The organism is Halomonas sp. BL6, assembly GCF_006228115.1.
GTDB lineage: Bacteria > Pseudomonadota > Gammaproteobacteria > Pseudomonadales > Halomonadaceae > Vreelandella > Vreelandella piezotolerans.
Map to the genome: position 1 here is coordinate 1 of NZ_VDGL01000001.1, position 56,664 is coordinate 56,664.

General features: G+C 59.9%; 53 protein-coding genes and 1 tRNA gene (1 of these 54 only partly in view). 21 read left to right on the top strand and 33 right to left on the bottom strand.

Annotated features, from left to right (window positions below):
• The 5 genes from trkA to def all read right to left on the bottom strand — a co-directional run.
• The coding region (gene trkA / locus FHJ80_RS00005; RefSeq protein ID WP_139525034.1) for a Trk system potassium transporter TrkA at positions 1-699 on the bottom strand (699 nt) is incomplete at its 3' end.
• 111 nt (positions 700-810) lie between these two features.
• Positions 811-1,017 (bottom strand): dodecin, encoded by a 207-nt coding sequence (locus FHJ80_RS00010; protein WP_044628944.1) that lies wholly within the window; start codon positions 1,015-1,017, stop codon positions 811-813.
• 38 nt (positions 1,018-1,055) lie between these two features.
• Complete coding sequence (rsmB, locus tag FHJ80_RS00015) at positions 1,056-2,387, bottom strand: 16S rRNA (cytosine(967)-C(5))-methyltransferase RsmB (protein WP_139525035.1); 1,332 nt, start codon at positions 2,385-2,387, stop codon at positions 1,056-1,058.
• Positions 2,384-3,376: a methionyl-tRNA formyltransferase gene (gene fmt, locus FHJ80_RS00020; RefSeq protein ID WP_139525036.1), complete on the bottom strand. Its 993-nt coding sequence runs from the start codon at positions 3,374-3,376 to the stop codon at positions 2,384-2,386. Before fmt ends, rsmB begins: the two co-directional genes overlap by 4 nt.
• A 137-nt stretch (positions 3,377-3,513) precedes the next feature.
• Positions 3,514-4,026, bottom strand: coding sequence for a peptide deformylase (gene def, locus FHJ80_RS00025; RefSeq protein WP_139525037.1), 513 nt, complete (start codon positions 4,024-4,026; stop codon positions 3,514-3,516).
• Between the two features lie 176 nt (positions 4,027-4,202).
• Here def and FHJ80_RS00030 point away from each other — a divergent pair, with 176 nt between their 5' ends.
• The 5 genes from FHJ80_RS00030 (at position 4,203) to aroE (ending at position 8,876) form a co-directional block, all read left to right on the top strand.
• The gene (locus FHJ80_RS00030; protein WP_139525038.1) at positions 4,203-5,249 is read left to right on the top strand and encodes a LysM peptidoglycan-binding domain-containing protein; all 1,047 of its coding nucleotides are present in this window, start codon (positions 4,203-4,205) and stop codon (positions 5,247-5,249) included.
• A 33-nt stretch (positions 5,250-5,282) separates the two neighbouring features.
• On the top strand, positions 5,283-6,404 hold the full coding sequence (gene dprA / locus FHJ80_RS00035; RefSeq protein ID WP_139525039.1) for a DNA-processing protein DprA: 1,122 nt from the start codon (positions 5,283-5,285) through the stop codon (positions 6,402-6,404).
• Positions 6,405-6,452: 48 nt separating this feature from the next.
• The gene (locus FHJ80_RS00040) at positions 6,453-7,010 is read left to right on the top strand and encodes an L-threonylcarbamoyladenylate synthase (protein WP_139525040.1); all 558 of its coding nucleotides are present in this window, start codon (positions 6,453-6,455) and stop codon (positions 7,008-7,010) included.
• Between the two features lie 105 nt (positions 7,011-7,115).
• Positions 7,116-8,048, top strand: a complete 933-nt coding sequence (gene hemF / locus FHJ80_RS00045; RefSeq protein ID WP_139525041.1) for an oxygen-dependent coproporphyrinogen oxidase — start codon at positions 7,116-7,118, stop codon at positions 8,046-8,048.
• Between the two features lie 9 nt (positions 8,049-8,057).
• Positions 8,058-8,876, top strand: coding sequence for a shikimate dehydrogenase (gene aroE, locus FHJ80_RS00050; protein WP_139525042.1), 819 nt, complete (start codon positions 8,058-8,060; stop codon positions 8,874-8,876).
• 69 nt (positions 8,877-8,945) lie between these two features.
• On the opposite strand, the gene FHJ80_RS00055 is transcribed toward aroE, so the two are convergent.
• The gene (locus tag FHJ80_RS00055; RefSeq protein WP_139525043.1) at positions 8,946-9,203 is read right to left on the bottom strand and encodes a hypothetical protein; all 258 of its coding nucleotides are present in this window, start codon (positions 9,201-9,203) and stop codon (positions 8,946-8,948) included.
• A 19-nt stretch (positions 9,204-9,222) separates the two neighbouring features.
• Positions 9,223-10,026 (bottom strand): M48 family metallopeptidase, encoded by an 804-nt coding sequence (locus FHJ80_RS00060; RefSeq protein WP_139525044.1) that lies wholly within the window; start codon positions 10,024-10,026, stop codon positions 9,223-9,225.
• Between the two features lie 97 nt (positions 10,027-10,123).
• Between FHJ80_RS00060 and FHJ80_RS00065 the strand changes: the two genes are divergently transcribed.
• Positions 10,124-10,996 carry an ATP-binding protein gene (locus FHJ80_RS00065; protein WP_139525045.1) on the top strand — a complete coding sequence of 291 codons (873 nt, stop codon included), beginning with the start codon at positions 10,124-10,126 and terminating at the stop codon, positions 10,994-10,996.
• Between the two features lie 15 nt (positions 10,997-11,011).
• Here the strand turns inward: FHJ80_RS00065 and FHJ80_RS00070 are convergent, their stop codons facing one another.
• From FHJ80_RS00070 to FHJ80_RS00140, 15 genes are all read right to left on the bottom strand, one after another.
• The gene (locus FHJ80_RS00070) at positions 11,012-11,626 is read right to left on the bottom strand and encodes a hypothetical protein (protein WP_139525046.1); all 615 of its coding nucleotides are present in this window, start codon (positions 11,624-11,626) and stop codon (positions 11,012-11,014) included.
• Between the two features lie 189 nt (positions 11,627-11,815).
• Positions 11,816-13,219, bottom strand: a complete 1,404-nt coding sequence (der, locus tag FHJ80_RS00075; protein WP_139525047.1) for a ribosome biogenesis GTPase Der — start codon at positions 13,217-13,219, stop codon at positions 11,816-11,818.
• The gene (gene bamB, locus FHJ80_RS00080) at positions 13,216-14,397 is read right to left on the bottom strand and encodes an outer membrane protein assembly factor BamB (protein ID WP_139525048.1); all 1,182 of its coding nucleotides are present in this window, start codon (positions 14,395-14,397) and stop codon (positions 13,216-13,218) included. Before bamB ends, der begins: the two co-directional genes overlap by 4 nt.
• Positions 14,397-15,056, bottom strand: a complete 660-nt coding sequence (locus FHJ80_RS00085) for a tetratricopeptide repeat protein (protein ID WP_139525049.1) — start codon at positions 15,054-15,056, stop codon at positions 14,397-14,399. The genes bamB and FHJ80_RS00085 overlap by 1 nt, the downstream gene beginning before the upstream one ends.
• A 79-nt stretch (positions 15,057-15,135) precedes the next feature.
• Complete coding sequence (gene hisS, locus FHJ80_RS00090; protein ID WP_139525050.1) at positions 15,136-16,446, bottom strand: histidine--tRNA ligase; 1,311 nt, start codon at positions 16,444-16,446, stop codon at positions 15,136-15,138.
• Between the two features lie 69 nt (positions 16,447-16,515).
• Positions 16,516-17,631 (bottom strand): flavodoxin-dependent (E)-4-hydroxy-3-methylbut-2-enyl-diphosphate synthase, encoded by a 1,116-nt coding sequence (gene ispG / locus FHJ80_RS00095; RefSeq protein WP_139525051.1) that lies wholly within the window; start codon positions 17,629-17,631, stop codon positions 16,516-16,518.
• A gap of 8 nt (positions 17,632-17,639) precedes the next feature.
• On the bottom strand, positions 17,640-18,632 hold the full coding sequence (locus tag FHJ80_RS00100) for a RodZ domain-containing protein (RefSeq protein ID WP_139525052.1): 993 nt from the start codon (positions 18,630-18,632) through the stop codon (positions 17,640-17,642).
• Positions 18,633-18,672: 40 nt separating this feature from the next.
• A complete protein-coding gene (gene pilW, locus FHJ80_RS00105; protein WP_139525053.1) occupies positions 18,673-19,407 on the bottom strand; it encodes a type IV pilus biogenesis/stability protein PilW in 735 nt (244 codons plus the stop codon).
• 115 nt (positions 19,408-19,522) lie between these two features.
• Positions 19,523-20,707, bottom strand: coding sequence for a 23S rRNA (adenine(2503)-C(2))-methyltransferase RlmN (rlmN, locus tag FHJ80_RS00110; RefSeq protein WP_139525054.1), 1,185 nt, complete (start codon positions 20,705-20,707; stop codon positions 19,523-19,525).
• Positions 20,708-20,789: 82 nt separating this feature from the next.
• Positions 20,790-21,215, bottom strand: coding sequence for a nucleoside-diphosphate kinase (gene ndk / locus FHJ80_RS00115; RefSeq protein ID WP_139525055.1), 426 nt, complete (start codon positions 21,213-21,215; stop codon positions 20,790-20,792).
• A gap of 177 nt (positions 21,216-21,392) precedes the next feature.
• Entirely contained in the window at positions 21,393-21,719 is a 327-nt protein-coding gene (locus FHJ80_RS00120) for an iron-sulfur cluster assembly accessory protein (RefSeq protein WP_139525056.1), read from the bottom strand.
• 43 nt (positions 21,720-21,762) lie between these two features.
• The gene (locus FHJ80_RS00125; protein WP_139525057.1) at positions 21,763-22,932 is read right to left on the bottom strand and encodes an aminotransferase class V-fold PLP-dependent enzyme; all 1,170 of its coding nucleotides are present in this window, start codon (positions 22,930-22,932) and stop codon (positions 21,763-21,765) included.
• Positions 22,933-22,963: 31 nt separating this feature from the next.
• The gene (iscR, locus tag FHJ80_RS00130; protein WP_139525058.1) at positions 22,964-23,431 is read right to left on the bottom strand and encodes a Fe-S cluster assembly transcriptional regulator IscR; all 468 of its coding nucleotides are present in this window, start codon (positions 23,429-23,431) and stop codon (positions 22,964-22,966) included.
• Between the two features lie 77 nt (positions 23,432-23,508).
• Complete coding sequence (gene cysE / locus FHJ80_RS00135; protein WP_331250811.1) at positions 23,509-24,423, bottom strand: serine O-acetyltransferase; 915 nt, start codon at positions 24,421-24,423, stop codon at positions 23,509-23,511.
• Positions 24,424-24,526: 103 nt separating this feature from the next.
• Complete coding sequence (locus FHJ80_RS00140; protein ID WP_139525060.1) at positions 24,527-25,273, bottom strand: RNA methyltransferase; 747 nt, start codon at positions 25,271-25,273, stop codon at positions 24,527-24,529.
• 140 nt (positions 25,274-25,413) lie between these two features.
• Here FHJ80_RS00140 and FHJ80_RS00145 point away from each other — a divergent pair, with 140 nt between their 5' ends.
• On the top strand, positions 25,414-26,208 hold the full coding sequence (locus FHJ80_RS00145) for an inositol monophosphatase family protein (RefSeq protein WP_139525061.1): 795 nt from the start codon (positions 25,414-25,416) through the stop codon (positions 26,206-26,208).
• Between the two features lie 121 nt (positions 26,209-26,329).
• Here the strand turns inward: FHJ80_RS00145 and secF are convergent, their stop codons facing one another.
• The 5 genes from secF to queA form a co-directional block, all read right to left on the bottom strand.
• Positions 26,330-27,256, bottom strand: a complete 927-nt coding sequence (gene secF / locus FHJ80_RS00150; RefSeq protein WP_139525062.1) for a protein translocase subunit SecF — start codon at positions 27,254-27,256, stop codon at positions 26,330-26,332.
• A 49-nt stretch (positions 27,257-27,305) separates the two neighbouring features.
• Positions 27,306-29,159: a protein translocase subunit SecD gene (gene secD, locus FHJ80_RS00155; protein ID WP_139525063.1), complete on the bottom strand. Its 1,854-nt coding sequence runs from the start codon at positions 29,157-29,159 to the stop codon at positions 27,306-27,308.
• A gap of 134 nt (positions 29,160-29,293) precedes the next feature.
• The gene (gene yajC, locus FHJ80_RS00160) at positions 29,294-29,620 is read right to left on the bottom strand and encodes a preprotein translocase subunit YajC (RefSeq protein WP_044628915.1); all 327 of its coding nucleotides are present in this window, start codon (positions 29,618-29,620) and stop codon (positions 29,294-29,296) included.
• Positions 29,621-29,698: 78 nt separating this feature from the next.
• Positions 29,699-30,844, bottom strand: coding sequence for a tRNA guanosine(34) transglycosylase Tgt (gene tgt, locus FHJ80_RS00165; RefSeq protein ID WP_176558193.1), 1,146 nt, complete (start codon positions 30,842-30,844; stop codon positions 29,699-29,701).
• A gap of 36 nt (positions 30,845-30,880) precedes the next feature.
• Positions 30,881-31,912: a tRNA preQ1(34) S-adenosylmethionine ribosyltransferase-isomerase QueA gene (queA, locus tag FHJ80_RS00170; RefSeq protein WP_139525064.1), complete on the bottom strand. Its 1,032-nt coding sequence runs from the start codon at positions 31,910-31,912 to the stop codon at positions 30,881-30,883.
• Positions 31,913-32,025: 113 nt separating this feature from the next.
• Here queA and FHJ80_RS00175 point away from each other — a divergent pair.
• The 12 genes from FHJ80_RS00175 to FHJ80_RS00230 all read left to right on the top strand — a co-directional run bounded on the left by FHJ80_RS00175 (position 32,026) and on the right by FHJ80_RS00230 (position 47,561).
• Positions 32,026-32,112: transfer RNA gene (locus FHJ80_RS00175), tRNA-Leu, on the top strand.
• A 280-nt stretch (positions 32,113-32,392) separates the two neighbouring features.
• The gene (locus FHJ80_RS00180; protein ID WP_139525065.1) at positions 32,393-38,560 is read left to right on the top strand and encodes a calcium-binding protein; all 6,168 of its coding nucleotides are present in this window, start codon (positions 32,393-32,395) and stop codon (positions 38,558-38,560) included.
• 188 nt (positions 38,561-38,748) lie between these two features.
• Positions 38,749-39,105 (top strand): RidA family protein, encoded by a 357-nt coding sequence (locus FHJ80_RS00185; RefSeq protein WP_016914906.1) that lies wholly within the window; start codon positions 38,749-38,751, stop codon positions 39,103-39,105.
• A 119-nt stretch (positions 39,106-39,224) separates the two neighbouring features.
• Positions 39,225-39,992: an AraC family transcriptional regulator gene (locus FHJ80_RS00190; protein WP_139525066.1), complete on the top strand. Its 768-nt coding sequence runs from the start codon at positions 39,225-39,227 to the stop codon at positions 39,990-39,992.
• Between the two features lie 116 nt (positions 39,993-40,108).
• The gene (locus FHJ80_RS00195) at positions 40,109-40,465 is read left to right on the top strand and encodes a RidA family protein (RefSeq protein ID WP_139525067.1); all 357 of its coding nucleotides are present in this window, start codon (positions 40,109-40,111) and stop codon (positions 40,463-40,465) included.
• Position 40,466: 1 nt separating this feature from the next.
• Positions 40,467-41,411, top strand: coding sequence for an ornithine cyclodeaminase family protein (locus FHJ80_RS00200; RefSeq protein WP_139525068.1), 945 nt, complete (start codon positions 40,467-40,469; stop codon positions 41,409-41,411).
• Positions 41,412-41,517: 106 nt separating this feature from the next.
• Positions 41,518-42,591: a TRAP transporter substrate-binding protein DctP gene (dctP, locus tag FHJ80_RS00205; protein WP_139525069.1), complete on the top strand. Its 1,074-nt coding sequence runs from the start codon at positions 41,518-41,520 to the stop codon at positions 42,589-42,591.
• Positions 42,592-42,636: 45 nt separating this feature from the next.
• Positions 42,637-43,182: a TRAP transporter small permease gene (locus FHJ80_RS00210; protein WP_139525070.1), complete on the top strand. Its 546-nt coding sequence runs from the start codon at positions 42,637-42,639 to the stop codon at positions 43,180-43,182.
• Positions 43,179-44,453, top strand: coding sequence for a TRAP transporter large permease (locus tag FHJ80_RS00215; protein WP_139525071.1), 1,275 nt, complete (start codon positions 43,179-43,181; stop codon positions 44,451-44,453). Before FHJ80_RS00210 ends, FHJ80_RS00215 begins: the two co-directional genes overlap by 4 nt.
• Positions 44,454-44,473: 20 nt before the next feature.
• On the top strand, positions 44,474-45,505 hold the full coding sequence (locus FHJ80_RS00220) for a histone deacetylase family protein (RefSeq protein WP_139525072.1): 1,032 nt from the start codon (positions 44,474-44,476) through the stop codon (positions 45,503-45,505).
• Entirely contained in the window at positions 45,502-46,608 is a 1,107-nt protein-coding gene (locus FHJ80_RS00225; RefSeq protein WP_139525073.1) for a class II histone deacetylase, read from the top strand. Before FHJ80_RS00220 ends, FHJ80_RS00225 begins: the two co-directional genes overlap by 4 nt.
• Positions 46,605-47,561: a branched-chain amino acid transaminase gene (locus FHJ80_RS00230; protein WP_139525074.1), complete on the top strand. Its 957-nt coding sequence runs from the start codon at positions 46,605-46,607 to the stop codon at positions 47,559-47,561. Before FHJ80_RS00225 ends, FHJ80_RS00230 begins: the two co-directional genes overlap by 4 nt.
• Before the next feature lie 52 nt (positions 47,562-47,613).
• Here FHJ80_RS00230 and FHJ80_RS00235 read toward each other — a convergent pair whose 3' ends face one another.
• The 6 genes from FHJ80_RS00235 to FHJ80_RS00260 all read right to left on the bottom strand — a co-directional run bounded on the left by FHJ80_RS00235 (position 47,614) and on the right by FHJ80_RS00260 (position 55,276).
• Positions 47,614-48,738 carry a histidinol-phosphate transaminase gene (locus FHJ80_RS00235; RefSeq protein WP_139525075.1) on the bottom strand — a complete coding sequence of 375 codons (1,125 nt, stop codon included), beginning with the start codon at positions 48,736-48,738 and terminating at the stop codon, positions 47,614-47,616.
• A 25-nt stretch (positions 48,739-48,763) separates the two neighbouring features.
• Entirely contained in the window at positions 48,764-50,146 is a 1,383-nt protein-coding gene (locus FHJ80_RS00240; protein WP_139525076.1) for an FAD-binding oxidoreductase, read from the bottom strand.
• A 35-nt stretch (positions 50,147-50,181) separates the two neighbouring features.
• Positions 50,182-51,813 carry an ABC transporter ATP-binding protein gene (locus FHJ80_RS00245; RefSeq protein ID WP_139525077.1) on the bottom strand — a complete coding sequence of 544 codons (1,632 nt, stop codon included), beginning with the start codon at positions 51,811-51,813 and terminating at the stop codon, positions 50,182-50,184.
• Positions 51,814-51,822: 9 nt separating this feature from the next.
• The gene (locus tag FHJ80_RS00250) at positions 51,823-52,656 is read right to left on the bottom strand and encodes an ABC transporter permease (RefSeq protein ID WP_058579887.1); all 834 of its coding nucleotides are present in this window, start codon (positions 52,654-52,656) and stop codon (positions 51,823-51,825) included.
• Positions 52,653-53,630, bottom strand: a complete 978-nt coding sequence (locus tag FHJ80_RS00255; protein WP_139525078.1) for an ABC transporter permease — start codon at positions 53,628-53,630, stop codon at positions 52,653-52,655. Before FHJ80_RS00255 ends, FHJ80_RS00250 begins: the two co-directional genes overlap by 4 nt.
• An 89-nt stretch (positions 53,631-53,719) precedes the next feature.
• A complete protein-coding gene (locus FHJ80_RS00260; RefSeq protein WP_139525079.1) occupies positions 53,720-55,276 on the bottom strand; it encodes an ABC transporter substrate-binding protein in 1,557 nt (518 codons plus the stop codon).
• Positions 55,277-55,488: 212 nt separating this feature from the next.
• Here FHJ80_RS00260 and FHJ80_RS00265 point away from each other — a divergent pair, with 212 nt between their 5' ends.
• Positions 55,489-56,181, top strand: a complete 693-nt coding sequence (locus FHJ80_RS00265) for a GntR family transcriptional regulator (protein WP_139525080.1) — start codon at positions 55,489-55,491, stop codon at positions 56,179-56,181.
• Positions 56,178-56,664: the 5' portion of a histone deacetylase family protein gene (locus FHJ80_RS00270; RefSeq protein ID WP_139525081.1), read on the top strand. The gene runs 536 nt beyond the window's last position; 487 of the gene's 1,023 nt are visible here — the first part of the coding sequence; the start codon lies at positions 56,178-56,180; the stop codon falls past the right edge of the window. The genes FHJ80_RS00265 and FHJ80_RS00270 overlap by 4 nt, the downstream gene beginning before the upstream one ends.

Genomic DNA, 56,664 nt, shown 5'->3' on the forward strand with positions numbered 1-56,664 from the left:
CCGGCGGAAGTCCCGCTCCACCTTGCGCAGCTCGCTCATCACCGCGCGGATATCTCGCCGGGCGGCGAGAAAAAACACCTCATCGTCGGCTTCGATGATGGTGTCGCCCCGGGGGATGATCGGTCGGTTGCGGCGGTAGATCGCCGCGACACGGGTTTCCACGTTGGGCATGTGCTTGCCCAGAAAGGCCAAATCCTGGCCCACCAATGGACCGCCGTAGAAGGCTTTCACCGCCACCAGCTGTACCAACCCGCCGGCAAACTCCAGCACCTGCAGCGCGCCGGGGTGCTCGATCAAGCGGCGCACGTGGTCGGTCACCACCTGCTCGGGGCTGATCAGCACGTCGATGGGAATGGCTTCGTGGGCAAAGAGGCCTTTACGAGTCAGATAGGCAGTGGAGCGGACCCGGGCAATTTTGGTGGGGGTGCGAAACAGCGTGTGGGCCACCTGACAGGCGATCATATTGATCTCGTCGGTGTTGGTCACCGCGATCAGCATATCGGCGTCTTCGCAGCCCGCCTGGCGCAGCACGATCGGGTAGGAGCCTGCGCCGGTCACCGTGCGGATATCCAGCTTGGTGTGCAGCTCGCGCAGTTTTGCGCCGTCGGTATCGACGACGGTGATGTCGTTCTCCTCGCGGGCAAGGTGCTCTGCAAGGGTGCCGCCGACTTGGCCGGCGCCGAGAATGATGATTTTCATCGCTAAGCATCGGTTCCGTTATGAGCGCCAACGTTTTATCAGCACGCAGTGTGCGCTGCAACAAAGACGGCGGCCAGTGTAAACCAGCCGCCGTCGAAAAGCAGGTAGGGATTATTCCAGCGTGAAGCCGACTTTGATCGTGACCTGCCAGTGTGCCACGCGGCCATCCTCGATGTGCCCACGCGTGTCGGTGACTTCAAGCCAGCGCATATTGCGAACGCTTTCGGCGGCTTTGGTCAGGGCATTCTGCACGGCGTCCTCGATTCCTTTTTCGGATGAACCGGTTAGCTCGATATGTTTATAGGTATGATGACTCATGCTGTCTCCTTGCGTGTCATGAAAAGGCGGCCTAGTGCTTAGGCCGTACGCTTCTCTAGTCTGGCATAAAAAAAGCCATCGTGACTGTTCACGGCAGGAAACAGCTGGCGGCCCGTGCCGCTTTGCTCACCCCAGGCCACGTCATGGGGCGTGGTGGCATGGGCGTCCGGGGTGCGGTCTAAAAACGCATCGATTTGTGCGGCGTTCTCTTCGGGCAGCACCGAACAGGTAGCGTAGAGTAGGGTCCCACCTGGGCGTAGCAGTGGCCATAGATTATCCAGCAGCCGTTGCTGGAGCTTGGCGAGCTGGCGAATGTCCTCTTTACGGCGTAGCGCTTTGATGTCCGGATGGCGACGAATCACGCCGGTGCCGGAGCAGGGGGCATCCAGCAAAATGGCATCAAAGGGCGTGCCGCTCCACCAGTCGCGGGTGGTGGCATCGGCATGCTTTAGTTCGGCACTGAGCCCTAAACGGCCGAGCGTGTCGTCGACTTTTGCCAGCCGCTGGTTGTCGCTATCCAGCGCGGTCAGGGAAATGTCGAACTGCTCTAGCAAGTGAGCGGTTTTGCCGCCAGGGGCGCAGCAGGCGTCCAGTACATGGGCGCCTGGGCGTGGCGCGAGAGCCGGGCCCAGCAGCGCGGCGCAGAGCTGTGCCGCCTCGTCCTGCACGCTGACGTGGCCCTGTTCGAAGCCAGGCAGCGTCGAGACATCGCAAGGGTGAGTCAGCGTAATGCCATCGGGGGCATGGAGGCAGAGGTGGCCATCCAAGCCCTGCTCGGTGAGTCGCTGCAGGTACGCTTCACGATCATTGTGGCGCTGGTTGACGCGCAGCGTCATCGGCCCCGGTTCGTTGTTGGCCTCGGCAATGACACGCCACTGCTCGGGCCAGGCGCTGCGCAGCTTGCCGAGCAGCCACTGGGGGTGTTCCAAGGCCACGCTCTCATCACGGTCCACTTCGGCCTGCAGCGCATCGGCCTCGCGCTGCAGTCGGCGCAGGCAACCGTTGAGCACGCGAGTTGCCCACTCTTTGTCCAGCAGGCGTGCGGCCCCGGCGGTTTCCCCCACGGCGGCGTGGGCAGGTGTGCGCATGTAGAGCAGTTGATAGATACCGATCAGCAGCAGCGCCTGGATATCCGCGTCACGCTTTTTGAAGGGCTGCTTCAGCAGGCGGCTGGCCAACGCTTGCAGGCGGGGCAAACGTCGGCAGGTGCCGTAACAGAGTTCTTTGAGCAGCGCGCGGTCTCTGGCAATGACGCTGTGCTCATCGAGCCCGGCCAGGGAGCCTTTATCAGTGAGAATCGGCACCAGGCTTCTGGCCGCCGCCGCGCGCACGTCCAGGCCGCTGCCGCCTTTGGTGGGTCGCTCGCTCATGGGTGCGCTCCTTGCGAGGCTGGCTGTGAAGGCTGTCCAAGGCGAACACCCTCGCTCAAGGGCGTTTGGCGGGCATTCAAAAGATCACGCACTGCCATGGCTTTGCCGCCGGGCAGCTGGGCACGGCTAACGCACAGCACTTCCTGGCCCTGGGCACCGCAGGCAATGCGCAGGTGTTCGTCGCCATGTGCCAACAGCGTACCGGGGGCGACGGGCGACTGCTCACCGGGCTCTACGCTGGCCATCAACAGCCGCAGACGATCGTTCCCCAGGGTGCACCAAGCCACCGGCCAAGGGTTGAAGGCACGGATTTTACGCGCCAACTGCTGGGCGGACTGGCTGAAGTCGAGTTCGGCCTCGGCTTTACTAAGTTTGGCGGCGTAGGTCACGCCCTCGTCGGGCTGCGGCGTGGCCTTCAGACTTCCGCTGTCCAGCTGATCGAGTACGGTCACCAATGCATTGGCGCCTTGAATGGCCAGCCGATCGTGGAGGTCGCCGCCCGTGGTGCGTGAGGTGATCGGCGTGCGCACGTCGTAGAGCATGGCGCCGGTATCCAGCCCCGCGTCCATCTGCATGATGGTGACGCCGGAGGCGCTATCACCCGCTTCGATGGCACGCTGAATCGGCGCCGCGCCGCGCCAGCGGGGCAGCAGCGAGGCGTGGACGTTGATACAGCCTAACCGCGGCGTATCCAGCACCGCCTGGGGCAACAGCAGCCCATAGGCGACCACCACCATCACATCGGCATTCAGCACCGCCAGTTCGGCTTGCGCATCGGCGTCTTTCAAGCTGACGGGTTGGACCACCGGCAGCCCGTGCTCTTGTGCCAGCTGTTTGACCGGGCTGGGCGTGAGCTTGCGGCCACGTCCAGCGGGACGGTCGGGTTGGGTGTAAACCGCCACCACTTCATGTTCGCTGTCGAGAACGGCAGCAAGGCTGGAGGCGGCGAAGTCTGGCGTGCCAGCAAAAACAACGCGTAACGGTGACATGGTGGAGAGCCCCTAGGAGAAGAGAGAAAGTGCCATCTATGAAACGCACAAAGGCCGAGAGGCAGCGCTATCGTGCAGGCATTCAGCCTGTGAGTCAGCGTGTCAGCTCGGCCAGTGGCCAGGTGATGAGGTGCCGATTAGGCGTCGTTCATCAGCTTGTGGCGCTTCTGCATTTTTTTCATCACTCGGTCGCGCTTGAGCGGAGAGAGGTAATCCACGAACAGGACACCTTCTAAATGATCGAGTTCATGTTGAATGCAGTGGGCCAGCAAGCCGTCCGCTTCCAACTCGTAGGGCTCACCGTCACGGTCCAGCGCGTTGAGCGTCACTTTCAGGTAGCGCGGTACTTCGGCATAGTACTCAGGGATCGACAAGCAGCCCTCGGAGAGCGGCTCTTTGGCATCACCGATGGGCTCGTAGCGCGGGTTGATCAGCACCAGCGGCTGGGAGTTATCGTCGCTGACATCCATGACGACCACGCGGCGATGGACATCGACTTGCGTTGCGGCAAGGCCGATGCCGCGTGCGTCGTACATGGTCTCCAACATATCGTCGACGAGCTGGCGGACCTCGTCGTCAACGGTTTCCACCGGTACCGCCTTGGTGCGCAGGCGCTCGTCGGGGAATTCGAGAATAGGAAGTTTGGCCATGGCGTTACAATCACCGTTATGCTGAGTCTTTAAGATGAGTTAGCGGCGAACCTGTGTCAGCGCGCCTAACTACTTTACTATGGGCCACTATATCATGCTGATAGCGTTCCTGGGCACGCGCGACACCGTGTGGCCCTCTTCCTCTGCTTTACCAACGACTGCCTGGAGAGAACCGGATGGCGGCCCGAAAGCCTCTTTATTATAGCGTCTTTGGCGTGCTCTTAACGTGGGTGCTGTTGTCCAGCCAAGCTGTTTTAGCTCTGGAAGGCTTACGTCACGATGCGCCGCAGCGCTACGAGGTAGTGCCTGGCGATACCCTATGGGATATCTCGGCCCGCTACCTCCACTCCCCGTGGCAGTGGCCGTCGCTGTGGCGGTCGAATCCACAGGTGCGCAATCCACACCTCATTTATCCTGGCGACGTGCTGCTGCTGGGCAGCTGCGAAGGCCAGCCTTGCGTTACGTTGGAGCGTGGTCAGAGCATCGTCAAGCTCTCCCCGCAAATGCGCACCGTGCCAGAGCGTGAGGCCATTACTCCCATACCGATGGAAGTGGTCCGCGCGTTTTTGCGCGAGCATCGCGTGGTCGAGCCAGGCGAGCCCCTGCAGGAACTCGCCTACGTGGTAGGCGGCGACAACCAGCGTCTGATTAGCGGGGCAGGCGATAGGTTGTACGTGCGTGGAGAGCTGCCGGAGCGCGCGAGCTTAGGCATTTATCGACCCGGCGAGCCCTACATCGCCGCCGATGGCACACGGTTGGGCGATGAGCTGATCAATATTGGCGAAGCGCGCTACGTCAGCAGCGAGGGCGATATCGCCCGGGTCGAGGTGCTCAGTGCTTATCAGGAAGTACGTAACAACGACATTCTGCTGCCCCTAGAGGATCGTGAGCTGAGCGCGTCGTTCGAGCCCCGCGCACCGTTGAATGACGTCTCTGGACAGATCGTTGCAGTACCGGGCGGGGTGCGTTTTATTGGGCGCCTACAGATCGTTGCGCTGGACTTAGGCACCCAGGATGGCCTGCAGCCGGGGCACGTCCTGCGTGTCGACCAGCAGGGCGAGCTCGTCACCGATCCTCGCACCCAAGAGCTGCTGCGTTTACCTGACACTGAAGCGGGGCTGGTGATGGTTTTTCGACCTTACGATCACATGAGTTTCGCTCTGGTCATGCAGGCGTCACGGGTATTGGCCGTCGGGGATCGCGTGCGTTCGCCCACGCGCTAACGAACGAATCATCCGTTACAAGAGGGAACAGCGATGGATGCCAAGGAGTGGCTGGCAGTGCATGCACTGCCTGGGATGGGCGCAACGCGCATTGCACAACTGGTGGCGCGGCAGCCATCGTGGCCGCAAGGCTGGTTGGCGGCGTTGCCCAGTAGTGCCGCCAATGCGTTACGTCTGTGGCTCGCTCACCCAACGCGCAGCCCTTTGCAACACGCAGTGGACGACACCTTGACCTGGCTGCAAGGCGCGCCTCATCGTCATCTACTGCACCGCAATCATCCCGATTGGCCTGAGTTACTCGATCAGCTTCCAGACCCACCGGTGGTACTGTGGGCGCAGGGGGATTTACGTGCCCTGAGCGCCCCGGGCATTGCCATGGTCGGTACGCGCCGGCCCACGTCGGAGGGCGGTCGCAATGCACAAGCGTTTGCCCGCGAATTGGCTGGGCGCGGCTGGTGTGTGGTGAGCGGTATGGCCTTGGGGGTCGATGGCATTGCCCAGCGTGCCGCGCTGGAGGCGGGTGGCACCTCCATTGCCGTGCTGGGAAGCGGTATCGACGTCATTTACCCCGCACGCCATCGGGATCTCTATGAACAGCTCAGCACCCAGGCCGGCGGTTTGGTGCTGTCCGAACACCCGCCGGGCACGACGGCGCGTCCGGCCTTTTTTCCCCGCCGTAACCGTATCGTCACTGGACTATCGCTTGGCACTCTGGTGGTCGAAGCCACCGAAAAAAGCGGTTCGCTGGTCAGCGCCCGCCTTGCCCTGGAGCAAGGGCGCGAGCTTTTTGCGTTGCCGGGCTCGGTGCATAACGTGCAAGCCCGTGGCTGCCTGCAGCTCCTGCGTAGCGGGGCCACGCTGGTGCGCCATGTGGACGACATGCTCGAAGAATTGCAGCAATGGGCGCCCCACTACCTGCACGAAGAGGCGGCTGCCGGTGCCAAGCCGGTCTCCCATGGCACCGACAGCCCTTCGCCTATCACCGGCGACCCGCTGCTCGATGCACTGGGCACTTCGCCAACGCCGATCGATCTGCTGGTGCAAACCACCGGTCTCTCGGTCAGTGATTGCCAACAGCGGCTGTTAATGCTGGAGCTCGAAGGTCAGGCGACGCAGCAGGCAGGTGGCTGGGTGAGAATGACGGCCCCGTGGTAAGATGCAGTCACCTTTGTTCGATTGGCTGAGAGCTTATCAGGAGCGTCTATGAAACCGGCGGTTGACGTGAAAGCGGCGGTAGCTGCGCTGCGTAAAGGCGGTGTGATTGCCTGCCCCACCGAAGCGGTGTGGGGGTTGAGCTGTGACCCCGATAACGACGAAGCGCTGGCGCATCTGATGCGTATGAAGGAGCGCGACCCGGCCAAGGGCGTGATTTTGGTAGCGGCGACCATTCAGCAGTTCCAGCCCTGGCTCAATCAGCTACCGTTAGCGTTACATGCGCCGCTGGCCGCCAGTTGGCCCGGTCCCCATACGTGGTTGGTGCCCGATAACGGCAGGAGCCACGGCCTGGTGCGCGGCGCTCATCAAAGCGTGGCGCTACGCGTCACCGACCATCCGCTGATGAAAGCGCTGTGCGAGGCGTTTGGTGGACCGCTCGTTTCCACCTCGGCCAACCGAGCCGGTGACCCGCCTGCCATGAGCGCAGACGAGGTCGCCACCATTTTTGGCGAAGACGTCGCAGCTATCGTGGCGGGCGAATTGGGCGGCAATGCCAAACCCAGCACCATCCGCGATTTAGTGACCGGCAAAGTGATGCGTGACTAGCCGCTCGGCTTCGTCACACTGTCAGCGATTCACGATTCACGATTCACGATTCACGATTCACGATTCACGATTCACGATTCACGATTCACCTCACCAGGAGTCAACGTGGCCCACGAGCACCTAGACGACGTCAAAGCGTATCTACTCGATCTTCAGGAGCGGCTCTGTGAAGGGCTTGCCGCCGCCGACGGGCGGGCCGCGTTCAAAGAGGATAGCTGGCAGCGTGAAGAGGGCGGCGGCGGACGCTCGCGGGTGATGGAGTTGGGCGCTGTTTTCGAAAAAGGCGGCGTCAATTTTTCCCATGTGTACGGTGCACAGCTGCCGCCCTCTGCCACCGCCGCTCGGCCGGAGCTGGCCGGACGCAGCTTTCACGCGGTGGGCGTCTCGTGGGTCATGCATCCGGAAAACCCCAACGTCCCCACCAGCCACGGCAACGTACGTTTTTTCATTGCCGAAAAAGAGGGTGAGCCGCCGGTGTGGTGGTTTGGCGGGGGCTTCGACCTGACCCCCTACTATCCCGTGTTCGAGGACGTAGTGCACTGGCATCAGGTCGCACGCGACGCCTGCGCGCCCTTTGGAGAGGGTGTTTATGAGCGCTACAAAGCGTGGTGCGACGACTACTTTTACCTCAAGCACCGCGAAGAGACTCGCGGGGTGGGTGGCCTATTCTTCGACGACCTGAACGAAGGTAGCTTCGAAGAGTGTTTTGCCTTCCAGCGCGCGGTAGGCGATAGCTTTCTGGACGCTTACCTTCCCATCGTCGAGCGCCGGAAGCAGGACGCATGGGGCCAGCCGGAGCGGGAGTTCCAGCTCTATCGGCGTGGCCGCTACGTCGAATTCAACCTGGTGTGGGACCGAGGCACGCTGTTTGGCTTGCAAAGCGGCGGACGCACGGAATCGATTTTGATGTCCATGCCGCCGCTGGCCCGCTGGGAGTACGCCTTCACGCCTGAGGCAGGTAGCCGTGAAGCCGTGCTGTACGACTATCTGGTGCCCCGCGATTGGCTGACCGAAGCCGCCCAGCAGCGCCATGTCTAAGGAGTGTCGATGACCGACCGTTACTGCGTGTTTGGTAATCCGATCAAACACTCGAAATCACCGCTGATTCACGGTGAGTTCGCCCGTCAAACCCAGCAGCACATGACGTACACGGCGGAACTGGTGCCTGAGGATGGTTTTACAGACGCATGGCGAGCTTTCGTGTCGGGCGGTGGCCGGGGTGCCAACGTGACCGTGCCGTTCAAAGGCGATGCTTTTGCGCTTTGCGATACGTTGAGCTATCGCGCCAAGCGCGCCCAAGCGGTCAATACGCTGATCGTGGGGGGTAACGGGCGCACCTACGGTGATACGACCGATGGTATTGGATTAGTGCGGGATTTGGCCTATCACCGCGTCCCTCTGGCGGGTAAGCGCGTGCTGGTGCTCGGCGCTGGCGGTGCCGTGCGTGGCATTTTAGAGCCACTGCTGGCCGAAAAACCCAGCGAGGTGGTCGTCGCCAACCGAACCGTGGCAAAAGCCGAGCAGTTGGCGGAGGCGTTCGTGGATCTGGGGCGTATTTATGGCGGTGGCTTTGCGTCGGTAAAGGGGCCGTTCGATGTGGTCATTAACGGCACCAGTGCCAGCCTGTCAGGCGAGCTGCCGCCGCTACCGGAGACACTGTTTGGCGAAGGTGCCTGGGCCTACGACATGATGTACGGCGCCGAGCCGACGGTGTTTCTTCAGTGGGCAGGACCGCGCGGCGCAAAGCTGCTGGATGGTTTGGGTATGCTGGTCGAGCAGGCGGCCGAATCGTTCTTTGCATGGCGCAACGTGAGACCCGAAACGGCCAGCGTACGCACGCTTCTACGTCAATCGCTCAATTATTGAGCAGGGCGATGGGGGCGAGTGCCCCCATCGTGTCGTCGTGAGCTCACGAGAGCGAGAGAAAGGGTCGGTCTAACGCGATTTGGTATAAAACCCCACCATGCACATCACTAGCCCCACCACGGATAGCAGCATGCCGCCGTTGACCAGCAGCGGTGAACGCTCGAGCCACGACACGAAAGGCTGCGGTGTGTCATAGCATGCACCATCCAGATAGTTCCAATAGCCGCCATCGAGTTGGCAAGCGCGGACGTCCCCCAACTCCCAAAAATAGACGCCTAGTAGCACCAGAATTGGTAGCACTAATAGCAGTAAACCCAATCGGATCATCGAAAACCTCTAAGTGGAGCTACGGGCGTGGGCAGTTGGGCGTGCGGCCGCTGCTGCGCGCCTGCTCGTAGGTGGCCAGCGCTTGATCCATGTTGGCTTGCAGGCCTTGAATCCGCTGGCCTTGACTCGGGTGGGTCGACATCCAGGCGGGAGGCGCGCCGCCGCCCGATGCGGCCTGCATGTTCTCCCATAGCGTGACGCTTTCGCGCGGATCGAACCCCGCCTGCGCCATGAGCTGTAAGCCAATCACATCGGCCTCGCTCTCATGACGTCGGGAGAACGGCAGGGCGATCCCGTATTCGGCACCCAAGCCGAGCACGCCCATGAGCTGCTGGCCTGCCGGTGTCTGCATCCCCGAGGTGCTGGAAATGACCGAGAGACCCAGCGACGTGGCACTTTGGGTGGAGGCGCGCTCGTTGGCATGACGCGCGAGCACGTGGCCGATTTCATGGCCGACGACCGAGGCGAGCTGGTCCTGCGTGGTGGCAATATCCAACATGCCGGTGTTGACGCCCATGTAGCCGCCCGGGAGGGCGAAGGCATTCGGCTGTTCGGATTCGAAGACACGAATTTGCCAATCGAGGTTACGCTGTTCGTTGGGGAGGACGTCGACGATCGCATTGGTGATGCACTGCACGTAGCGGTGGCTCGCCTGGCCAGCGGTCGGAATGTTTTGCTGATATTCGGCGAAGGCCTGCTGGCCCATTTGATTGAGCTGATCATCGGAGAGCAGCAACAGCTGTGAGCGGCCGGTGGGTGAGGTCGAGCAGGCTGCGATCGAGGCGCACAGCGCCGTCACCGCTAATGGGCGAAGCCAACGCATAGACAGTTTCCTTATAGACGAGTAGGGATCCTTGCACACAAGATAACCACTGACCGTGGTAAATCAACCCCTATCATAACGCACTCTGAGGATGACGATGGATGCCGAATTAAGCCAACGCCTGGCGCGATTACTCGATCATGTCGACCACTGGCTGCCGCCTGCGCCCACCCCGGTCGAGTGGGAAAAACACGTGGCGGCCATTTGGCAACGCCACCCGCTGGGTGGGCGGATGGTGCCCGTGCCGCCAAGAGACACGATGACGCTGGACGACCTGCTCGGTATCGAGCGGCAAAAGCTGGCGTTGGTCGATAATACGCGCGCCTTTTTACAAGGGCTACCTGCCAACCATGCGCTGCTGTGGGGCTCCCGTGGAAGCGGAAAATCATCGGTGATACGCGCACTGCTCAACTCGCTGGCCACAGAGGGGTTACGGCTGATCCAGGTTGACCGACATGATCTGTCGAGTCTGCCGCTGCTAGTGGAACAGCTTCGGCATCAGCCGCATCGCTTCGTGGTGTACTGTGACGATCTCTCCTTCGAGGGTAACGATGACGCGTATAAGGCGCTCAAGAGCGTGCTAGACGGCGCGCTGACCGGGCCACCAGATAACGTACTGCTCTATGCGACCTCGAATCGTCGCCATCTGTTGCCGGAGTCCATGGACGATAACAGCGGTTCACGGCTGGTCGGCGAGGAGTTGCATCATGGCGACGCGGTGGAGGAGAAAATTTCGCTATCGGATCGGTTCGGCCTATGGCTGGGTTTCCACCCCTTCAGCCAAGCGACCTATTTGGAGGTATGCGAACACTGGGTGGGGCGTATCGGCACGTCCCAGGACTGGGACGATGCGGCACGGGCAGAGGCGATTCGCTTTGCCACGCTGCGCGGAGGGCGAAGCGGCCGCACGGCGTGGCAATTTGCGGCCCAGTACGTGGGCCGCAAACGGCTGCATGAGCGCGGTGAGTAACGCGCTTGGCAAGACTCAGCGTTGAGGAATGAGCTGCCCGTCGTCACCGACGTTCAGGCGAATCGTCGGAGTGAGCAGGCCTGACGGCAGTGTCATGCCCAATCCGCGCAAATCGCCAGGAGTAATGGCCAGTTCGCTGCCCGCGGGCAGTTCCCCTTGGCTTGCGAGCTGGCGAGCTAACGTCAACATCGGCGTCATTTGCTGACGGTCGGCGGCGAGAATATCGAACGCCACCGGCAGGCGCAGATTGGCGTCCTCGCCAGAGGTGAGGGTAACGTTCTGCTGATAGTTGCCCTGCACTGGGTCCACGCCAGGCATGTCCAGCGTCCAGCGAAAGCCTGACATCTCGACCGGCGGCATGCCAATGGGTAAGCCAAGCCCCATCGCCAGCGTGGCCTGCACCGGTAGACTGCCTGTGCCCAGGCTAGAGGCCAGCAGGCTCGAAAGGTCGCTGGTGTCCAGCCCGGCATTGACACTATAGGGGCCAATACGCACGTCTTCGATACCGAGCGAGGTGACCGCCAAGCGAAAGGCAAACAACCCTGTTTGTGGCAGCGCCAAACAGCCTGTCAACAGGCTGGCTAACAGCAGTAACACCAGGCCGCGTCCGCGACGAAAAACAACGTGCATGTGACTCCCTCCTGAGAAGGACAAGGGTGAATGAGCTAAGGGTAGGTAAGGTGAGTAGCGATGAAGCTGGATCAGAAAAGCGCCGCTATTTGAGGGTGGGCGAGGGTTTCTGTCAAGCAGATTTGTCACTAATGGCACTATAAAAACGCCCGCTGCGACAGCAGCGGGCGTGAAGACACGAAGCCGCGTTTAGCGGCGGCTTTTGCGTGCCTCTTTGGTACGGTTGAGCTCGCGCTTTTTGGCTTTCTCTTTGTCGCTGGCCCCCGCCATAGGGTCATAGGGGTTGTCGCCGGAACGAAACTCGAAGCGCATCGGCGTACCGCGCACCTTCAACACTTTACGAAAGGTGTTGGTGAGATAGCGGCGGTATGCTTCGGGCAGCGATGACGTTTGGTTGCCGTGTACCACGATGATCGGCGGATTGCTGCCGCCCTGGTGCGCCATACGCAGCTTGATGCGGCGGCCGTTGACCATGGGGGGCGGATGCTGGCTGACCGCATCCTGCAGCAACGTGGTCAGGCGGTTGGTCGACCAGTGCGCGTTGGCAGCGTTGAACGCCCGTTCGATAGAAGGGTAGAGATCGCCCACCGCCGTGCCATGCAGCGCGGAAATGAAGTGCAGCTCGGCGTAATCAGCAAAGCCCAGACGGCGCTTGATATCGGCGCGCATCTTCTCTTTGGCGTCGCTCTCTAGGCCGTCCCACTTGTTGACGGCCAGTACCAGCGCACGGCCCGTGGTGAGCACGTAATCCAGCAGGTGCAGATCCTGTTCGACGAGACCACTGCGGGCATCCAGCACCATCACCGCCACGTGGCTCTCTTTGATCGCATCCAGTGTTTTGATGATCGAGAACTTCTCAGCGATTTCACGCACGTTCTTGCGTCGCCGAATACCTGCTGTATCGATCAGCACGTAGGGTTTGCCGTTGCGCTCGAAGGGGATTTCGATGGCGTCGCGGGTGGTGCCCGCTTCATCGAACACCACCACCCGCTCTTCGCCTAGCAGGCGATTGACCAGCGTGGATTTACCCACGTTCGGGCGGCCGATGACCCCGATACGAATACCTTTGGTTCCCGTGTCGGCCGGGATGCTAGCATCCCGCTCAGGGAAGGGCTCGAGCACCGTATCGATCAGCAGTGACACGTTGCGGCCATGGGCAGCCGCAATCGGCCAGGGATCGCCCAGACCCAACGTCCAGAAGTCGGCCATGGCCGAGTGCTCTTCCAAACCGTCGGTCTTGTTGACCACCAGCCAGGTTTTTTTCTGATTGACGCGCAGATGATTGGCGATGGCTTCGTCCGCGACGTTCAGTCCGGCGCGGGCATCGACCAGGAACAGCACGATATCGGCTTCGTCGATGGCCGCCAGCGACTGCTCGGCCATCGCAGCATCGATGCCTTCTTCGTCACCGCTGATACCGCCGGTATCGATGACGGTGTACGCCTTTCCACCCAGCATGCCGTTACCGTATTTACGGTCACGGGTCAGGCCAGGGAAGTCTGCCACTAGCGCATCGCGCGAGCGGGTCAGACGGTTGAACAGCGTCGATTTACCCACATTGGGGCGACCGACTAATGCAATGACGGGTGTCATGGAGTGACTTCCAGGGTTTCCAGGCGACCATTGTTGGCCTGGACATGAATGGTGCTGCCTTCCGTGACCGGGCGCACGCTGATGCCCGAATCATCGATTCGGGTGCGGCCGACCAGATTGCCATCGCGGGCATCGATCAGATGGACATAGCCCTCGAAATCGCCCACGACGATACGGCCATCGGCAAAGGCGGGAGCGGTGAGCCAGCGGTCTTCGAGATCGTCGTTACGCCAGATCTCCTGGCCGCTATTAGCGTCGAGTGCCACGAGATGGCTATCGTCGCTGACTACGAACAGGACATTACCGACTAGAATCGGTGTATGGCGGCTGGAGAGGCTGGTTTCCCATAGCACGCCGCCACGGGTGGCTTCCAGTGCGGCAACCCGGCCGTTGTAGCTAGTCACGAACAGACGGCCATCCGGACTGAGCACTGGCTGACCCGTTAGGTCTACCAGTCGCTCGACATCGCTACGTCCGCGTGGGGTGGCAATCTGCATATCCCATAGCGCTTGGCCGCTACGGTTATCGAGCGTGGCCAGACGCCCGTTGGCTAGGCCCACGAAGGTGACCGGGTCGATGACCATTGGCGTGCCGGTACCACGCAGCGTCAAGGCAGGCTGCGAGCTGGTATACACCCAGCGCTCTTCGCCGCTAGCGCGATCCAGGGCCGTGATCTGGCCGTCCACGCTCTGAACCAGCAACAATTGTTGATTGGCCTGCGGAGCCGCCAGCACTTCGCTGGAGACCCGCGAGCGCCAAGTAACGCTGCCGTCGCGTTGGTCGAGGGCAATCACCTCACCGTTACGGGTACCGAGATAGACGTGACCTGCAATGGCGTTCAGCGCGCTGGAAATCGGGCTATCCAGCTCGACTTCCCACTCACGCGCGCCGCTGTCGGCATTGAACGCGGCGACCAAACCGTTGGCATCCGCTGCGAAGAGCGTATTGCCTTCACGCGACGGGGCGATGGGGTAGCGGGCACGACCAAAGCCATCGCCGACGCGGCGGTCCCAAACGCTATCCAGCGACGAGGTTTCATCGAAGCTGCGCAGCTCTTTGGGAGTAAAGGCAGGTTGGCCTTTGCTGGCACAACCCGCTAGCAGCGCTAGCGCGAGGGCTCCCAGGGTGGTGCGCATCAGATGTTTGGAAAAGAGCGGTTTAGACGGGTGAGTCGTCATCACTGTGTCGCCTCCTCGGCGCCGAGATCGTCGAGCTTGAACTGTACGCCGTACAGCGGCTGGTTCTGGTTTTGGGCGATGGACTGCGCAGTTTGCCACGCTTCGCGCGCTTGCTCGGGCTGGTTCTGTGCGAAGAACGCATCGCCCCGCACATTGGCTTGTTGAGCCGCCAGTGCATCGGAAATGGGCTGGTCGAGCAGCGCGAGCGCGGCTTCTGGATTGCCCTGCGCGACCTCGATGCGCGCTAGGCGCAGCCACGCCACACTTTGCACATAGCGGCGCGATGAGTGGCTGGCGACGTCTTGCAGTGCCTGCTTGGCCGTGGACAGATCGTCTTGATCGACGGCAAGACGAGCCTCCAAGAGCTGTGCCAGTTCGGCATACAGCGTGTTGCCGTAGTCGTCGGTGAGCTCATCGATCAGCGTCTGTGCTTCGCTCAGCTGGTCGTCTTCCAAGGTCGTGCCAGCCGTCATATTGATGAGCTGCTGATAACGGGCAGAGGCGGCTTCCGCTTTACCTTCTTGGTAGTTTTGCCATGCGTTCCACCCAAAGACACCCGCCGCCGCGAGTACGGCACCAGCGATCAGCGAGGTCCCGTTCTCTTTCCACCAGCGTTTGACGACTTCTAGCTGCTCTTCTTCGCTTCTCAGCTCCGCCACGGGCGGCCTCCTGTTCCATGGGTCAACCGCTGCTGCGGCCAACGATGTTCATCTGCCCAAACCGTGCTGGGCAGTTACGTTAGTGAGACGGTACGTTCGACGACAGTATCTCGCGAAGCGCGTCGGCCAGCTCGGCTTGGGCCACTTGCTGCTGCTCGCGATCATCGCGCAAATACTTCAGTGTGGCGGTTTGGTGGGCAAGCTCGTCTTCGCCCAGCAAAATCGCCACTGGCGCGGCGCTCTTGTCGGCTTTTTTCATGCGGCTTTTGAAGCTGCCGCCGCCACAGTGCAGCTGCAGACGCAGGGTGGGCAGCGCGCTACGCAGCTGCTCGGCGAGTGTCAGGGCGGCCACACTAGCGCTGTCGTCCATCGGCATCAGATAGACGTCGCAGCCGCCCATGGCCTCATCGGGCACCAGGTCGAGCGTTTCCAGCAGCAGCACCAGGCGCTCGATGCCCATGGCAAAGCCCACGGCCGGCGTGGGTTTGCCACCAAGCTGCTCGACCAAGCCATCGTAGCGGCCACCAGCGCACACGGTGCCTTGGCTGCCCAACGCGGTGGTCGTCCACTCGAACACCGTGCGGCAGTAGTAGTCCAGGCCGCGCACCAAGCGCGGGTTGACCACGTACGGTATACCGGCAGCCTCCAGCATCGCTTTGAGCTGCTCGAAATGCGTGCGGGACTCGTCGTCCAGATGGTCCATCAGCTGCGGGGCGGCATCGAGCATGTCGGCCATGTCCGGGTTTTTGGAGTCCAGAATGCGCAGCGGGTTGCTGGTCAGGCGGCGTTGGGAGTCATCGTCGAGTACGTCTTGGTGCTGCTCGAAGTAGGCCACGAGCTTATCGCGGTAGGCCGCACGCGCCTCAGCGGAGCCTAGCGAGTTCAGCTCCAGGGTGACGTGCTCCATCAAGCCGAGCTCTTGCCATAGGCGCGCCGAGAGCAGGATGACTTCGGCATCGATGTCCGGGCCTTCGAAGCCGTACGTCTCTACCCCCACTTGGTGGAACTGTCGGTAGCGCCCTTTTTGGGGGCGCTCGTGACGGAACATCGGCCCTTGGTACCAAAGCCGCTGGGTTTGGTTATGCAGCAAGCCGTGCTCCATGGCCGCCCGCACGCAGCTGGCGGTGCCTTCGGGACGCAGCGTCAGGCTGTCACCGTTGCGGTCGTCGAAGGTGTACATCTCTTTTTCGACGATATCGGTGACTTCACCGATCGAGCGGGCAAACAGCGCCGTTTGCTCGACGATGGGCGTACGAATTTCATCGAAACCATAGCGGTGCATCAGTTGGCGTACTTTGCCCTCAAAAAATTGCCAGCGAGGGCTATCGCTGGGCAATAGGTCGTTCATACCACGGATGGCTTGAATCTTTTTAGCGGCGGACTTGCTCAATGAAAACTCCTTATGGGGCGGCAGCGGACGAGGCGGGCGTCGACATCGCCTCGGCCAGCGACACGGGCGTTAGACGCTGCGCGCAATCATGTTCTCTTGCTGCTGCTCTTTTTGACGCACTTTATCGCGGATCAGCTTTTCCAGATCGTCGACGAGGTGGTCATTGCGCAGCTTGCTCGCCGGCTTGCCATCGATATAGACCAAATTGGCAGGCGAGCCGCCGGTGAGGCCGATATCGGTCTCCTTGGCTTCGCCGGGGCCGTTGACCACACAGCCAATCACCGAGACGTCCAGCGGTGTCATCACGTCTTCCAACCGCTCTTCGAGCTGGTTCATGGTGCTGATAACGTCAAAGTTCTGCCGCGAGCAGCTCGGGCAAGCAATGAAGTTGATTCCCTTGGCGCGCAGCTTCAGGCTCTTGAGCATGTCGAACCCGACTTTGATCTCTTCTACCGGGTCGGCGGCCAGCGAGACGCGGATCGTGTCGCCGATACCGTCCATCAGCAGCATGCCCAGGCCAATGGACGATTTCACCGTGCCCGAGCGCAAGCCGCCCGCTTCGGTGATGCCCAGGTGCAGCGGCTGCTCGATGCGGTTTGCCAGGTCGCGATAAGCGGCCACGGCCATGAACACGTCCGATGCTTTGACGCTGACTTTGAATTCTTGGAAATCGAGACGATCCAGGTGGTCGATATGGCGCATCGCCGACTCGACCAGCGCCGCAGGTGTGGGTTCGCCATACTTCTTTTGCAGGTCTTTCTCCAGGGACCCCGCGTTCACGCCGATACGGATCGGAATGCCGTGGTCGCGGGCGGCGCTCACCACCGCGCGCACGCGGTCTTCCCGGCCAATATTGCCGGGGTTGATGCGTAGACAGTCCACGCCCAGCTCGGCGACCCGTAGCGCGATCTTGTAATCGAAGTGGATATCGGCCACCAGCGGCACGGCCACGCGCTGCTTGATCTTGCCGAAGGCTTCTGCGGCATCCATATCGGGCACCGAGACGCGGACGATATCCGCCCCGGCTTTTTCCAGCTGCTGGATCTGTCCGACAGTGGCCTCGACGTCCAGTGTGTTGGTGTTGGTCATACTTTGCACCGAAATCGGTGCATCACCGCCCACCGCGACGTTGCCAACGTGAATTTGGCGTGACGGGCGGCGTTTGATCGGAGAAGGGGCGTGCATAAGACGGGTCACTCTCCCAGGGTAAAGCGGGCAACGTTATTGGCACCGGCGCGCTCGGCAAGGTCGACTAACTCACCTTGGTAACGCAGCTCCACGCCAGTGGCGTTGCCAACGGTTAAACGAAAAGGCGGTTCGCCCTCAACGCTGGCGGTGGTGCCGGGGTTTTGCAGGCCGACGAACACGCGCTGGTTGTTGGCATCGAAAATCTCGGTCCAGGATTGCTCGTTGAACGTCAGTTCGAGCAGGTTGGGGTTGGCGGCGGGAGCCGCCTCGGCCACGGTTTCCTCAGGCGCGTTGGTGGCTTCGACGGCGGCCTCGGTCTCGGCCGTTTGGTCGGCAGGCGTTTCATCGCTTGCCTGTGCGGGCTCATCATTGCTCGCCACCGGTGCGGTGGCCGCATCGCTGAGATCGCTGTCGGGCGAGGCATCGCTAGCGGTGTCGTTGGTCGGCTCTTGCGTGACGGCAGGCTCGGGCGTGATCACCGGCGTGGCGACTGGCGTGGGCTCGGGGGCTGGCTCGCTGATTGGCGCTTCGTTATCTTCCATCGTGGAAGAGGTACCAATGCTCGGCGGCTCGCTGCCGCCGCGGCTCTGCCACCAAGCGACCGTCACGGCAATCAACCCCGCAATCACCAACAGGGTGACCAATTTGAAAAGCCAGGCACCTACCTTGGAGGGGGGCTTGGTGACGGCAACTGGCGCTACTTTGCGATCGGCATCGCTGGTGCCATGGCGCGCTTGGTAAGCGTCGAGCACCATGCGGTCGTCCATGCCCAGGTATTTGGCATAGGCGCGAAGGTAGCCGCGACGATAGGCGGCGACGGGAATCTCTTCGTAGTGATCGCGCTCTAGGCCATCTACCACGGCGGGGCGCAGGTTGAGGGCGCGGGCGGCATCCGCTAACGGAACACCAAGCGATTCGCGTTGACGCGAGAGCAACTCACCAGGGGTTGCTGTGCTGGGGGCTGGAGTAACGCTATCGTGTAACTGTGTGTCGCTCATGGCTGAGCATCCTTCAATAATGTGGTGATCAGAGCGTTGATCAGCGGTTGAGCAAGCGCTGGTAGTCGGTGGCCGCGGCGTCGTCACCGCGGGCGAGGGCGACATCGATCGCCAGTTCCAGTGCTGCTGGGTCGGGGCCTGCCAGCTGCAAGTAGTTCTGCAGCGGCGCCCAGGCCTGATCATAATTGCCCTGTGAAATTTCCAGTTCGGCTAACATTAAATACCCGCGGGGGTTGCGCGGGTCGATGCTTTGCGCGCGCTGCAAACGTTCGCGCGCCTTATCCAATTCGTCGATGGCCAAATAGCACTGCCCTAAGTTGGTGAATAGCTGGGCGCGATTGGCGTACTGGGCATCTTGGGATGCCCTTTCTAACTGTTCGCAGGCTTGTGGAAACTGTTCCTGCTGGTACAAAAACGCGGCGTAGTTGTTACGTGCGCGGGTGAACGATGGCTCGGCATCTAGCGCTTGTTCGAAATAACGGTTGGCAAGCTCGCTCTCTCCCTGCTGCTGGTAGACCAGCGCAAGGGCTTGAAGTGCCTCGGGATGACGTGGGTTTAGCTCCAAAGCGCGGTCGAGGGCATTCAGGGCACGAGTCAGGTTATCACGCTCTAAGTAGGCGACGCCAAGCTGGGTATACGCCTCTACCGCAGCGGGATTGGCATCGCTGCGAACGGCCTGACCAGAGGTGGCGCAACCCGCTAGCAGCAGGCTGCCAGCAAGCACGGACAGCATGGGCATCCTGATGGAAATAATGCGCCTGCGGTGACCGATCATCTACGCCCTCTTGTGTCGGGTTGAACCATTGCCATACAGCGGGCGATTGCCAAGCGCCCGGCAAAAAACGTGTCCATCAAAGCGCTGTGTCGGTTGGAAGTCAAGACGACAGCGGTCAGTCAGCGTCGAGCTGTACAGACTGAATGTAGCGTGCGCTGCGCTTGGTACGATCCTTCACGCGGCCCACCAGCTGGCCACAGGCGGCGTCGATATCATCGCCTCGGGTGGTTCGTACGGTGGCGTTGTACTCCAAATCGTAGAGCCACTGTTGAAAGCGCATCACTTGGTTGCGTGACGGCTTCTCGTACCCTGAATGAGGGAACGGGTTGAACGGAATCAGGTTGATCTTGCACGGCAGCTCCTTGAGCAGTGCCGCGAGCTGTTCAGCGTGTTCCTGCTGATCGTTGACGTCTTTGATCAACGTGTATTCGATGGTGACCTGACGATTATCGGGGCACTTGGCCAGGTAGCGGTGGCAGGCGTCCAGCAGCGCACGGATGTTGTACTTACGGTTGATCGGCACCAGCTCGTTGCGCAGCTCATCGGTGGAGGCGTGTAGCGAGATGGCAAGGCTCACATCCAGTTCGTCGCCCAGTTTGTCCATCATCGGCACCACGCCGGAAGTGGAGAGCGTGACGCGGCGCTTGGAGAGTCCGTAACCGTTATCGTCGAGCATCAGCTTCATGGCTGGCACGACGTTATCGAAATTGAGCAGCGGTTCGCCCATGCCCATCATGACCACGTTGGTCACCGGGCGATTGGCGGTATCACGGCGTGGGCCAACGCTGCGTTGGGCGACCCACACTTGGCCGATGATCTCGGCGGCGGTCAAATTACGCTGAAAGCCCTGTTTACCGGTCGAGCAGAAGCTGCAGTCCAGTGAGCAGCCCACCTGGGAAGAGACGCATAGCGTGCGGCGCTTACCGTTTTCGGCAGGAATGAGCACCGTCTCGACGTAGCTGCCATCTTCTACCTCTAACACCCATTTACGCGTGCCGTCGCTAGACGTGCCTTCGTAGACGACGCCTGGACCGCGGATTTCGGCCACCTGGGAGAGCTTGTCGCGCAGGGCCTTCGACAGGTTGGTCATCGCCGTAAAGTCGTCGATGCCCTCCTGATGCATCCATTTCATGACCTGCGTGGCGCGAAATTTCTTTTCGCCGATCGACAAAAAGAACGCTTCCATCTGCTCGCGGGAGAGTCCCAGTAGGTTCTGGCGAGCGGGTGCTGGGTGTTCGGCCGTGGTGTTGTCCGGCGTCGTACGAGTGGCAGGCGTGTGTTGAGCTACGGTGGTGGTCATGGCGGTCAGCGTTCAGGAAGAGGCGGGGGCAAAGCCCCCGCAAAAATGGCCGGCAACGAAGGTTGAAACGGCAGCGCTTGATTTAGCGCGGGCAGATTTCGTCGTTACCGAAGAAGTAGCTAATTTCGCGCTCGGCGCTTTCCGGAGAATCAGAGCCATGGACAGCGTTGGCGTCGATTGTTTCCGCAAAGTCGGCACGGATGGTGCCTGGAGCCGCTTCTTTCGGGTTGGTGGCGCCCATCAACTCACGGTTTTTGGCAATGGCGCCTTCACCTTCCAATACCTGTACCACGACCGGACCGGAGGTCATGAAGCCGACCAGGTCTTTGAAGAAGGGGCGCTCTTTGTGCTCGGCGTAGAAGCCACCAGCCTTGTCTTCCGAGAGGTGCATCATTTTGGCGGCAACGACCTTCAGGCCGGCTTTTTCGAAGCGCGCGATGATGTCGCCAATGGCATTTTTAGCAACGGCATCGGGCTTGATGATGGAAAGAGTACGTTCAGTCGCCATGCAGAAATCTCCTCAAAAGGGATAAAGCAGAAATTGCCGCCTCGGAAAGCCGAGGCGGCGCAGGAAAAAAGGGTCGGCCAATGCCGCCTACTTCACCGGCTGCCGAGTGGCCGCGATTATAGCGCCTCCCGGTGGGGATGAATACCGGTGATATACGCTAGGTCTTTAACGTGCGGCCTAGACCGTGAAGCTTTCACCGCAGCCGCACTGATCTTTGACATTGGGGTTGTTGAAGCGGAAAAAGCGGTTCAAACCTTCGTTGACGTAGTCCACTTCGCTGCCGTCGAGCATTTCGAGCGCCTCGGGAGCGACATACACGCTGGCACCATGTGCCTCGAACCGAACGTCATCTGCTTGGGCTTCATCGGCAAAATCAAGTACGTAGCTGTAGCCAGAGCAGCCGCTGGGTTTGACCGATACGCGAAGGCCCAAACCTTGGCCTCGCTCGTCCAGCACTCGGTGAATCTGTTCTGCCGCTGCGGGCGTAATGTTCAGTGTTGCCATGGAGCGTTCTCCTTTGAGAAATCGTTAGCCGTGCGTCAGCCGTCTAGCGCGCGTTGGCACGTAAGCCGCTCACCGCATGGCGCAGTAGGGTGGCGGCGTGATCGATCTCGGCCTCTTGGGTAAAGCGCCCAATACTGAGTCGTAGCGACGACAGTGCCAGCCGACGGGGCGTACCAATACCCAACAGGACGTAAGAGGGATCGACGCTGGCCGAGTTGCAGGCCGAGCCGGTGGATACCGCTACGTCTCGCAGCGCCATCAACAGGGCCTCGCCATCCACGCCCTCGAAGGCCAGGTTGAGTATGTTAGGGACGACGTGTTCCAGCGGTGAGTTGGAAACGACGCCCTCTAGGTCGGCCAAGCCGCTCAACAAACGCTCGCGTAACGCCGCAATGCGCGTTTGGTCCTCGCCCTGTTGCTGCTGCATGATGGCAAAGGCTTCCCCCATCCCGGCGATCTGATGGGTGGGCAGCGTGCCGGAACGCATGCCGCGCTCATGCCCGCCGCCATGAATCAGGGCTTCGATGCGAATGTCTGGGTGGCGCTTCACGTACAGTGCACCGACGCCTTTGGGGCCGTAGGCCTTATGGCCAGAAAGCGACAGTAAATCGATATGCTGGGCGACCACGTCGAGCGGAATCCGACCCACCGCCTGCGCAGCATCGCTATGAAACGCCGCGCCGAAGTCATGGGCGACCTCTGCCAGAGCAGCGATATCATGGATGCTGCCCAATTCATTATTCACCGCCATCAGCGATACCAGCGCCGTATCATCTCGCATGGCGGCGCGCAGTTGCTCGGGCGTGACCCGACCGTCATGGCCAGGCGTGAGCCAAGTGACTTCGAAGCCTTCGCTTTCAAGGGCCTTGGCGGTATCTACCACCGCTTTATGCTCGATGCACGAGGTGACGAGGTGCATGCCTCGCTCGCGGTTGGCGCGCATGAAGCCGATGAGTGCGAGGTTGTTGGCTTCGGTGGCACCACTGGTCCAGACGATCTCACGCGGGTCGGCGCCGATCATGTCGGCCACTTGACGCCGCGCCTGTTCGACCACCTGCTCGGCTTGCCAACCCAGCATATGACTACGCGAGGCGGGGTTGGCGAACAGTTGATCGACGGTGAGGTAGCGCTGCATGACCTCGGCCACGCGCTCATCGACCGGCGTCGTGGCGGCATAATCGAGATAAATGGGCAGCGAAGGGGTAGCAGTCATCGTCATGGGATCCAGCGTGAAATAAAGGCTTTCAAGGTGAGGAGGCGAGGATGCCAGCCTCGACCCGCTGCTGTTGCCGGGTTGCAATACGAATGACATCTGGACGCTGTATCAACTGCGCCAGGGTAATATCGTCGAGGAAACTGCGAATTTGCCCTGACAGCTCGCACCACAAATGGTGGGTCAAGCAGGTATCGCCCTGCTGGCAGTCGGAAAGCCCCTGACAGCGCGTCGCGTCGACGGTTTCATTGACCGCATCGATCACCTGAGACACGCTGATCGCCTCGGGCGCTCTAGCCAAGAGATAGCCGCCCCCCGGTCCGCGTACGCTGCTGACCAGCCCTGCCCGACGCAGTCTGGCAAACAGCTGCTCTAGGTAGGAGAGGGAAATCTCCTGGCGCTGGGAAATATCGCCCAGGCTGGTGGGGCCGCTTGGAGCGTTGATCGCCAAATCCAGCATGGCGGTAACGGCGTAACGGCCTTTCGTGGTCAAGCGCATGTCAGGTACCTCGTCGCTGAACGTTCAGCGCGCTGGCAGCAAATGTTGCGCCATTATGGAAATCCTGAGTGCTTTGGTCAACTATTGCGCGTCGTGCTGCTCTTGGCCGCCTCGTCGCTACGCTCCTGGGGGGTGCGACGCAAGCCAGGGCAGCCAGTATCGTTCTCCTCCAGAATCTCGGCAAAGTCTTCGTCCCGCAGGGCTGGCAACTGGCCGTCACGGTAGTTAGCGTCCAGCTTGCGCAGCGTGGAGCACATGCGCTCGATACGCTCGTCCACGGCGTGCATATGATCGAGCATCGCCTGCATCGAACGTGCCACTGGGTCGGGCATGTCTTGGCTGACGCCGTAAGCATCGAAGCCAAATTTCTGGCAGATGGCTTCGCGGCGGGCGGGATCGATGTCCAGTGCCTCCTCTACGTCCGGATCCGCGCGCTTGACGATTTTGCCAGGAATACCCACGACGGTTGCCCCCGCCGGCACTTCTTTGGTGACCACGGCATTCGAGCCGATCTTGGCACCGGCTCCTACGGTAAACGGCCCCAGTATTTTGGCGCCGGCACCGACGATGACACCGTCTTCCAGAGTGGGGTGACGCTTGCCTTTGTTCCAGCTCGTGCCGCCCAGCGTCACGCCTTGGTAGAGCGTCACGTTATCGCCGACGCGGGCGGTTTCGCCAATCACGACCCCCATGCCGTGGTCGATGAAAAAGCGTCGCCCGATGGACGCGCCAGGGTGGATTTCGATGCCGGTCAGCCAGCGGGAAAAGGTCGATAGCGTCCGTGCCAACCATTTGAAGTTCTTTTGCCATAGCCAATGGCTGCAGCGGTGCAGCAGCAGGGCGTGCAGGCCGGGGTAGTTGGTCAGCACCTCAAGAAAGTTACGTGCCGCAGGGTCGCGGTCGAAAACGCTATTGATGTCTTCACGCAGGCGTTGAAACATGGGTGATCCTTGGGCGGTGAGGGCGGCAGCACGTCGGTGTTGGCGTGTCATTAGCGCACAGCGACAGTCGACAGTGCGATGTTGGGGCGCGTGAGCACCACTTCAAGTTTAGGTCATCGCCGTTTGACTGGCGCGCGTGTCTAGCCTTGTCATCCTACTTCTCTACGTGTGGCTGGGCGGCTTTCTCAGTGGCCGACAGAATGCCGCGCAGGATGTTCATTTCCATCTTTTCCGGTCGTGACCGTAAATAGAGGCGGCGCAGGCGTGCCATGAGTTGGCGTGGCTGTGCAGGGTCGTGGAACTCGATAGCGATCAGCGTGCGCTCCAGGTGTTCGAAGTAACGCTCGAGCTCCTCGTGGGTCGCCAGCTCGTCCTTGTCATCGGCCATTGCGGGGGCCTCGGATTGGCCAAGCCACGCCATGCGGCACTCGTAAGCCACCACTTGAACGGCCGCAGCGAGGTTGAGCGAGCTGAAATCAGCGTTGGTGGGAATATGCACGTGGGCATGACAGCGCTGCAGCTCGGCATTGGTCAGTCCACTATCTTCACGACCAAACACCAGCGCCACGCGGGCGTTGTCGGCCTGGCACTCGCCCGGCAGGCGCTCGGCAAGCGCCCGTGGAGAGATCATGGGCCAAGGTAGCGTGCGCGAGCGTGCGCTGGCGCCCACGGCCAGGGTGCAGTCGGCCACCGCGTCTTCGAGCGTGGCGTGTACCGTGGCTTGATGCAACAAGTGGTCCGCACCAGAGGCGCGGGAGATGCTGTCTTGGGTGATCACATCACAGCGCGGCGCGACCAGGGCGAGATCCGCCAGCCCCATGTTATGCATAGCGCGTGCGACGCCGCCAATATTGCCAGGGTGGCTGGTACCAATTAGAACGATTCGGATGCGCTCAAGCATAGTAGGCCCGGTTAAAATGGCTAAAACGCGCAGTCTAGCACGAGTCGATGGCATGCCCGAGGGGGCTCTGTTAGAATTGCCCGCCATAAGGCGCATGGCGCCTGCCCCGTTCTTTAACATCACTGTGACAAGGCCCGATCATGAATCCGATGGTCCAATTTACGCTGCGCGCTGCGCGTAGCGCCGTTGAGCACTTTTTACGCGTCCGCGAACGCATCGAAAACGCCCATGAAGAATTCAATCTCGACAGATTGTTAGAAGATACGGCGCGCAAGGCCGAGGCGACCATCGTTCAACAGCTGCAGCGCGGTTATCCGCAGCATGGCTTCTCCGGCCGCTACACCCCCCATAAAGCGGGGGAAGGCGAAGGTGAAGAGATCGTTTGGAAAATCGAACCGCTGCACGGCTACTCTAACCTAGCCGTGGCCGGTAAGGGCTTTGCACTCTCAGTGGTGTGTCTTGTCAAAGGTCGCCCCGAACACGCGGTGGTGATCTCTCCTTTTGGCGACGATGAATACATCGCCAGCCGTGGCCGCGGTGCTCAACACAACGACAAACGGATGCGTGTGAGCAAACCGACCTCGATCCCTGCAACGCGCATGGCGATGAGCCTGCCGGAAGCCTGGCTGCGCCCGAGCCACTTACCCGCTTACTTGACCATTACCCAGCAGCTCGCCCCGCAGGTGGAGTCGCTGCTGGCCACGGGTAGCGGCCTGCTGGACATGTGCGAGCTGGCCGCTGGCCGCGTCGATAGCGTCTTCGTGCTGGGCCTGGAAGAGCAGGACATGCAGGTCGGCACACTGCTGCTGAAAGAAGCGGGCGCCCTCATGGGCACCCCGGACGGCAAGCCATCCGTGGATGTCGAAGGTCAGCTCATGGCGGCAGGCCCGCGCCTTTACAAGGCGCTCATCAAGCAGTTGGCGCCGCACTTCTAGTCATTGGCGGCGCGATGGCGTTGTGTGTGATGGGTGAGTGGTGGATGGTACGTCGTCAATGATAGTAAAAAGGCCCTGCCGGGTGTCCGGCAGGGCCTTTTCGTTGGCGGCTATCCCATGGTTAGGGCAGCTCTTCTTCCTCTTCATCCACTTCTTTCTTGGTAGGAATGAGGTCTTCCCGAGAGAGCTTCAGCGGAATCAGCAGGGCGCCGGAGATATAGATAGACGAGAACGTGCCCACCACGATACCCACTAATAGAGCGATGGCGAAGTTCTCGATCATGTCGCCACCAAGCATTAGTAGCGCCAGCAAGACCAGAACGGTCGTGCCCGATGTCGCCAGCGTGCGTGACAGCGTGGCGTTCAAAGCTTCGTTGAAAATCTGCGGCATGTCGTCGATACGCGAGGTGCGAATCGTCTCGCGGATGCGGTCATACACGACGATGGTGTCGTTCAGCGAGTAGCCGATGACCGCGAGAATCGCCGCCAGCACCGTCAGATCGAAGTCGAGCTGGAACAGAGCAAACACCCCCACGACAATGATGACGTCATGCAGCAAGGCCAACAGGGCACCGAGTGCGAACTTGTACTGGAAGCGAAAGGCTACGTAGAGCATGACCACGCCCAGTGCCACGAGCAGCCCCAGACCGCTCTGGTCGCGAAGCTGATCGCCGACTTGGGCGCCGACGAACTCGGCGCGCACCAGATTGACGCTATCGCCGTTGGCCCGCAGCAGGTTGACGACATCGTTACCCACATCACCATCGAAGGCTTGCTGTAAGCGAATCAGGACTTCCGTCGACGCGCCAAAGGTCTGCACCGACACATCTTGGAAGCCGCTGCTCTCTAGCAGTTGCCGAATGGCATCCAGGGAGGGAGCGGTGCCGTAGCGAACCTCCACCAGGGTGCCGCCCGTGAAGTCCAGCCCCAGGTTGAGCTGCTGGAAGACGATGGCACCGATCGAGACGATCAGCATCACCGCCGAGACGATGAACGCCAGGTTGCGCCGTCCCATGAAGTCGATGCGCAGTTGGGTTAGGGGTTTCATGACCACCTCTTAAATTCTTTGCTGAGCGCGTGTTGTGATCTCATCGATATCAGATCCACAGCTTTTTGACGGGCTTGCCACCGTAGGTCAGATTGACCATGGCACGCGTGACCAGCAGCGCAGTGAACATCGACGTCAAAATGCCGATAGAGAGCGTAACGGCAAAGCCTTTTACCGGGCCGGTGCCAATCGAGAACAGAATCACTGCCACTAGCAAGGTGGTAATGTTGGCATCCACGATCGAGGTAAAGGCACGCTCGTAGCCCGCATAAATGGCCTGCTGAATCGACATGCCGTTACGCAGCTCTTCGCGTATCCGCTCGAAGATCAGCACGTTGGCATCCACCGCCATCCCGAGCGTCAGCACGATACCGGCAATGCCTGGCAGTGTGAGTGTGGCGCCTAGCATCGACATCACCGCGACCAGCAGCGTCAAGTTGAGCGCCAGCGCCACGTTGGCAAACACGCCAAATACTTTGTAACGCACCAGCATGAACAGCACGACCAACAGTAAGCCGATCTGAACCGAGAGCAGGCCGCGTTCGATGTTTTCTGCGCCCAGGCTGGGCCCGATGGTGCGCTCTTGCACGAAGTAGATCGGCGCGGCGAGCGAGCCGGAACGCAGCAGCAGAGCGAGTTCGGCGGCTTCGGTAGGGGAGTCGAGACCAGTGATGCGGAAGCTGTTGCCCAGCGCACTTTGAATGGTCGCCAAGCTGATCAGGCCACGCTCGGTGTAGGGCTCACGAACGATGGTCTCTTCGCCGGTTTCCGGGTCGACTTCGATGCGGTCTTCGCTTTTATGCTCGATGAACAGCACCGCCATGTTGCGCCCGATGTTGGTGCGCGTGGCGCGGTTCATCAGCGTACCGCCGGTGCCGTCCAGGTTGATGTTGACCTGAGGGCGGCCGTTCTCGTCGAAGCTATTACTGGCGCTGGAAACGCTGTCACCGGTGATGATCACATCGCGCATCAGCTCTGCCGAACGAGAGGGATCGTTGCGAAACTCGAAGCGTTCGGTTTCGGCATCCGGTGTATCGTTGCGCGCCTCGAGACGAAATTCGAGGTTGGCCGTCGCACCGACGATCCGCTTGGCGGCCACGGTGTCCTGCACGCCCGGCAGTTCGACCACGATTTGGCTCGGGCCTTGGCGCTGCACCATGGGTTCGGCGACGCCCAGCTCGTTCACCCGGTTACGCAGCGTGGTCAAGTTCTGGTTGATCGCATAGTCCTGGATTTCGTTGACCGTCATGTCGCTTAGCGTCATGACCAGGCTCGAAGCGCGGCCATCCCCTTCGTTGGTGTACTCGAAGTTGGGGAAGTCGCGGCTGATCAAACGGCGGGCGGCGTCGCGGTCTTCGCTGCTGGCGAAGTCGATCGACAGCGAGCGGTCGTCAATGGTGGTGTTGCGGTAGCGAATACGCTCGCTGCGCAGTAACTCACGCATGGCGCTGGCGTTCACTTCGAGGCGTTGGGTCAGCGCCGCCTCCATATCCACTTCCAGCAGGAAGTGAACACCGCCGCGTAAATCGAGGCCCAGCGTCATGGGGGAGGCCGCAAACGCTTGCAGCCACTCAGGGGTGGCATCGGCCAAGTTGAGGGCAACGGTGGCGTTGGGGCCCAGCACGTCGGCGGCGATGTCACGGGCGTCGAGCTGGTCGTCATCGCTCTGTAAACGAATCAGCCACTGACCGTTGGTCTCTTCGACGGCTTTGACGGCGATATCGCTCTCGCTGAGCGCTTCTTCGACACGGGTAATCTGCCGTTCATCCAGGGCGTTGCCTTGTGCATCGCTCACCTGAATGGCGGGATCTGCGGGGAATAGATTGGGAAGCGAGTAGATAAGGCCAACCACCAGGACGACCAGTATCAGCAGATACTTCCACAGGGGGTAACGGTTGAGCATGCAAGCCCTGCCTTCAATTACAAACGGAATCGCTGTGCACAGACAGGCTGCGCACAGCAACGTTCACCATCGACGCTACCATGTCACCCCTGCCGGGGTGGCTGGCACTGGGTCGGCAGGGGGGAGTGCAAGCGTTAGATGGACTTAATGGTGCCTTTAGGCAGTACGGCGGCCACGGCGTTTTTCTGCACGTTGACTTCGGTACCTTCAGAGACTTCCAGGGTCAGGAACTCGTCGCTGACTTTGGTCACGCGGCCAACCAAACCGCCGCCAATCACGACTTCATCGCCCTTGGCAAGGCCCGATACCAACTGCTTGTGCTGCTTGGCACGTTTGGCTTGCGGACGCCACAGCAGGAAGTAAAAGATCAGCACGAAGCCGACCAGCATGACGATTTGCGCGATGCCACCGCCAGCGGCGGCTTCTTGGGCATGGGCTGGTGAGATGAAGAAATCCAGCATTGCAGGGAACTCCTGGGTTAGAACACTCAATGGGTGAGTGGGTCATGCCACCCGCAACGGCGGGCGGCCATAAAAGGATTAGGACTCAGCGCCCGCAAGGGGTGGCACCGGGAGGCCGCGCCTTGCATAGAAGCTTTCCACAAAGGTCGTCAATGTACCCGCTTCGATTGCCGCGCGCAAATCAGCCATCACCCGCTGGTAGTAGCGTAAGTTATGGATCGTATTGAGCATGGAACCGAGCATTTCATTGCAGCGATCCAGGTGATGCAGATAGCCACGGGAGAAGTTCTGACAGGTGTGGCAATCGCACTCTTCATCCAGCGGACGGGTATCGAAACGGTGCTTGGCGTTGCGGATCTTGACGGTGCCTTCGGAGGTGAACAGGTGGCCGTTACGCGCGTTACGCGTGGGCATCACACAGTCGAACATATCCACCCCGCGACGTACGCCTTCGACGAGGTCTTCTGGCTTGCCCACGCCCATCAAGTAACGGGGCGTGTCGTCGGGCATCCAAGTGGGCAGGTAGTCGAGGACCTTGATCATCTCCTCTTTGGGCTCGCCCACCGAGAGGCCGCCAATGGCCAAGCCATCGAAGCCGATCTCCAACAGCCCCTTGAGCGAGCGCTCACGCAGCTCTGGGTGCATGCCGCCCTGGATGATGCCGAACAGGGCAGAGGGCGAGACGCCGTGGGCATCCCGGGAGCGTTTGGCCCACCGCAGCGATAGTTCCATGGATTTTTCGGCCTCTTCGAACGTGGCCGGATAGGGCGTGCACTCGTCGAAGATCATGACGACATCAGAGCCCAGCGAGCGCTGCACCGCCATGGACTCTTCCGGACCCATGAACACTTTGCTGCCGTCCACCGGCGAGCGGAAATGTACGCCCTGCTCGGTGATCTTGCGCATCTCGCCCAGCGAGAACACCTGGAAGCCGCCGGAGTCGGTCAGGATCGGCTTATCCCACTGGGCGAAGTCGTGCAGGTCGCCGTGAGCTTCGATCACCTCGGTGCCGGGGCGTAGCCAGAGATGGAAGGTATTGCCCAGGATGATCTCTGCGCCGATCTCTTTGACCGACTCGGGCGTCATGCCCTTGACCGTGCCGTAGGTGCCGACCGGCATGAACGCAGGGGTTTCCACCGTGCCACGGGGGAAGTGCAAACGGCCACGACGCGCGCGGCCATCCTCGGCTAAGCGCTCGAAGCGCATGAAGCATTCGTTTCGCATCACAATAACTCGTTGTTCAATCGGTAAGCGCGTCGGTTAGCGGGTCAGCAGCATCGCATCGCCGTAGCTGAAGAAGGCGTAGCGCTCTTCAACTGCCGTGCGGTAGGCCTGCATGATGTGCTCATAGCCCGCGAACGCCGATACCAGCATCAATAGGGTGGATTCGGGTAGATGGAAATTGGTAATCAGAGCATCCACGCAGCGCCACTCGTAGCCGGGGTAAATGAAGATGTCGGTATCGCCACTGAACGGCGCTATCTGGCCATCGCTACTTTTCATGCAAGCGCTCTCCAGGCAGCGAACGCTGGTCGTTCCCACGGCGATCACGCGTTTACCGGCGGCTTGCGTCTCGCGAATCTGTTGGCAGGTCGCGTCAGTCACCTCGATCCACTCGCTGTGCATGTGGTGTTCGAGGATGTTATCCACCCGCACCGGCTGGAAGGTGCCCGCACCAACGTGCAGCGTCACGAAAGCACTGTTGATGCCTTTTTCGGCCAGGGCGTCCAGCAGCGGCTGGTCGAAGTGGAGCCCAGCAGTCGGTGCTGCGACGGCCCCGTCTCGGCGAGCGTAGACGGTTTGGTAGCGCTCCCGGTCGCTTAGCTCGTCTTCCCGGGTAATGTAGGGGGGCAGCGGCATATGGCCGTGCTTTTCCAGCAGCGCGATCATCGGCGTGTCGCCTAAAAAGCGCAGCTCGAATAGGGCGTCGCGGCGGCCTTCGACCACGGCGTGGATGTCGCCTTCGAAAATCAGCTCGGTGCCCGGCTTGGGCGACTTGCTCGAACGAAGATGCGCCAGTCCGCGGTGGCTATCCAGCGGACGCTCCAGCAGCATTTCCACCTTACCCCCGCTGGCCTTGTGGCCGTGCAGGCGGGCGGGAATCACTCGGGTGTCGTTGAAGACCAACAGATCGCCGGGTTCCAGCAGGTCCAACAAATCGGGAAAACGGCGGTGGTCCAGCGCGCCGTTTTGGCCATCCACACACAGTAATCGGCAATCGCTGCGCCGTTCGGACGGATAGCGGGCAATCAACTCATCGGGTAGCTCGAAATGGAAATCCGCGCGCTGCATGTGAAAAAAGCTCTTTCAGTGGTCGAACAGGCCGCCTAGGATAGCGCTTTAGGTCGATAAAGTCAGCGATGTGATTGACTTGACGGGCGATCTGCGTATAATTCGCCTCCATTGCCGGTGTGGCGGAATTGGTAGACGCAGCGGATTCAAAATCCGCCGCCTTTACGGGTGTGCCAGTTCGAGTCTGGCCACCGGCACCAACATCAAAGGCCTAGCGTTTATTGCTAGGCCTTTTTTTGTGCCTGCCTCTCAAGCCGTGCTGATGTTTTTGCCCGCGATGCTCTCCTCTAATCGCGGGAAGAACGGGATTACCCCGCCTTATTGCAGGTTTGTTTCCTGCTTTTTTATGAAATACTCGGATCAATTTTTTATGGCTGCTCGTCATCCACGACGGATGAGAGCGCTAAGGCGGTCAACGCCAGACTTACATAAAAACGTTTGGCGCAACGCGCTTGCGAATCTTTAGTGGAGATGTGCTCAATGGCGAAGTCATCAGCCGATATACTTAAGTCAACGCGGCCCGGAGTTATGAGTGGCCATCTGCTCAACGGTGTCAGGGTCAGCCATCAAGAAGCCCAAAGCGACTGGGACTCACTGGCCAATACACGTGACGACGTGGTGCGTATCGACGTTCCGGCTGATCCTCAAGAGCGCATGGCCTTCGTTCGTCGCTGGATGGCCAACAACCAAAAAGCATTGAAGCAAGGGGGGATGGCCGCGACGTTGGTGCTGCCGTTACTCGCACAGCAGGCGCTGGCCGACCAAATGGTCGCCGTCAATGATCTACAAGGGGTGGCGGAAGTGATTCGCCAACCTAACGGTAGTCTAACGCTCATCATGAACAGCGGTCAGCGTATCGACATGGCCGCCGCGGATGTGGCGCTGGAAAACGGCCGTGTCGTCGTCGATATCGATTCGCTGATGGAGCTACTCGGCAATGATAGTGGTCTTCTCGTCCCGCTTAGCCAGCTTCCCGACGTACAAACCTGGGAGCTGTTGCCCGACGGCAATGTCTTGATCACCCGTCCCGACGGCACGCAAATGGTCATCGAGCGCGGTGCGCTGGTCCAGCAGGGCGATCTATTTCTCATCAGCCCTAGCAATGCCCTTCAACAAGGTATTGCCAGCGGCGAAGATTTCGGCAACTTATTATTCGTGCCGAGCGCGTCTTTCGCCAATCAGCCGTCGAGCACCAGCAGCTTCCCGAGTACCGCAAGCAGTAGTAGCGAGCCAGTCAGCTCGTTTGGTGATATTCCCCCCTGGCTGTATGTCGGCGGCGGCGCCATTGCGGTAGGGGCTGCCGCTGCGGGCGGTGGAGGCGGCGGTGGCGGTAGTGATGGTGGTCCTGCCACCATCAGCGGCTATGTGGTCGATGGGTATATTTCCGGGGCCACCGTGACGCGTGCCGTCAACTCGAATCAAGTCACCACGAATGACGATGGCTTCTTCAGTGGTTTGCAGGGCAGCGGTATCTTGACTGCCACTGGTGGTGTGGATATCTCCACAGGGTTGCCGTTTACCGGCGTATTACGGGCACCGGAAGATGCGACGGTGATTACCCCATTGACCACCCTGATGGTGCAGCTCTCGCAACAGTTCGGCTTGAACGATGCTGATGCCCAAACGGCGATCAAAACGGCGCTTGGCCTCGACCAGCGAATCGATCTGATGACGACAGATCCGTTGGCAGAGGCATCGCCTAATCTGGATCTGCTCATTGCGGGTGTCAAAGTGGCGAGCCTGTTGGCCATGGCGGCCACGGCAGGGATTAGCAGTGCCGATGCGCTCTCGCGGCTGGGAACTGCCTTCAATCAAGCGAGCGACGCTGGCCGGGAGTTGACCAATCAGGAAATGGCCGATGCGTTGGACCTTCCTTCCATTGCTGGCCAAGTAAAGCAGGCACTGGACGCCATCGATAACGCCAGTGACGGCCTTAATATCGATGCCTATCGAGACGGCAACAATAACCCGCTTCGGGACGCGCAGAGAGATGCTCAAGACCCGAATAGCGACCTTTCTGACACGATCGGTACCCGTGCTGAGGTACCTTATCTAACGCTACAACAAGCAGTGGCGCTGGCGGCCAATGACGAACTGCCAGCGAACTACTTGATCAACCCCAATCAGCCGTTTGCGGCAGGCACGTTGGGGTTGACGGCTGCAGGCAACCAGCTGGCGCTGGTCGAAACCGTGCTGGCGGGCGACTTCGATGTGGCGACTGCCCCCATTGCATTAGGCGATATTTATACGTGGTCGATTCGCGCGGATGCCGAAGATGTGTTGGTGAGCGGTGGTCTAGGTCGCCCTGAGGTCGTTGGGGCGCAAAGCGTGACGCTCACTAACACCACCATCCGTCCGGATCAGTTCGCTGATCTCAATACCTTGGATAATTTCGATCTGGGCAGCACGGTCGTGCCGTACACGTTGGAACAAGCGTTGGCGACCGACGTAATGCCTGCTAACTACACGCTCAACCCAAGTAGGCCTTTCTCCGCGGGTGACTTAACCGTGCGCGAGGCTGCTGAGTTGATCGATAGCACGCGTGTGCTACTGGATCTAGCCCAAAACACTGACAGCGACAATCTCACCCGTGATCTGCTCCTAGAGTGGAATATCGTCGATAGCCTTGCCACGATTTTAGGAACGCCCTCCGCACGCCCACAAATTGCCGAAGCCAATAGCATCAGCGTGACGGAAGCGATCATTACCCCTGCGCAGTTCGTACAGCTCAATGCGTTGCCTAACTTCGTGCTCGGCGAGACCGAGGTCGATTACACGCTGGCCGAAGCGCTGGCTGCCGATCCTCTCGCCAGCAACTACATCATCGACCTTCAGGCAGTGCTGAACGCAGGCACGGTCACCGTGGCCGAGGCAGAAACCGCATTCGCCGACGTTAGCCGGGTATTGGAAGGCGCTAACAACCAGCCGCCACTTACGCTGTTCGAGTGGGTCATTCGCGATGACGTTGGTTTGATAATCGCTGATTTAGTCCAAGGCCACGTGATCGAAGCCAACCAAGTATCAGCGAAAGATCGAGTGATTACGTCCGCTCAATTCGACCAGCTCAACACGCTGGACAACTTCGAGCTGGGTACGACCATCGTTCGCTATACGCTGGAAAACGCCGTCAATGCAGATGCGCTAGCCGCCAATTACGACATCGACACCACCGTGCCCTTTGAAGCTGGTGAGGTCAGCGTCGACGCCGCCGCCACAAGGCTGGCAGCGGTAGAACGAATCCTCGATGGCGCCCTTAACACTCAAACACCCAACGCCGATGCGCTGTTCAACTGGACTGTCGTCGACAGTGCCTCCGCCATTCTCGCGGCGGGTAACGTTCCTCATCTCACTCGAGCAGATGCAGTCAACGTTAGTGACGACATCATTACGATTGCGCAGTTCGAAGCGCTAAGCACAGCGGATTTCAACTACATTCGCCTCGGTGAGCTAGTGGAATACACGTTGGCTAACGCCATCTCTGTCATCGATGCTGGCAATGGCCCCCTGGTTGCCGACTATGTGATCGACCTGGAAACATCGTTCAACGACGTTTGGACAGTCGCCCAGGGAGCGAGCTATTTCGCCATTATCGCGGGTGCAGAGAACCGGACTGCGCTACTCGGCAGCGATGCAGTGGTGTGGCAGGTCGAAGACAGCATTGGCAACCTGCTCAACGGAATCAGTAACGTTAACGCGGGTGATACTGCGTTTGGCGACGATGCTGTTGTGAACGCCCAAACGGTGCGTGTGACAGGTACCACCATCACTCAAGCTCAGTATGAACAGTTGCTTGAAGTGTTAGGGAATACGCTGCGCTTAGATGCAGGGGAAGACGCAGTCAAAACTACTGTCACCTATGCGAACCTGCAAGCCGCAGTGGGTGCCGAGGCCGAGGGTGAGCTCGCTCCCAGTGAGTTTTACTCCATTACAGGCAACACGCCCTATACAAACCCCAATGGCCCATTAAGTGTCACCAATGCGCTGACGGATATTGAAGCCGTCAAGAACATTCTTGAGGGCTCTACCAACCGCAATGCCGCCAATTTTGAAGCTTTTTATAATTGGAATATCACCGACTCTGCTAGCAACATTCTTGCTGTCATTGAGAGCAGTACAAGCGGCATTCCAGAAGTACTTGAAGGCGCAGATAGTATCTTTGCGGCCAATGGTGGTGCAGATGGCAATATTCTAGCCGCTGAGTACGACGCCTTGGTCAATGGCCTGGGTGAAGGCGGTTTTGATTATAACTTAGTGGTGTACACGTTAGCTTACGTGTTCGATAACACAGACAACAGTTTTGCGGCTCCAGGCGACTTGGCCAACGACTACTTCTTCTCTGAAGATCAGTTCGATATAAACGAGGGTTTGGGCGTTGACAGCGAAATTGATATAGCAACTGCTGAAGCGTATATTAGCGATGTAAGGGATTTGATTGCAGGAAGTGTGCCTGAATATAGGGGAGTGGAGTTAACGGCGATCTATCAGTGGTCTGTTGTTGATAGTTTTGCGGCTATTAACGCTGATCTAAATAGAGAAGTGTTGGTAGAAGCTTACAGAATCAGGTTGACGGATGCAGCCATTACGTCTGCTGATTATGAAAGCTTAGTAAATGCCTATACCCTCGTCGAAGGTAATAATCCTGCTTCTGAAGGATTCGTGTTAGGGGAAACAGTTGTCGAATACACTGACATGTCTGATGCAGTGCGTGCGGTAAAATCTGATATTTTAGCGCCCGTAGATAGTTTTATTTTGGTTGATAGTAGTACGCCTCACGTTGCCGGGCAGCTATCTGTGCAAGATGCTGCTGCAGAGTTGACAGATGTGCGAACGGTTCTAAACGGAGCGTCTGGTCTCGAAAATAACGATGGCAACGTTCAGGCATTATTCGATTGGACGGTTAATGATTCCGCCAGCAATATTATACAGGCAATCAATCAGGCTCATGTCTTATTGGCAGATAGTGTCACTGTTACGAATGATCAAATTACGTTTGCGCAATACCAATCGTTAATTGCGCTAAATAATTATGACTATCAGTCAGATCCGGTTGAAGTGCTTTATACCATCCAGCAAGCTTTGGGCGTGTTGGAGGCGGGTGAGTCGCTTGATAAGTCAGGCGGAGGCGACGATGTCAGTTATGCTATCGTTGTGCCTCAAACTCCTTTTGATGCGGGGGTATTAGATGTTCAAGGTGCTCAAGCATTAGTGCAAAACACTAACACGGCAATTGATGGCGCGCGCAATAGTGATCAGTTACAGCTTGATAATTTAATCAGTTGGTCTATTCGAGACGTGGCGTCAGTACTGCTTGAGTTAGTGAACTCAAGTGAAGAATGGCTGAGTGGTGCTGATGTTGTTTATGCTAATCTTGATGAGGGTGATGATTTCCTAACATTTAGCGATTACTTGTCTTTAACAGGTTCTAATGCTTTTAACTTTGATGTCGATGACACTCCTGTACAGTTTAGTCTAACTTCTTTGATAGTCAGTGGTGATCGCGAGCCCACTGAGTTTTATTATGTTAATGAGAGTGCGAGTTTAGTAGACTTAGAAGATGTGACGGTTTCGGAAGCTAGGGCCGATATCGCTTCTATTAGGATGTTCTTAGATGGCGCTATTAATCAGCCTGATGGCGGTGGGCAATGGAGTTTGCGCGATTTTGCAATTTGGAATATCGTAGATGCTCCTAGCAGTATCATTAACGCTATCGGGACGAATGTGGTCACGCTTGCTGAGAGCGTTAAGTTAGTGGAGAACTCTGGCGTGACCGAAGCACAGTATTTGGAGCTTCGTGATTTAGAGAACTTTGTTTTTGATAACGTATACACCCTTGAGGAAGCACTGTCAGGAGCAGATGTCAGTGGTGATTATGTCATTAACAAAGATGTGCCTGCCGTCTATGATTGGCTGTCGATTGGTCAGGCTGAAGAAATAAGGAGTGACATTGAAAGCATCATCAATGGCGCTATCAATCAAAGCGATTTTAGTGGTGGAATCACTGATATTTTTGAGTGGCAGATACAGGATGAATTAGAGGCGGTTATAGCCGAAGAACAAAGCTTTGTCGTCCAAAATGCTTCTCAAATTAGATTGACTGATAATACTATTACCATTAACGAAGATGAGGATGCGCGCGCTTTATTTAATAATCGCTATCAGCCAATCGACGGCCAAGTAGTCGACTCTGGCGAGCCTAGAGAGTTACCCTCAGACTTAGTGGAGGGCACGCCTTATCTCATTACCAACTTCACTACAGGTGCGGCAGGTGATGCCTTGCGAATTGGGGATGAGGCGACAGAAATTCCGGGCCTACGAGGTGGGGTTAGTGCTGACTTCGCCAAATATGATGATGCTCAAGCATTTCGGCAAGATGTGAATGATGGTGTAGACAATATTGCCTTTGCTGTATTTACCACCGCTCAGTTTTTCGGCGGCACTGCCAGCTGGTTAGCAGATTTGGGATTAATCGATGGCAACGTGGTTTATCTCTTAGCTGGCAACGGTGATACGGACGAGATCAATGATGATGCTCAACTATTCCGCGTAGAGGATACGGGCGATGTGTTTGATACGCAGTTGCTCGCCAGCTTCGAAAACCTAGACCTCAATAACTTCTTGGATGAGAACTGGAACACGAATTACACCTAATGCATGAGGAGACAACCCCCGGCAGCCGCATGGCTGTCGGGGGTTGCTATATTTTCTACACCACCACGTCTGCCTGGTAACGCTGAGCCGCCCCTATCTATTGTTGAATGCCGCCAAGCGTCGTATAAAGGCGGTGCTTTATGGCATATCAACGCAATAACATACCCCTCTTCGCGGGAGATACCCCCATGGGCGTGACCTATCACGAAAGCAATGCGCGTATGAGCCAAGTGGCCATTCATAACGGTACCGTCTACCTCGCGGGCCAAGTGCCGGCGGATGCCACGGTGGGCATGCGTGGGCAAACCGAGCAGGTGTTGGCGCGTATCGATGAGCTGCTGGCGCAAGCGGGCACCTCGAAAGAGCACTTGATCTCTGCCCAGGTGTGGGTCACCGACATGGCCGAGTTCGCAGAAATGAACGAAGCGTGGGAAGCCTGGGTAGTGCCGGGTCGCCCGCCGGTGCGCGCCGCGTTGGAAGCCAAGCTGGCCAAGCCCGAGTGGAAAGTGGAGATCATGGTCATCGCGGCACTGCCCGACGCCTGATCGGTTATCTCAAGGCAGTAGCGAGGGGGCGTTAACCAAGCGTTAACGCCCCCTCGCTTTTTATTCCGCGATCGTTTTATAGTGAAGCCTTCTTCTCACACTTCCCGAACGGTACGGTCATGTCCCAGTTCGAGCTGCATAGCCGCAACCTAGCGCAAGAACAGGTGGCACACACTCACGATTTTCACCAGTTGATACTGGCGACGTGTGGCGTGACTGAACTCTCCATGGAAGGCCAAGGGGAGCGGGTGACCGCTCGTCGAGGCTGCCTGATCCCCTCGGCCCGCCATCATGAGTACCAAGGCGATGGCAGCAATCGAACGCTGGTGCTGGATATTCCCGTACAGCACTTGGCCACGCTGGAAAAAGGCAGTGAGATCGAGCGCTTATTCGATAAGCCGCGCTTCTTTACCGTACCCCCCGCCCTGAATCAACTGACTCATGCGCTGGCGCATCAGCTGGATCAGTGCCCGGCGCTGCAAAACGAAATTGCCGTTCTGCTGCTGCGGGCCCTCTATATGTACCTGCAGGATGCGCCAAAACAGACGGCTGACCAGCTTGGGGTGCGCTGTATCAGCGAACGGCTCGACTTAGAGCGCCTGGATGCCTGGCTAGACCAACATCTGGCAGATGACATACGTGTCGAGCAGTTAGCGGCGCTGTGTGCGTTGAGCCCTGGGCACTTCCATAGCTGTTTTCGAGAGCTCACCGGGATAACGCCGCTGGCCTATGTGCAGCGCAGGCGGCTAGAGCATGCGCGCACGCTGGTACGACATAGCGCGCTGAGCCTTGGTCATATTGCCATGCTGGTGGGTTTTCGCGATCAGGGCAGTTTTTCCCGCGCCTATCGGCGTTACTTCGAGATTTCCCCCTCATCTGACCGCTAATGGCTGACGTCCCTGTCTGCCTGACTTGCGGGCAAATTTACCCGAGTTTCGGGCAAGCACACGCCAAGGCATCGTCGTAGTCTCAAGAGGAACCCCACCTTCCTTGGAGAGACCCCATGGGCGTGACCTATCAAGACAGCAACCTCCGCATGAGCCAAGTCGCCGTGCATAACGGCACGGTCTATCTCGCAGGCCAAGTACCCTCGGATGCCACCGCCGATATGCGCGGACAAACGGAGCAGGTGTTAGCACGTATCGACCAACTGCTGGCCCAGGCAGGCACCTCTAAAGAGCAGTTGATCTCGGCGCAAATCTGGGTCACCAGCATGGCGGAATTCGACCAAATGAACCAAGCCTGGGATGCCTGGGTCGTGCCTGGTCGCCCACCGGTGCGTGCTGCGGTAGAAGCCAAATTGGCCAAGCCCGAGTGGAAGGTGGAAATCATGGTCATCGCTGCGCTGCCGGAGGCTTGATATGCAGGTCGTTTCGGCAGCGGAAGTCGCACAGCATCTCACTTGGCAGGGCGTCATCGACCGTTTGCGGCATACCTTTGTGAACGGAGTGGAGTCACCACCGCGCCACCATCACGCCATGCACCGGCCCGACGGCGAAGCCACCATGCTGCTGATGCCCGCCTGGGAAGCTGCTGGCTATATCGGTGTGAAGATGGTCAACGTGTTTCCGCAAAACGCCGAGCACGGTGTTCCGGCTATTTCGGGGCTTTACTTGCTCAGCGAAGGCAAACACGGCCAGCCGTTGGCGTGTATCGATGGCAGCGAACTAACCCGCCGCCGTACCGCCGCCGCCTCGGCGCTGGCGGCTCAAGCATTGGCCAATGAAGATGCCGACACCCTGCTGGTGGTGGGTACCGGCAAACTGGCCCCGATGGTGATCGAAGCCCACGCCAGCGTGCGCCCCATCAAACGGGTGCTGATATGGGGCCGTAACCCCAATAAAGCCGCCGCGATTGCCGAGGAGTACGCAGACCGCTTTGCTACTCAGGTGGTAGACGCGTTACCCGACGCTGTCGCGGAGGCCGATATCATCAGCTGTGTGACGCTCTCCACCCAACCGATCATCAAAGGCGAATGGCTCACGCCGGGTACGCACGTGGATTTAATCGGCGCGTTTCGCCCACAAATGCGCGAAACCGATGCTGCGTGTTTAGGCCGTGCGCAGGTGTTCGTAGACACCTACGCAGGCGCAAAAGGCGAAGCGGGGGATATTCTGCAGGCCATCGAGGAGGGCGCTTTTCAGTTTGACGCCATTCAAGCGGAGCTGGCCGAGGTGCTGTCCGGGGCCAAACCAGGGCGCTCGGGTAAAGAGGCCATCACGCTGTTTAAATCCGTAGGCGCCTCTCTTGAGGATCTCGCCGCCGCCATCGAACTATGGGAGTCACTGCCCAAGCATCATTCATAAAACCACGCTGCAGGCCTGGCCAGACAACAACAATAAAGGCCGCTACGCCACAGCACTGCAACGCCAGTCATAACGAAGACCATCAATAACCAAAACGAGGTGTGTTATGAACGCTAAGCGCTCTTTACTCTTCACTGCCCTAGCAGCCCTCCCGCTGGCCATTGCCAGCAACACGGCCCAGGCCCAATCTTATGAAATGGTGATTGCGACCCAACTTCCGGAGGATATGAGCAACAACGAAATCTATCCGGCGCTGGTGCATTTTAAGAATCTCGTGGAAGCCCGCACCGATGGCGATCTCGAAGTGACGATCTTCGGCGGCGGCCAGCTCGGCTCTGAAGTAGAAAATGGCTCGGAAGTGCAGGGTGGCCGTACGTTACAGTCCACCATCATGTCTGCCGGGGCCATGTCGTCGTTCTATGGCGACTACCAAGCGGTGACCGCGCCGTTCCTCTTTACCAGCTGGCGGCAGGCGTGGACGTTCTTCGATAGCGAGTGGTTTGCCGACTTTATGTCGGGCACCGTGGAGGCCGCAAACATGCGCTATCTAGGTACCTTCGATGACGGCGGCGGCTTCGTGGCTTTCACCAACAACGTCCGCTTGATCGAGACCCTGGAAGACCTAGAAGGGCTCAATATTCGTACTGAAGAGAACCCGGCCCACGTTGCCATCATGCGCTCGCTAGGCGCCTCCGCGACGCCACTGCCCTGGGGCGAGCTGATCACCGCACTGGAAACCGGATTAGCCGATGGCCAGTTCAACGCGCCGGTGCTCAATACCACGTTCAACTTCGATGCGGTGACCGACTACACCACGCTCACCGGGCATGTGTATAACAGCGCGCCCTGGATGGTGAGCGAGTCCTGGTACCAATCGCTGCCGGAATCCCATCAGCAGGCGGTGATTAGCTCGGCACGGGAGGCTATTCAGCTCAGCCACGGCATGTCGGGCGCCCTTGCCACCGCCAGTTGGGTCGAGTCATGCGAGCGTTTCGAGGCCTGCTATCTGATGCCCGATGCCGAACGTGAGCGCATGGCCGAGATTGCCCGCCCCGCCTGGCAGGAGTGGATCGTCAATGACTTCGGAATGGACGAAGCGCGTGTGCAGGGCCTGTTGGATGAGGTCGAACGCGTGGGCCAGCAGCTAGCGGAAGATGACCTGCGAATTTACGGACAATAACGGTAATCAACGCTGGGGCCTTACGCCCCAGCGTGAGGAATGGCCATGGGCGTTTTGACTCCTTTACGTCGCGTGAGCGATCTGGTCAATCAGGTCGCTATCGTGGTGTGTGTAGGCTGTATTTTGGCGATGCTGGGCATCTCTTTTACCGCATTTTTATACAAACTGATCACGGGCAGCACGCTGAGCTGGACCTACTCGCTGGCGCGGCTGTTCCTACCTTGGATTGGTTTTCTTTCGATGACGATTTCACTGCGCTATGGCGAGCACGTCGCCATGACACTGCTGGTACGCAGCCTGCCAAAAGTGATGGTGCAGGTGGCCGCCGGGCTCTGCCTAGCGGTGATCGGCCTATTTGCACTCTTGCTCACCTGGTACGGCTGGGACTACTTCACTAGCGCCACCCAGGTGTACATGGTCTCTGACCAAATCCGCATTCCTAGCAAGGTCACTGCCATCGTGGTGCCGATAAGCGGCGTGATGATGCTGCTGCACTTGGTGCATGGGTTTGCACTGCTGGAACACTTTATGGACGAGCAGGACGTGATTGGCGAGCTTATCGACACCGCTGATAGGGAGCACCGCTCATGACACCTGCGATCATTGCGTTCGTCGTCCTGCTACTGATTGGCGCGCCGGTAGCCGTCGTGATGGCGATGTCCGGTTTGGCGGGCGGTTTTGCCATTGGCGGCGAACGGATGCTCGGCATCATCGCCGACCGCATGTTCTCCGGCGTTTCCGGCTTTCTGCTGATCGCCGTACCCTACTTCATTTTCACTGCTGAGCTAATGAACCAGGGCGGGCTAACCCACAAGCTGATTGCCTTCAACAATGCGCTGTTTGGCCGAGTACGGGGCTCGCTTTCTCACGTGAACATTTCGGTCTCGGTATTCTTTGCGGGCCTCACGGGGGCAGCGGTGACCGATACGGTGGCCATCGGCAAAATCATGATTCCCGAAATGAAAAAGCAGGGGTACGACGCGGAGTATGCGGCGGCAGTGACTGCATGCTCGTCGATCATCGGGCCGATCATTCCCCCCAGCGTGGTGATGGTGGTCTACGCTACGTTGCTGCGGGATATTTCGGTCATCGACTTGTTTGCCGGTGGCATCATCCCTGGCTTGCTAATGGCCTTGGCACTGTTGGGCGTCAGCTTCTTTTTAGCCTGGAAGCGCAACTACCCGAAACAAGCCCCCACGCCCTTCAAAATGGCCATGATGTCGTTCGTGCTGGCACTACCCGCGCTGGTGGTGCCGGTGATCATTCTGGGCGGCATTCTCTCAGGCCTCACGACCATTACCGAAGCGTCGGGGTTTGCGGCGGTGTACGCCATCGTGATCGGCGTGGTGTTCTACCGGAACCTGACGTGGCGAAAAATCTGGGAGGCGCTCGTCACCACCGTGCGCTTTTCTGGGGTTGTGTTTTTCCTGCTGGCCACTTCGGCGGTGCTGGGCTGGTTCGTGACCCGCTCCGGTATCGCTCGGGATGCGGCCAGTATCATCACCACCTTTAGCGATGCGGCCTTCGTGCAGCTGATGCTGGTCTGCCTGCTGCTTCTGGTGGTGGGAACGGTAATGGACGTACTGCCCGCGCTGGTGGTCATTGCGCCAGTGCTAGTGCCCGCGATGATTCAGCTTGGCTTTGATCCGCTCCACTTCGCTATCCTGATGATCGTGGTGCTCAATATCTCCAACGTTACACCGCCGGTGGGAATGACGCTAATGACGGCCGCGCGAATAGCCGAGGTGCCCTACGAACGGGCCATCGTGGCATCGCTGCCGTTTTATGTCTCGTTCTTGGTGGTGATCGTGCTGCTGGCGGCCTTCCCGGCGCTCTCCACCTGGATACCGTCACTGCTGTGACTAGCTAAGGACTGCGACTCATGAAGTGTTTTTACCACCCTGACCAAGCGATGCATGCGCCGCCTACCTTCCTGCTACGTGGCCAGCCCGCCGCCTCGCCAGAGGGCCCGGTGCGTGCCGAGCTGCTAACGCAGGGGTTAGCGAAGGCTGGCTTAGTGCTCACTGCGCCAGTGGAGTCAGACTCTCCCACGCTGCGTAAACGCCTGGAGCAGATTCATACGCCGCGCTATTTGACGTTTCTCGAAACGATCTACGCCCGCTGGCAGGCGCTGCCCAATGCCGCCGAGTTCGTGGCACCCAACATTCACCCCTGCGGCGGCGGCTTCCACTATCCCCGCCATCCCATTGGGCAAGCGGGCTGGCACCTGCACGATATGGCTTGCCCGCTTAGCGCGACCAGTTTTCAAGGCGCACTGGCCTCCGCCGCCACTGCCCAGGCAGCCGCTGAAGCCGTGCTGGCGGGGGAGGAAGTTGCCTATGCGCTATGCCGCCCGCCGGGCCATCACGCCGGGCCGGAGCGGGCTGGCGGCTTTTGTTTGCTGAATAACTCGGCGCTGGCCGCCACCGTGCTGCGCGAACGTTTTGCCAAGGTGGCGATCATCGATGTGGACCTGCACCACGGTAACGGCACCCAGGATATTTTCTACGCCAGGGGCGACGTATGGACAGGCTCGCTGCACGCTGACCCGAGTGATTTTTATCCCTTTTTCTGGGGCGGCGCGGACGAAGAGGGTGGCGATGAAGGTGTAGGGGCCAACGTCAATCTCCCTCTGCCGGTGGGCAGCGATGGCGAGGTCTATTTGGATGCCCTGGCGATTCTGATCGACCACCTGCAGCGCTTTGAACCGGATGCCGTCGTGGTGGCACTCGGACTCGATGCCCATAAAGAGGACCCGCTCGCGGGCCTCAACGTGGAAACCGAGGCGTTCATCGAGGTGGGAAAGCGCCTGCGAGCGCTCGCGCTACCCATGGTCATCGTGCAGGAGGGTGGCTACCCCACCGAGCATTTAAGCGCCAACCTGGCGGCCTTTATGCAGGGGTTTAACGTATGAGCAGCACCGGTTTCTATTGGCACGAGCGCTGCTTTTGGCACGATCAGGGTGCCATCGGCGTATTCTCTGCGCCGGGCGAATTTCTGCAGCCCCAAGCCGCCTCGGAAAGCCCCGAGAGTAAGCGGCGGTTGAAAAATATCCTGGAAGTCAGCGGGCTGATCGACGAGCTGCACGTGGTCAAGCCCCCCGCTGCCACGCTGGCCGACCTTCAGCGTTTTCATACTCCGCGTTACCTGGAGGAACTCCAGGCAGGGGACAACGCCCAGGGTGGCAACGGCGGCGACTGCGCGCCTTACATGCCGGGCAGTTGGGCGGCGGCGACGCGCTCAGCAGGGCTGGCCATCGCCGCCGTGGAGGCCGTGGCGCTGGGGCAGGTGGAAAACGCCTATGCCCTCTGTCGCCCGCCGGGCCACCATGCCGAAGCCGACCAGGGCCGAGGGTTCTGCCTGCTGGGCAATATTCCCGTGGCGGTGCTGCGTGCCCGTGCCCTTGGCCAAGCCAACCGGGTGGCGATACTCGATTGGGACGTTCACCACGGCAACGGCCAGCAGTCGGCGTTCTATCATGACCCCGATGTTTTTACCATTTCGATACACCAAGCGGCCAACTACCCGCTGGACACCGGTGGTTTCGATGAGCAGGGCGAAGGGGCCGGGGTAGGCGCTAACCTGAACCTGCCGCTGCCTCCTGGCTGTGGCCTAGGGGCCTATGCGTATGCCATGGAAACGCTGGTGCTGCCCGCGCTGGAAGCGTTCGCCCCCGACCTGATCGTGGTGGCCTGCGGCTATGATGCCTGCGCCAAAGACCCGCTCGGCAAGATGCTGCTCAACAGCCAAGCCTTCGCCACCATGACCGCCCACGTCAAGGCCGTGGCAGAACGCTGCTGCAGCGGCAAGCTGGTGATGGTGCATGAGGGCGGATACTCCGAAGGCTATGTGCCGCTCTGCGGCCACGCGGTGATCCAAACCCTCGCGGGCAGTCACACGGCTGTGTTCGACCCGCAAAACGACGAAATTGCCGCCTGGGGCTACCAAACGCTGCAGCCGCATCAGCAGGCGCTCATCGATGGCTGGCAACGACAGTGGGAGCAAACGACCCGATGACACCGCTTTATGATCGTGACGGCTGGATTTGGCAGGATGGCCAGTGGCTGGCCTGGCGGGACGCCAAAGTGCATGTGTTCACCCATACGCTGCACTACGGCATGGGCTGTTTTGAAGGCGTGCGCGCCTACGCAGGGCCGCAAGGCCCGCAGCTGTTTCGAGTGGCGGAGCATACCCGCCGATTAGTGGAAAGCGCCCACGCGCTGGATATTCCGCTGCCGTTTAGCGAAGCCGAGCTGATCGATGCCCAGCGTGAAAGCCTGACCAAAAACGGGCTAAGCAGCGCCTATTTAAAGCCCACCGTGTTTCTAGGCGCCGAAGGCCTGGGGCTGCGTGCCCAAGGGCTGACCACCCATGTGATGATTGCCGCCTGGGATCTAGGGCCCTACCTTTCCCCTCATGCAGCGTCCCACGGACTGCGCGCCTTGACCTCTTCCTGGGCGCGTCACCACGTCAACATCAGCCTGTGCCGCGCTAAAACCAGCGGCCACTACGTGAATTCGATGCTGGCGCTCAACACGGCAGTCAAAGCGGGCTTTGATGAAACCATCATGCTCGACCCCGAAGGCTATGTGGCCGAGGCCTCGGCGGCGAACGTCTTTTTACTACGTGATGGCGTGCTGCACACCCCGGAAGTGACCTCCTGCCTGCAGGGCATCACCCGGGATAGCGTCATTCAGCTGGCCCGGGATGTGTTGGGCATCGAAGTCAAAGAGCGGCGCATTACCCGCGATGAGCTTTACACCGCCGATGAGGCATTTTTGACCGGCACCGCCGCCGAAATTCTGCCGCTAAGAGAGCTTGATGGGCGCAGAATCGGCACTCGCGCCGGGGCGCCGCCCCTTAGCGAGCCGATGGCGTCGAATAGCGTGACGGCTCGGCTCCAGCATCTTTATCGCCAAGCAGTGCGCGGCGAGTTAGACGCCTACCGGCACTGGCTAACACCGGCATAACGGTGGCTGATCGCTTTTTAATCGCCCCGGCATCGCACCGGGGCAAACGGCGCTAGCCGTGCTGCTGAAGCGCTTTTTCCAGCGTGGCCAATCTGCCGGGCGCTAACGCGTCCTCGACCGCCGTAATACGGATCACGTTGGCCAGTTCTGGGTGGGCCAAGCGGGCAACCAATACGCCCTCGGCCAACAGCTCCTGATGAACCGCCGCCGCCAATTCCGCACTGGAGAGCCGAATGCCGACGAAGTTCGTCGCGCTGGGCAGCACGTCGGCCCCCAAACCAATAAAGTGCAGCGCCAGCTGCTCGCGGCGGGCTTTCACCGCTTCGATGTGCTGGCGTACTTCGTCGGGGTGATCGAGCACGACTTCAGCCGCCGCCTGGGTGAACGACGACACTGCGTAGTGAATACGCACTTTCATCATCATCGCCAGCACGTCGGGCTCGGCAATCGCGTAGCCAATACGCATCCCGGCCAGGCCGTGGGCCTTGGAGAGCGTACGCAGGCGAATTACCCCCGGCAGCGCTTTGCCGAGGAACTCGCTGCCTGCATCATCACGAAAATCGCCGTAGGCCTCGTCCAGCAGCAGCCAGCATGCCTCCGGCAGCGCCTCGCGCAGCTTGAGAATCGCGCTATCGCTATGCAGGTGGCCGCTGGGGTTATCGGGGTTCGCTAGATACACCAACCGCGCCTCTTCTTGATGGGCGGCGGCTGCCAGCGCTTCTAAATCCGGGGCGAGCACGCCGGGGGCTTCATGGTAGCTGGGCTCGATCAACCGGCAGCCCTGGCCTTGGGCGAAGTAACCAAACGTGGGGTAGGTGCCTGCGGTGCTCACCACCGCATCGCCCGCCGTGCAGGTGGTGCGCAGCGCCAGGGCGATCAGGCTATCGGCACCGGCATCCACCAGCAGATGCTCCAGCGGAATGTTCTGCTGTGCGCTCAAGCGCTGGCGTACCCCCAAGGCCTCGGCATCGCCATAGCAGTACACGTGCTGTGCCACCGCGTCGCCAAAGTGCTCCCGCAGGGCGCGGTGGGGCATGTCTAACCCCTCGTTAGAACCCAGCCGGTGCGGAAGCTCCCGGCCAAGTTTACGCTCCAGCACTTTAATGCCCGGGAAAGGGTTGTGGGGACCTTCGCCGGTCAGGTGCGCGGGGTAGCGGGGCGTTGTATGCGAGGACATGGGCGAATCCTAACTATAGAAGTGGTTAACTTAAAATCTTACCGCGATTCAGTAGCCGGTATGGGTCAAGCGCGTGCTTTAGCGTCTGCATCAGGTCGATTTCCTCGGTAGAGCGGCAGGTGCTGAGCCAGGGACGTTTCTCCAGGCCGATACCGTGCTCGGCAGAGACCGAGCCGCCCAGCGCGGCCAGCGGTCGATAGACCATGGCCTCTACCTCGCGGCGAACCGACAGCTCGGCACTGCCCGCGCTGACGGAAATATGCAGGTTGCCATCGCCTAAATGGCCAAACACCACCAGCCGTGCATCGGGCCAGCGTTGGGTCAACTGCGCTTCCAGCGCATCGGTATAGCGCTGCATTTCGGCAATCGGCAGGCTGACATCGAAGGTCAATACGGGGGCAAGTCCTTTGACCAGGCCTTCGATATCCTCGCGTATCGCCCACAGGCCGTCGCGCTGGGTGCTCGACTGCGCCAGGACGGCATCGACGATCAGCTCGCTCTCCAGCGCGCCTTCCAGGGCTTCACGAAACTGGGTAGCGTTACGCTCGGCGTCGCTGCCTAGCGATTCGGTGATCACATAGAAAGGGTGCTCAGGGGCAATCGGTGGAGCGTGGCGGCCAAGCGTTTCCGTCAGCAACCGGTAGTGGTTCTGCCACATGACTTCGAAAGCACCCAAACTGCCGCCCAGCGCTTTCCCCATCTGGCTGAGCAGCCCCGTCAGTGCGTCGAAGGAGGGGCAGGCCACCATGGCGGTTTGTTCAAAAGGTGTCGGGGGCTGCAAGCGCAGCACGGCGCGGGTAACGATCCCCAGCGTACCTTCGCTGCCGATGAAGAGCTGCTTTAAATCGAACCCGGCGTTGTTCTTCAGCATCCGGTTCATGGAGCTGACCACCCGGCCGTCGGCCATGACGGCCTCTAGCCCCAGCACCTGTTGGCGCATCATGCCGTAACGAATCACCCGAACGCCTCCAGCGTTGGTGGCGATATTGCCCCCGATGGTGCAACTGCCCCGCGCGCCCAAATCCAACGGGAACTGCAGGCCTACCTCTCTGGCGGCTTCCTGCACCCGCTGCAGCGGTGCCCCCGCCTGCACGGTCAGCGTCCCGCCCACGCGGTCTATCTCTTCGATGGCCGTCATGCGTTCGAGGGAAATCACCAGCTCGTCGGGGCATGCTTCGGCGCCGTGCACCAGCCCCGTCAAACCGCCGTGAGTCACGATTGGCTGCCTTGACTCATGGCAGGCGCGCATCACCGCCGAGAGCTGTTCGGTATCCGCCGGCCGAACGATGGCGCCTGCTTGGCAGGGCGCGCCGGTCATCCAATCCTCACGCCGACTGCTCACATCGTCGCCGGTCAATACATGAGGCGCGCCGACGATGGCACGCAGCGTTTTCAGGGGTATTTGCATGTGGGTTCCTTCGCCTATCGTGTCCATTTTGTCAATCACGCGGTGGCGGCCACGGGCGCTTCGCGGCCTGGAATGGCGTCGAGCAGGTCTTGGGTATACGCCTCACGCGGGGCGAGGAAAATCTGCTCGGCGCTGCCCTGCTCGACGATACGGCCGTGCTGCATTACCACGATGCGGTCACACAGCTGAGCGGCGACGCGCAGGTCGTGGGTGATGAACAGCAGCGAAAGCGACAGGCGCTGTTTCAGTTCCTCCAGCAGCTCCAGCACCTGGGCTTGAATGGAGACGTCGAGGGCGGAGACGGCTTCGTCGGCGACGATCAGTTCCGGGTCGAGCGCCAGCGCTCGGGCGATGCCGATTCGCTGGCGCTGGCCGCCGGAAAATTCGTGGGGATAGCGCTCCACAGCGCTGGCACCCAGGCCCACCATATCGAGCAATTCTCCTGCCTGTTTCAGTGCGGCGGCCTTCGGCGTGCCGTTGGCCATCGGCCCTTGGGCAATCGCCATGCCCACCTTAGTGCGTGGGTTGAGCGAGGCGTAGGGGTCTTGGAAGATCATCTGCACCCGGTGGCGCTCGCGGCGCAGCGCGTCGCCTTTTAGCTGCGAGAGGTTGACGCCGTCCAGCAGCAGCTCGCCGCTATCCGGGTGCTCCAGACGCACCACACAGCGGCCCAGGGTCGATTTCCCCGAGCCGGATTCGCCCACGATACCCACGGTTTCCCCCCGGGCGAGCGTGAGCGATACGTCATTCAGCGCATGCACTTCACGGGCAGGCTTGAACCAGCCGCCTCGCGAGCGGAACACTTTTTGCAGCCGCTTGATTTCCAGCAGCGGTGCGACCTGGCCGATGTCGCGGTGGGGCGGCACCGCATTGCTGGGAATGGCCGCAATCAGCGCCTGGGTGTAGGCGTCTTGAGGGTTCTCCAGCACCGAGCGGGCGTCGCCCAGTTCGACGATCTTGCCGTGGCGCATCACGCAAACGCGGCTGGCAATCTCGGCCACCACGCCAAAATCGTGAGTAATAAACATCACGGCCATGCCGCGCCGCTGCTGTAGGTCGCGAATCAGCGCCAGAATCTGCGCCTGGGTGGTGACATCCAGCGCCGTGGTGGGCTCATCGGCAATCAGCAGCGTGGGCTCCAGCGCCAGCGCCATGGCGATCATCACTCGCTGGCGCTGACCACCGGAAAGCTCGAACGGGTAGGCGCGAATGGCTTTCTCCGGCTGCGGAATACCGACTTCGATGAGTAGTTCCAGCGCGCGGGCCTGGCGCTCCTTGGGGGTAAGCTGACCGTGGGCTTCGAATACTTCGGCAATCTGTGCGCCGACGCGCATCAGCGGGTTCAGGGCGGTCATCGGCTCTTGGAAAATCATGCCGATTTTCAACCCGCGCAGGGTGCGGTGCTGCTTTTCCGTCATAGCGAGCAGATCCTGCCCTTCGAACAGTACCTCGCCCTGGGTGGCGTTCACGCCTTTGGGCAGCAGGCCCATGATGGCGTTCGCCGCCATCGACTTGCCGGAGCCCGATTCACCCACCACGCACATGATTTCACCGCGCATGACCTCGTAGCTAACGCCCTCGACCGCGAGTGCACGGTCGGCCCCTTTCGGGAGGGCAATGCTCAGTTCGCGAATGCTGAGAACCGTTTCTGTAGTGACATCCGTCATGGCGAGCTCCTAGCGTTCGCGGGAAAGTTTCGGGTTGAGGGCGTCGTCGAGCCCTTCGCCCACCAGGTTGAGCGCGAGCACCGTCAGGAGGATGGCCAAACCGGGGAAGAAGCTTAGCCACCACGCCTGACGAATGACCGTGCGCGCCGCCCCAATCATGTAGCCCCAGGACATCACGTTGGGATCGCCCAAACCGAGAAACGACAGCGCCGACTCCAGTAGGATCGCGGTGGCTACCATCAGCGAGGCCAGCACGATAATCGGCGATAATGTGTTGGGCAGAATCTGGCGCAGGATGATCGTGCTATTGGACTGGCCCACCAAGCGGGCGGCTTCGACATACTCGCGGTTGCGCAGCGACATGAACTCCGCGCGCACCAAACGCGCCACCGGCGGCCAGCTGACAATCGCAATCGCCAGGACGATCGAGGTGACGCTGGGCTGCATGATCGCCACCAGCACGATGGCCAGGGCAAAGTTGGGAATCGTCTGGAAGAACTCGGTAAAGCGCATCAGCGCGTCGTCGACCAAGCCCCCGTAGTAACCGGCAATGGCCCCAAGCGGCACGCCAATCAATAAAGCAACGCAGGTGGATACCAGCCCGATCAATAGCGAGACCCACGCGCCGTGCATCAGGCCCGCCGCCACGTTACGGCCCATGGTGTCGGTGCCCAGCAAAAAGCCCTCCTGGGAGAACGGCGGCAAAAAAGGCCGCTGCACCATGCGCCAGGGCGATTCAGGAAACAGCACGGGGGCCAGCACCGCCATGGCAATCATCAGCAGCAGAATGACCAGCCCCACGAGGGCCCCACGGTTCTGCGCAAAGCGTGCGAAAAAGCTCATGACGCCCCCTTGATACGCGGATCGGCCAGGCGATACACCACGTCGGTGATGATGTTGAAGACGATGACCAGCGCCGCCGAGAAGAAGAAAATGCCCAGCAGCAGGTTGTAGTCACGCTGCTGCAGCGCTTCGAACATCAGGCGGCCGATACCGGGCCAGGCAAACACGGTTTCGGTCAGGATCGCCCCGCCCACCATTTGCCCGGCCTGCAGGCCCGCCAGCGTAATGATGGGCAGTAGGGCGTTGCGCAGCACGTGGCGGCGCTGAATGACGCCCGGCTTGAGCCCTTTGGCCCGCGCCGTTTTGACATAATCCTGCTGAGCGGCATCCAGCATGGAGGTGCGCGTCATGCGGGTATAAATCGCCATGAAAAATAGCGCCAGCGTAGTGGCGGGGAGCACCAAGTGCTTAGCCACATCGAGCACCAGCGCAAACCCTGTGTGGCCCGCGCCCACGGTATACAGCCCGTAGGCGGGCAGCCAGCCCAGGTAAACCGAGAACACCACCACCGACATCAGCGCCACCCAAAACAGCGGCGTGGCGTAGAACACCAGCGCTAACGCCATGATCAGCGAGCCGGACGGTTTCTTGACACGGGCGGCCGCCATGGAGCCGGCCACGATGCCCAACACCAGCGAGAGTACGAAGGCGGTGCCGGTGAGTAGCAGGGTGGCAGGTAAGCGATCCATGATCAGATCGAACACCGGCACGCCCAACCGGTAGGAGTAGCCGAAATCGAGCATGGCGATACCTGACACATAGCGCCAAAGCTGCACGTACATCGGCTGGTCGAGCCCGAAGCGCTCGCGCAACTGGTCGAGAAACTCCTGGTCGGCGGCACCGGCTTCGCCCGCCAGAATGGCGGCCGGGTCCCCGGGCGCCATTTGAATCAGTAAAAAGTTAAAAATGACGATGAGAAACAGCACAATCACGGCTTTGAACAGCCGCATCAGAACGAGGCGCGCATAAACCATAAGTCGTTTCCTGGCGGATACCTTCGAGACATAGCTAACGAGCGATAGCTAAAAAACCCAGGCAGCTCGCGCTACCTGGGTGGCTTGGCCTAGCGATCTAACCAAGCATCTTTAAAGCCGTCGTTGACCCCCACGCCCGAAGTGACGAGGTTTTTCACATCACAGCGGTACAGCGTCGGGAAACCCAGTTCCATCAGCCAGCCGACCGGGACATCCTCATGCAAAATTTCCTGTACTTCGTGGTACAGCGCTTCACGCTCTTCATCGGGGAAGGCGGTGGCGGCCGCGTTGAAAAGTTCGTCGACGCGCTCGTTTTCATAGCCTTCGACGTTATTCCAGGGCGAGCCCTTGGCGATGTTGTCGGACAGGTAAGTGCGTGAAATCCCCAATGCCGGGTCGCCATACTGATAAAGGTAGGTAAAGGCCAGGTCGTAATCCCAATCGCCCAGGCGCTGGTTCCAGCCGCCCACGTCGGTGGCTTGGGTGCTGACGTTGATACCCACTTCACGCAGGTTTTGTTGCACGGCTTCGGCCCAGCGGGTCCAGGTCTCGCCGTAGGGCAGCGGTAGGATGGTGATCTCCTCACCGTCGTAGCCCATTTCGTCGAGCAGCTCGCGGGCACGCTCAGGATTGTGATCGTAGGGCTCCAGGTCGTCGTGTTGGAAACGCGCGTTAGAGCCAAACGCCGAGAGTGGTACGTTGCCCAGGCCGTTCCACAGCACGTCCTTGGCAAACTCGCGATCCATGGCGTACATGACCGCTTGGCGGAAGCGTTTGTCGGCGGTCGGGCCTTCGCGGTTATTCATCCACAGCATGGCGAAGGGGCTAAAGTACTCGTGGCCCTCTTCGGTCATACAGACGTTATCCATGGCCGACAGGCGCGGAATATCGAAGTTTTCCACGGTGCCGCTGGGCAAGACATCGATGGTACCGTTTTCGAACGCCACCGCGCGGGAGCCGCCATCGGGAATCACGTGCCAGTTGACGCCATCCAGATAGGGTAGCCCCTCTTCGTAGTAGTCGTCATTTTTGACCAGCTCGATGACGGTGCCGCGCTCCCAGTTGGCAAACTTGAACGGGCCCGTGCCAATCGGGTGATCGTTATGCTCGTTATTACGGAAGTCGGTGCCCGCGTAGAGGTGCTCGGGCACCATGGTGAATGTGCCCGCCTCGAACGAGATCAGGAAAGGCCCAAATGGCTCCGTCAGTGTGAACACCACCGTGTGGTCGTCGGTGGCCTCGATGCTTTCCACATGCTGTAACACGGCCCGCGCGCTGGGATTCAACTCACGGTGGAAAACATCGGCGGAGAACACTACGTCATCGGCGGTGAAGGGTTCACCGTCGTGCCAGGTCACGTCTTCCCGAAGGTGAAACGTGTAAGTTCGCCCATCGTCACTGACCTCCCACGACTCGGCCAACTGCGGCATGGGTTCTAAATCCGTGGTGTAACGCAGTAGCCCCTCATAGATATTGCCCGCGACGGTGCGGGTAGGGGCGTTTTGAATCATGCCCAGCACCAGGCCCGGCGGCTCAGGCTGAATGATCGTATCGATGGTGCCGCCCGATTGGGGCTCTTGTGCCGTGGCGGCGGTGGAAAGGGCAAGCGCTGCAGCGGTAATGGCCAAAGCCAGTGGTGTCTTCATGTTTCCTGCTCCTCGGTTATTAGCACGTAATGTGTTTACGTCGTCGTTAGGCGAGCGAGGCGTGACGGTTGAGACCGATTGTGATGTTTGTTGGAGGTCCTCTTTGACCATAGCAGCGCTTGGTTAAACTGTCGACAGTCGTCAATCGGCCGTCGACAAAGAGCCCTTTTTTGTCATACTGAGCAGTATATGAATGATCGAGAGTGCACTTTATGGCCCCTCCGCTAGCAGCGCCCAATACCTACATTCAGCAGCATAACCTTGTCGAGCAGGTGGCCGATTACTTAACGCAAGCGATTATTCAGCAGCACTTTTTACCCGGCGAGCGCCTGTCAGAAGTCCAGCTTTCCAAAGACCTGGGCGTGAGTCGTGCACCTGTGCGTGAAGCAGCACGTTTGCTGGAGAGTCGCGGCCTGCTGATCTCGAAACCACGGCGGGGGTTTTTCGTCCGGGCGTTGAATGCCGTTGAACTGGAAGACGTCTTCGATCTGAGGCTGTGCTTGGAGCGGCACGCCATCCAGCGTTTGGCCGAGCGTTACAGCGGCGAGGCTGAGCGCGCATTGAAGCAACAAGTAGAGGTGTTGTGCGAGGCGGCCGCCAGTAACGACGGGACGCGCCGTATCGAGGAAGACCTGCAGTTTCACCGCCTCATGTTGCACTACGCAGGCAACGAGCGGCTGCTGCGCGCCTTCGATAACCTGACCCACGAGCTGCGGCTCTGTATCACGCTCATCACCAAGACCCACGAAGCCCCCGACACCATCGCCATCAGTCATTTCAAGCTGCTGGATGCCCTAGCCAGTGGCCAGGCGGCCACGTGCCGCGATGCCATCGATTACCACATCGGCGTCGCCCGCGATTTCGTGGTGAAAGGGGTGAGCGACAGCGGAGCCCCCTTACCATGAAGACGTTCTTTCACGCGGATCAGGCGCTTCATCATCCGCAGACCTACTTCTCCCGGGGCAAAATGCGCACGCCTCAAGAAGTGCCCGAACGCGCCATGCACTTGCTGGCCGCCGCCAAGCGGCTGGGCTTTGATATTCGGAGTCCTGCGGATCACGGCGTGGGGCCGATCAGGGCCGTGCACTCGCTGCCCTATCTGCGTTTTCTGGAAAGCGCCCATCGGCGCTGGCAGGCGGTGGGCGAGGATTGGGGGGAGGAGGTGATCTCCAATATCTTCGTGCGTTCGCCCAACGCCCTGCGCGGCATCCTGGCCGAAGCGGCGCGCTACCTGGCCGATGGCAGCGCGCCGGTGGGGCAGCACACCTGGCACTCGGCGTACTGGTCGGCGCAAAGTGCCGTGGCGGGTGCCGAGGCGTTGCTGGCTGGAGATCGGTTTGCCTATGCATTATCACGCCCACCGGGCCACCACGCGGGCATCGACTCAG

Excerpts from the sequence above, each read along its gene's own strand:
- FHJ80_RS00215 (WP_139525071.1), top strand. The coding sequence starts at position 43,179 with ATGACACCTGCGATCATTGCGTTCGTCGTCCTGCTACTGATTGGCGCG.
- FHJ80_RS00100 (WP_139525052.1), bottom strand. The coding sequence starts at position 18,632 with ATGAGCGACACACAGTTACACGATAGCGTTACTCCAGCCCCCAGCACA.
- FHJ80_RS00195 (WP_139525067.1), top strand. The coding sequence starts at position 40,109 with ATGGGCGTGACCTATCAAGACAGCAACCTCCGCATGAGCCAAGTCGCC.
- FHJ80_RS00225 (WP_139525073.1), top strand. The coding sequence starts at position 45,502 with ATGAGCAGCACCGGTTTCTATTGGCACGAGCGCTGCTTTTGGCACGAT.
- der (WP_139525047.1), bottom strand. The coding sequence starts at position 13,219 with ATGACACCCGTCATTGCATTAGTCGGTCGCCCCAATGTGGGTAAATCG.
- dctP (WP_139525069.1), top strand. The coding sequence starts at position 41,518 with ATGAACGCTAAGCGCTCTTTACTCTTCACTGCCCTAGCAGCCCTCCCG.
- FHJ80_RS00265 (WP_139525080.1), top strand. The coding sequence starts at position 55,489 with ATGGCCCCTCCGCTAGCAGCGCCCAATACCTACATTCAGCAGCATAAC.
- def (WP_139525037.1), bottom strand. The coding sequence starts at position 4,026 with ATGGCCAAACTTCCTATTCTCGAATTCCCCGACGAGCGCCTGCGCACC.
- bamB (WP_139525048.1), bottom strand. The coding sequence starts at position 14,397 with ATGACGACTCACCCGTCTAAACCGCTCTTTTCCAAACATCTGATGCGC.
- ndk (WP_139525055.1), bottom strand. The coding sequence starts at position 21,215 with ATGGCGACTGAACGTACTCTTTCCATCATCAAGCCCGATGCCGTTGCT.
- FHJ80_RS00220 (WP_139525072.1), top strand. The coding sequence starts at position 44,474 with ATGAAGTGTTTTTACCACCCTGACCAAGCGATGCATGCGCCGCCTACC.
- FHJ80_RS00030 (WP_139525038.1), top strand. The coding sequence starts at position 4,203 with ATGGCGGCCCGAAAGCCTCTTTATTATAGCGTCTTTGGCGTGCTCTTA.
- FHJ80_RS00240 (WP_139525076.1), bottom strand. The coding sequence starts at position 50,146 with ATGCAAATACCCCTGAAAACGCTGCGTGCCATCGTCGGCGCGCCTCAT.
- fmt (WP_139525036.1), bottom strand. The coding sequence starts at position 3,376 with ATGTCACCGTTACGCGTTGTTTTTGCTGGCACGCCAGACTTCGCCGCC.
- cysE (WP_331250811.1), bottom strand. The coding sequence starts at position 24,423 with ATGACACGCCAACACCGACGTGCTGCCGCCCTCACCGCCCAAGGATCA.
- FHJ80_RS00125 (WP_139525057.1), bottom strand. The coding sequence starts at position 22,932 with ATGACTGCTACCCCTTCGCTGCCCATTTATCTCGATTATGCCGCCACG.
- FHJ80_RS00010 (WP_044628944.1), bottom strand. The coding sequence starts at position 1,017 with ATGAGTCATCATACCTATAAACATATCGAGCTAACCGGTTCATCCGAA.
- yajC (WP_044628915.1), bottom strand. The coding sequence starts at position 29,620 with ATGCTGGATTTCTTCATCTCACCAGCCCATGCCCAAGAAGCCGCCGCT.
- FHJ80_RS00210 (WP_139525070.1), top strand. The coding sequence starts at position 42,637 with ATGGGCGTTTTGACTCCTTTACGTCGCGTGAGCGATCTGGTCAATCAG.
- FHJ80_RS00140 (WP_139525060.1), bottom strand. The coding sequence starts at position 25,273 with ATGCTTGAGCGCATCCGAATCGTTCTAATTGGTACCAGCCACCCTGGC.
- FHJ80_RS00055 (WP_139525043.1), bottom strand. The coding sequence starts at position 9,203 with ATGATCCGATTGGGTTTACTGCTATTAGTGCTACCAATTCTGGTGCTA.
- FHJ80_RS00235 (WP_139525075.1), bottom strand. The coding sequence starts at position 48,738 with ATGTCCTCGCATACAACGCCCCGCTACCCCGCGCACCTGACCGGCGAA.
- FHJ80_RS00145 (WP_139525061.1), top strand. The coding sequence starts at position 25,414 with ATGAATCCGATGGTCCAATTTACGCTGCGCGCTGCGCGTAGCGCCGTT.
- dprA (WP_139525039.1), top strand. The coding sequence starts at position 5,283 with ATGGATGCCAAGGAGTGGCTGGCAGTGCATGCACTGCCTGGGATGGGC.
- FHJ80_RS00250 (WP_058579887.1), bottom strand. The coding sequence starts at position 52,656 with ATGAGCTTTTTCGCACGCTTTGCGCAGAACCGTGGGGCCCTCGTGGGG.
- FHJ80_RS00200 (WP_139525068.1), top strand. The coding sequence starts at position 40,467 with ATGCAGGTCGTTTCGGCAGCGGAAGTCGCACAGCATCTCACTTGGCAG.
- FHJ80_RS00260 (WP_139525079.1), bottom strand. The coding sequence starts at position 55,276 with ATGAAGACACCACTGGCTTTGGCCATTACCGCTGCAGCGCTTGCCCTT.
- FHJ80_RS00120 (WP_139525056.1), bottom strand. The coding sequence starts at position 21,719 with ATGGCAACACTGAACATTACGCCCGCAGCGGCAGAACAGATTCACCGA.
- pilW (WP_139525053.1), bottom strand. The coding sequence starts at position 19,407 with ATGATCGGTCACCGCAGGCGCATTATTTCCATCAGGATGCCCATGCTG.
- iscR (WP_139525058.1), bottom strand. The coding sequence starts at position 23,431 with ATGCGCTTGACCACGAAAGGCCGTTACGCCGTTACCGCCATGCTGGAT.
- FHJ80_RS00065 (WP_139525045.1), top strand. The coding sequence starts at position 10,124 with ATGGATGCCGAATTAAGCCAACGCCTGGCGCGATTACTCGATCATGTC.
- ispG (WP_139525051.1), bottom strand. The coding sequence starts at position 17,631 with ATGCACGCCCCTTCTCCGATCAAACGCCGCCCGTCACGCCAAATTCAC.
- FHJ80_RS00255 (WP_139525078.1), bottom strand. The coding sequence starts at position 53,630 with ATGGTTTATGCGCGCCTCGTTCTGATGCGGCTGTTCAAAGCCGTGATT.
- queA (WP_139525064.1), bottom strand. The coding sequence starts at position 31,912 with ATGCAGCGCGCGGATTTCCATTTCGAGCTACCCGATGAGTTGATTGCC.
- FHJ80_RS00070 (WP_139525046.1), bottom strand. The coding sequence starts at position 11,626 with ATGCACGTTGTTTTTCGTCGCGGACGCGGCCTGGTGTTACTGCTGTTA.
- secD (WP_139525063.1), bottom strand. The coding sequence starts at position 29,159 with ATGCTCAACCGTTACCCCCTGTGGAAGTATCTGCTGATACTGGTCGTC.
- tgt (WP_176558193.1), bottom strand. The coding sequence starts at position 30,844 with ATGCGAAACGAATGCTTCATGCGCTTCGAGCGCTTAGCCGAGGATGGC.
- rlmN (WP_139525054.1), bottom strand. The coding sequence starts at position 20,707 with ATGACCACCACCGTAGCTCAACACACGCCTGCCACTCGTACGACGCCG.
- aroE (WP_139525042.1), top strand. The coding sequence starts at position 8,058 with ATGACCGACCGTTACTGCGTGTTTGGTAATCCGATCAAACACTCGAAA.
- FHJ80_RS00245 (WP_139525077.1), bottom strand. The coding sequence starts at position 51,813 with ATGACGGATGTCACTACAGAAACGGTTCTCAGCATTCGCGAACTGAGC.
- FHJ80_RS00185 (WP_016914906.1), top strand. The coding sequence starts at position 38,749 with ATGGGCGTGACCTATCACGAAAGCAATGCGCGTATGAGCCAAGTGGCC.
- FHJ80_RS00230 (WP_139525074.1), top strand. The coding sequence starts at position 46,605 with ATGACACCGCTTTATGATCGTGACGGCTGGATTTGGCAGGATGGCCAG.
- FHJ80_RS00040 (WP_139525040.1), top strand. The coding sequence starts at position 6,453 with ATGAAACCGGCGGTTGACGTGAAAGCGGCGGTAGCTGCGCTGCGTAAA.
- FHJ80_RS00190 (WP_139525066.1), top strand. The coding sequence starts at position 39,225 with ATGTCCCAGTTCGAGCTGCATAGCCGCAACCTAGCGCAAGAACAGGTG.
- secF (WP_139525062.1), bottom strand. The coding sequence starts at position 27,256 with ATGAAACCCCTAACCCAACTGCGCATCGACTTCATGGGACGGCGCAAC.
- FHJ80_RS00060 (WP_139525044.1), bottom strand. The coding sequence starts at position 10,026 with ATGCGTTGGCTTCGCCCATTAGCGGTGACGGCGCTGTGCGCCTCGATC.
- rsmB (WP_139525035.1), bottom strand. The coding sequence starts at position 2,387 with ATGAGCGAGCGACCCACCAAAGGCGGCAGCGGCCTGGACGTGCGCGCG.
- FHJ80_RS00180 (WP_139525065.1), top strand. The coding sequence starts at position 32,393 with ATGGCGAAGTCATCAGCCGATATACTTAAGTCAACGCGGCCCGGAGTT.